Annotated in this window: 35 protein-coding genes; 23 read left to right on the plus strand and 12 right to left on the minus strand. The window is 25.0% G+C overall.

From position 1 onward, the window contains the following. Window positions 1-579: 579 nt before the first annotated feature. Complete coding sequence (locus Q0087_RS09265; protein WP_297899761.1) at window positions 580-6,285, plus strand: right-handed parallel beta-helix repeat-containing protein; 5,706 nt, start codon at window positions 580-582, stop codon at window positions 6,283-6,285. A 190-nt stretch (window positions 6,286-6,475) separates the two neighbouring features. Next, window positions 6,476-11,509: an Ig-like domain repeat protein gene (locus tag Q0087_RS09270; protein ID WP_297899763.1), complete on the plus strand. Its 5,034-nt coding sequence runs from the start codon at window positions 6,476-6,478 to the stop codon at window positions 11,507-11,509. A 91-nt stretch (window positions 11,510-11,600) separates the two neighbouring features. Here the strand turns inward: Q0087_RS09270 and Q0087_RS09275 are convergent, their stop codons facing one another. The 8 genes from Q0087_RS09275 to Q0087_RS09310 form a co-directional block, all read right to left on the minus strand. Then, window positions 11,601-12,344 carry a sugar phosphate isomerase/epimerase gene (locus Q0087_RS09275; protein ID WP_297899765.1) on the minus strand — a complete coding sequence of 248 codons (744 nt, stop codon included), beginning with the start codon at window positions 12,342-12,344 and terminating at the stop codon, window positions 11,601-11,603. Between the two features lie 144 nt (window positions 12,345-12,488). Next, window positions 12,489-13,121 (minus strand): ECF transporter S component, encoded by a 633-nt coding sequence (locus Q0087_RS09280; protein ID WP_297899767.1) that lies wholly within the window; start codon window positions 13,119-13,121, stop codon window positions 12,489-12,491. Between the two features lie 102 nt (window positions 13,122-13,223). Then, window positions 13,224-14,936, minus strand: a complete 1,713-nt coding sequence (locus tag Q0087_RS09285) for an ABC transporter ATP-binding protein (RefSeq protein ID WP_297899769.1) — start codon at window positions 14,934-14,936, stop codon at window positions 13,224-13,226. Continuing rightward, window positions 14,929-15,897 carry an energy-coupling factor transporter transmembrane component T gene (locus tag Q0087_RS09290; protein ID WP_297899771.1) on the minus strand — a complete coding sequence of 323 codons (969 nt, stop codon included), beginning with the start codon at window positions 15,895-15,897 and terminating at the stop codon, window positions 14,929-14,931. Before Q0087_RS09290 ends, Q0087_RS09285 begins: the two co-directional genes overlap by 8 nt. Before the next feature lie 94 nt (window positions 15,898-15,991). After that, window positions 15,992-16,330 (minus strand): DUF2149 domain-containing protein, encoded by a 339-nt coding sequence (locus Q0087_RS09295; protein WP_297899772.1) that lies wholly within the window; start codon window positions 16,328-16,330, stop codon window positions 15,992-15,994. Continuing rightward, window positions 16,255-16,488 (minus strand): hypothetical protein, encoded by a 234-nt coding sequence (locus Q0087_RS09300; protein ID WP_297899774.1) that lies wholly within the window; start codon window positions 16,486-16,488, stop codon window positions 16,255-16,257. The genes Q0087_RS09295 and Q0087_RS09300 overlap by 76 nt, the downstream gene beginning before the upstream one ends. Next, the gene (locus Q0087_RS09305) at window positions 16,419-17,063 is read right to left on the minus strand and encodes a MotA/TolQ/ExbB proton channel family protein (protein WP_297899776.1); all 645 of its coding nucleotides are present in this window, start codon (window positions 17,061-17,063) and stop codon (window positions 16,419-16,421) included. Before Q0087_RS09305 ends, Q0087_RS09300 begins: the two co-directional genes overlap by 70 nt. A gap of 61 nt (window positions 17,064-17,124) precedes the next feature. After that, the gene (locus Q0087_RS09310; protein WP_297899778.1) at window positions 17,125-17,835 is read right to left on the minus strand and encodes a DUF2162 domain-containing protein; all 711 of its coding nucleotides are present in this window, start codon (window positions 17,833-17,835) and stop codon (window positions 17,125-17,127) included. Window positions 17,836-18,361: 526 nt separating this feature from the next. On the opposite strand from Q0087_RS09310, the gene hisF reads away from it, so the two are divergent. Then, the gene (gene hisF, locus Q0087_RS09315) at window positions 18,362-19,186 is read left to right on the plus strand and encodes an imidazole glycerol phosphate synthase subunit HisF (RefSeq protein WP_297899780.1); all 825 of its coding nucleotides are present in this window, start codon (window positions 18,362-18,364) and stop codon (window positions 19,184-19,186) included. Between the two features lie 85 nt (window positions 19,187-19,271). Then, entirely contained in the window at window positions 19,272-20,246 is a 975-nt protein-coding gene (locus Q0087_RS09320) for a DNA glycosylase (protein ID WP_297899782.1), read from the plus strand. A gap of 76 nt (window positions 20,247-20,322) precedes the next feature. Here the strand turns inward: Q0087_RS09320 and Q0087_RS09325 are convergent, their stop codons facing one another. After that, on the minus strand, window positions 20,323-20,730 hold the full coding sequence (locus tag Q0087_RS09325) for an NUDIX domain-containing protein (RefSeq protein ID WP_297899784.1): 408 nt from the start codon (window positions 20,728-20,730) through the stop codon (window positions 20,323-20,325). A gap of 242 nt (window positions 20,731-20,972) precedes the next feature. Between Q0087_RS09325 and Q0087_RS09330 the strand changes: the two genes are divergently transcribed. The 9 genes from Q0087_RS09330 (at window position 20,973) to Q0087_RS09370 (ending at window position 30,564) form a co-directional block, all read left to right on the plus strand. Beyond that, window positions 20,973-21,398, plus strand: coding sequence for a MarR family winged helix-turn-helix transcriptional regulator (locus tag Q0087_RS09330; protein WP_297899786.1), 426 nt, complete (start codon window positions 20,973-20,975; stop codon window positions 21,396-21,398). A 345-nt stretch (window positions 21,399-21,743) separates the two neighbouring features. After that, window positions 21,744-23,411 carry an MFS transporter gene (locus Q0087_RS09335; protein WP_297899788.1) on the plus strand — a complete coding sequence of 556 codons (1,668 nt, stop codon included), beginning with the start codon at window positions 21,744-21,746 and terminating at the stop codon, window positions 23,409-23,411. Between the two features lie 401 nt (window positions 23,412-23,812). Then, complete coding sequence (lysA, locus tag Q0087_RS09340; RefSeq protein WP_297899826.1) at window positions 23,813-25,123, plus strand: diaminopimelate decarboxylase; 1,311 nt, start codon at window positions 23,813-23,815, stop codon at window positions 25,121-25,123. A 63-nt stretch (window positions 25,124-25,186) separates the two neighbouring features. Next, entirely contained in the window at window positions 25,187-26,059 is an 873-nt protein-coding gene (dapF, locus tag Q0087_RS09345; RefSeq protein WP_297899790.1) for a diaminopimelate epimerase, read from the plus strand. A 380-nt stretch (window positions 26,060-26,439) separates the two neighbouring features. Then, window positions 26,440-26,730, plus strand: coding sequence for a 50S ribosomal protein L21e (locus Q0087_RS09350; protein WP_297899792.1), 291 nt, complete (start codon window positions 26,440-26,442; stop codon window positions 26,728-26,730). Window positions 26,731-26,735: 5 nt separating this feature from the next. Continuing rightward, a complete protein-coding gene (locus Q0087_RS09355; RefSeq protein ID WP_297899794.1) occupies window positions 26,736-27,074 on the plus strand; it encodes an RNA polymerase Rpb4 family protein in 339 nt (112 codons plus the stop codon). 838 nt (window positions 27,075-27,912) lie between these two features. Then, the gene (locus Q0087_RS09360; protein WP_297899796.1) at window positions 27,913-28,539 is read left to right on the plus strand and encodes a DUF655 domain-containing protein; all 627 of its coding nucleotides are present in this window, start codon (window positions 27,913-27,915) and stop codon (window positions 28,537-28,539) included. 372 nt (window positions 28,540-28,911) lie between these two features. Continuing rightward, window positions 28,912-29,808 (plus strand): 16S rRNA (adenine(1518)-N(6)/adenine(1519)-N(6))-dimethyltransferase RsmA, encoded by an 897-nt coding sequence (gene rsmA / locus Q0087_RS09365; RefSeq protein WP_297899798.1) that lies wholly within the window; start codon window positions 28,912-28,914, stop codon window positions 29,806-29,808. Window positions 29,809-29,958: 150 nt separating this feature from the next. Next, the gene (locus Q0087_RS09370) at window positions 29,959-30,564 is read left to right on the plus strand and encodes a HemK2/MTQ2 family protein methyltransferase (protein ID WP_297899800.1); all 606 of its coding nucleotides are present in this window, start codon (window positions 29,959-29,961) and stop codon (window positions 30,562-30,564) included. Window positions 30,565-30,818: 254 nt separating this feature from the next. Here the strand turns inward: Q0087_RS09370 and Q0087_RS09375 are convergent, their stop codons facing one another. Continuing rightward, entirely contained in the window at window positions 30,819-31,241 is a 423-nt protein-coding gene (locus Q0087_RS09375) for a peptidylprolyl isomerase (RefSeq protein ID WP_297899801.1), read from the minus strand. A 284-nt stretch (window positions 31,242-31,525) separates the two neighbouring features. Between Q0087_RS09375 and Q0087_RS09380 the strand changes: the two genes are divergently transcribed. Beyond that, on the plus strand, window positions 31,526-32,698 hold the full coding sequence (locus tag Q0087_RS09380; protein ID WP_297899803.1) for an acetylornithine transaminase: 1,173 nt from the start codon (window positions 31,526-31,528) through the stop codon (window positions 32,696-32,698). Between the two features lie 131 nt (window positions 32,699-32,829). On the opposite strand, the gene Q0087_RS09385 is transcribed toward Q0087_RS09380, so the two are convergent. Both Q0087_RS09385 and hpt read right to left on the minus strand, forming a co-directional pair. Then, complete coding sequence (locus Q0087_RS09385; RefSeq protein WP_297899805.1) at window positions 32,830-34,155, minus strand: tRNA pseudouridine(54/55) synthase Pus10; 1,326 nt, start codon at window positions 34,153-34,155, stop codon at window positions 32,830-32,832. A 250-nt stretch (window positions 34,156-34,405) separates the two neighbouring features. Further along, window positions 34,406-34,981: a hypoxanthine/guanine phosphoribosyltransferase gene (gene hpt / locus Q0087_RS09390; protein ID WP_297899807.1), complete on the minus strand. Its 576-nt coding sequence runs from the start codon at window positions 34,979-34,981 to the stop codon at window positions 34,406-34,408. A gap of 496 nt (window positions 34,982-35,477) precedes the next feature. On the opposite strand from hpt, the gene Q0087_RS09395 reads away from it, so the two are divergent. The 9 genes from Q0087_RS09395 to Q0087_RS09435 all read left to right on the plus strand — a co-directional run. After that, a complete protein-coding gene (locus tag Q0087_RS09395; protein WP_297899809.1) occupies window positions 35,478-36,812 on the plus strand; it encodes a signal recognition particle protein Srp54 in 1,335 nt (444 codons plus the stop codon). A 73-nt stretch (window positions 36,813-36,885) separates the two neighbouring features. Beyond that, the gene (dph2, locus tag Q0087_RS09400) at window positions 36,886-37,893 is read left to right on the plus strand and encodes a diphthamide biosynthesis enzyme Dph2 (RefSeq protein WP_297899810.1); all 1,008 of its coding nucleotides are present in this window, start codon (window positions 36,886-36,888) and stop codon (window positions 37,891-37,893) included. Between the two features lie 409 nt (window positions 37,894-38,302). Then, the gene (locus Q0087_RS09405) at window positions 38,303-38,872 is read left to right on the plus strand and encodes an exosome complex RNA-binding protein Csl4 (RefSeq protein ID WP_297899812.1); all 570 of its coding nucleotides are present in this window, start codon (window positions 38,303-38,305) and stop codon (window positions 38,870-38,872) included. 293 nt (window positions 38,873-39,165) lie between these two features. Then, window positions 39,166-39,441, plus strand: coding sequence for a DNA-directed RNA polymerase subunit L (locus tag Q0087_RS09410; RefSeq protein ID WP_297899814.1), 276 nt, complete (start codon window positions 39,166-39,168; stop codon window positions 39,439-39,441). Window positions 39,442-39,679: 238 nt separating this feature from the next. After that, window positions 39,680-40,123: an NUDIX hydrolase gene (locus tag Q0087_RS09415; RefSeq protein WP_297899816.1), complete on the plus strand. Its 444-nt coding sequence runs from the start codon at window positions 39,680-39,682 to the stop codon at window positions 40,121-40,123. Between the two features lie 321 nt (window positions 40,124-40,444). Continuing rightward, a complete protein-coding gene (locus tag Q0087_RS09420; RefSeq protein ID WP_297899818.1) occupies window positions 40,445-40,759 on the plus strand; it encodes a transcription factor S in 315 nt (104 codons plus the stop codon). A 584-nt stretch (window positions 40,760-41,343) separates the two neighbouring features. Beyond that, window positions 41,344-42,252, plus strand: a complete 909-nt coding sequence (locus Q0087_RS09425) for a hypothetical protein (RefSeq protein ID WP_297899820.1) — start codon at window positions 41,344-41,346, stop codon at window positions 42,250-42,252. A 437-nt stretch (window positions 42,253-42,689) separates the two neighbouring features. Next, a complete protein-coding gene (gene pcn, locus Q0087_RS09430; RefSeq protein ID WP_297899822.1) occupies window positions 42,690-43,424 on the plus strand; it encodes a proliferating cell nuclear antigen (pcna) in 735 nt (244 codons plus the stop codon). A 315-nt stretch (window positions 43,425-43,739) separates the two neighbouring features. Further along, window positions 43,740-44,368: hypothetical protein (locus Q0087_RS09435; RefSeq protein ID WP_297899824.1), on the plus strand; the 629-nt coding region annotated here is incomplete at its 3' end.

A 44,368-nucleotide genomic window follows, 5' to 3' on the forward strand; every position in this document is an offset into this window, starting at 1 on the left:
AATTCAAACTAAAAATAAAAGTATACAAACCAATAAAATAAAAAAAAATTAAACATATTTTTGAGAAGGAAAAAGACTAATTAAAAGAATTTTTATTTATATATTAATCCTAATTCTTTTTTCTTTTTTCTTCTTTTTATAATTTTTATACTATTTTATCTTATTTTAAACTCTTTTTGATAAGTTTAAATATATTTAATTTTACTTAATTCTCATTTTTCCTGATTTAAAAAGGTTAATACATGTTTTTATTGGTATATTTATCTTTTGAAAATATAATAATGTGGAAATTGTGATTATTGGGACTTATATTATTAAATTTTGGACAATTATTATTTTTAATACTAAATAAAAAACTTTCATCAATTTTTTTATATTAACTTTTAAAATATGTCGTAATCTTTATATGCCATGTCTATTAATATAATATCAATTAAACTTTAAAATTAATCAATTCTAGTTTATAAAATATTGTTTTATTTTCTCAGTTTTATTGATAAAATATCTATGGGGGTTATTAATATAGAAATAAGTAATAAATTCATTTTAGTCTTATTATTGACTTTTGCTGTTTTGTTTATGATTAGTCCAATTTATGGAGAATCTTTAAATGTTAGTGATAGTCACTCTGAGATTGAAAGTGGATTTAATAATTATGATGTTAATAATGTTCAGATTACTGATAATGGTACTAATAATTATAATTATAATACTAATAATGAGTCCCTAGCTATTAAATCATCAGATCAGGTTGGAAAATCTGATGTAACTACTTATACTTCAAAGGTATTTATAATCACTGATGATAATTATTCTCAATATTTTAATTTATTCACTGGTAAATTACTTTCTAATTCTGGTATTAGTCCTGGAGATACAATTAAAATTGGAAATGTTTCTAATAAAGCTTTTATTATTGATATTCCTTTGACTTTAACCAGTACTGGAGCTAATGTTCAAATAACTAATGGGGTTATTCACTTAATTTTGGGTAGTGATGGTTCTAATGTTACTAATCTCAAAATATTAAATGATAAAACTAAAATCGAATATCAAGGTGTTTATGTTACTGATTTACATGGTATTTGGTTGACTAATACTAATAATAATCTAATTTTTAATAATTCTGTTCAAGTTGCTGATGCTTTGAAAGTTTTTGCCATGCCTATGGGATGGTCTTCTAATAATACAATTATTTATAATAGGCTGATTAGTACGTGGAGTACTTGTATGCCTATGGGTTTATGTCATAACAATAATATTTCCTATAATTATATGCAAACTACTGCAGCAAACATAATTTATTATAATCCTTATGGACATGCAGATTATGGTGGGCCAGCTGATTGTTACAATAATTCTATTACAAACAATTATTTATATGCAATATATGCGGGGGATACTGTAATTGGAATGCAACTTGTATATTCAGAGCACCAAAATACTAAAATAATTAATAATACTCTAGTTCATCAATTTTATGGAATAAGTCTTTATGGAATTAATTCAACTGTTGTTGGAAATACACTAATTAATATGAGTGCATATGCAATTAGTATCACTTCTTCTAATTTACTTTTGGAAAATAATACTATTATAGCAGTTGATTCTTATTATGGTGGGGGAATATATGTTGGTTCTGATGGATATAACAAAAATATCACTGTAACAGGTAATAAAATAACTATAACTAATGGTTGTTATAATGGAATTTATATTAAGGGAGATGACATAATTGTTGAAAATAATCAAATTGATTTTCATAATTTTGGTGTGGGAATAAACATTATTGGAAACAATACTAAAATTTTGAATAACCTTATTAAAACTCAAGTTGATCCTGGAATTAGTTTAGCTACTTCTTACGCAATAATCATAGGAAATAATATACGTGCTGGTTCTTATGGTATTTACTTTAAAACAAATAATAAAAAGTTCTATTTTACTAGTATTATTAATAACACCATTGTTAGTAATGATTATGCTATCTTTTTGCAGGGTACAATATATAATACTACTATAATTGGGAATAAAATTAGTACTAATGCATCAGTTGGTATTTTTAAGGATACTACTGACTCATTTGGAGATAACATGTCAGACAATGAAGTTAATGATATCATTGAAGATTCTACTGGTATTGTTATCAGGGATGATAATTTTTACAATTATTTTGATCATGATGGCTATTTTAAATTAGGAATTCTTGATGATTCATTAGTTTTGATTCTAACTTATTTAACAAATAAGAAAATTTACGTTGATTATAAAATGAATATTTTAAGTAATGGTTTATCTAATCTTTTAACAAATGTAACTATTATTGTAACTTCTGAGGGTAGTGGTTCTGTTATTAAGGATTTAAATTTTTATAACACTAATATTGCAGCTATAATTTTAGAAAATTATGTAAGATTTGTTTCCCTTGAAAACAATAATATCACTGTAATTTCAGATGATAATTATGCTGGATCTATAAATGCTATAAAAATAGGCCAATCTGAAAATATTCTTGTTAAATCAAATAATATTTATATTTCAAGCAAGAAATGTTTTGTTTATGGAATTTTAGTTTCGGATAGTACCTATGTATTTTCAAAATACATTAATATAACTCAAAACAGCATCATTTTAGTCGGCGATAATTTGATTGAAGGTATTTATACTGATTCTATGAGCAATTCTTTCATTTCTAATAATCTAATAAATTTGTGGGGAAATGGTTTTGGTTATGGTATAGCTACTGCCTATATGAAAGGAAGTGTTAATAATATTACTATTGAAAATAATATAATTTTAGCTAATGTTAAAAAAATGGCCTATTTAATTGAGTTACATATTAGTTCAAATGTTACTATTATAAATAACATTATTGAGGGCTATGCTAGTGGTGTTTATGGTATAGCTTTATACAATTCAGATAATATTTCTATAATAAAGAATGAAATTAGAACTCATGGTGGTGATTTAAGTGAAATTAGTACTAACTATGATGTTTTAGGTAGTGGAAATAGTGCTATTTTCCTTACTTCTAATTCTAATAATACTTTTGCCAATGGTAATATAATTTATACTAATGCAAGATATCAAATAATTATTAATAATACTGATAATAAGAATAATGACAGTAATAATCCTAATAATAACACTAATACTAAAGATAAATTAATCAATACTTTTTTTCAAAATTATTTTGTTATTGATGATATTAATGTTATTAATTATTTTACAAGTAATGGTGAATTTATAAAAGCTAATTCAGTCCAAGCTAATGATACTTTATTATTCAATAATTTAAGTTCTAAGCATTATAATTTAGTTTTCAACATTCCATTAAATATTAGTTTTTATAAATTTAATACTATTAATGCTACATTTATATTTAAATCTGGATCTGCAGGGTCTAATGTAACTGGATTGTTTTTCAATCTAACTGATAATTCTGCAATTATCTTGTCTGATGTTTATAATATTACTATATATTCTAATAGTATTTTTATCACTAATCTTATCCAAAAAAATCTCACAGGTCTTATAATTGCTCATAATAGTTATGATAATCAAATAATTAATAATGATATTACATTGAAAGGTAAAAATTCATTGACTGGGATTAGTGTTTCTAATTTTTATGATAACAGATTTGGTAGAAGTCCTTACTCTAATATTATTGATAATAACCTTTTATTTATTAATTCTGAAAATATTGCTAAGGGTATTTATGTCTCAATGGCATATGATACAAAAATTTTTAATAATGATATTTATTTATATGGTAAAAATATTGCCTATGCAGTTGAAATAGTTTCAAATGCTTCTTTTGCACCTTATCCTACTACTGTTTGGTCTAATAATACAAAGATTATTAATAATACTTTTTATGGCTTAGGAAATAATATTTTCTTAATTAAGTCATATCAATCTTATAATACCTATATTGCAAATAATAGCCTTTTAGCTGATGGAAACAGATCTTTTGCTTATATAGGCTATAATACTTCTGGAGATAGGATTGAATATAATGAAATTGTTGTAAATGGTTCTAGATATGATAATATTAATAATACTGCTTCTAATTTTAATACTAATAATATGTCTAGTGATAACTTTGAAAATTGGGTTAATGTAGCCCAAGCCGGTGTTTATTATTCTAATAATTCTTACAATAATTTGATTCGTGAGAATAATATTACTTCAAATTATTTAAATGGTGGAGATTATGCAGTTTATGTTGATGATAATCTTGTAGGTTCTAGTAGTTCTGGTTCTATGAGTATTATTCATTTAATAGTTTCTGGCAATTATCTTGTAAGTAATAATGGTCTTTTTATAGCTAATGATGCTATTTATGGGGCAAATATTTTAAGTGAAAATAATACTCCTTACTATATTTATGTTTCAACTAATGGCAGTGATTTTAATGGGGATGGAAGCATAAATAATCCTTTTAAAACAATTTCTCATGCTATTTCTCAGGCATATAATCGAGCAATCATATATATTCTCAATGGAACTTATTACGAAAATAATATCATTGTAAACAAGACAATAACTATTAAAAATAGTGGAAATGTTACTTTAAATGGTAAAAAAGGAAAGATATTCATTGTAAATAATATTGGATATTTAACTATTTTTGGGATTAATTTTTGCAATGCTTCTAGTAATAATGGATCTATTATTTCTAATAATGGTTTCGTATATTTAATAGATTGCAATTTTTATAATAATAGTGCTACAGATCAAGGAAGCGTGATTTTTAATAAAGGATCTATTTTAATTGATAATTGCAGTTTTTATGGTAATTCTGCTTATCTTGGCGGAGTAATTAGTAATTTTGGCAATATTAGTATAAATAATTCTAAATTTATTAATAGTTCTGCCTGTAGTGGCGGTGTTATATATAGTTATCATAACTCCACAATTATTATCACTAATTCATATTTTGCTTCAAATACTGCTATAACAGATGGCAATAGTTACCTTTATAATGATAATGAAACTAGATTAGCTCCTGGTCATGGAGGAGTTATTTACAATTTTGGAACTTTATATTCTATAAATTCTACCTATGAAAACAATTTAGCTAATAATGGAGGGGTTATAGCTAATTCCATTTATATTTGGAGAGATTTTAATGATAGTTATTTATATATTATGAATTCAACTTTTAAATTCAATAATGCCACTACAGATGTGTATTCTGGGGGATATGGAGGAGCTATTTGTGGGAAAGCATTCTATTTATTAGTTTTCAATTCAATATTTTTTAAAAATGAGGCTCAGAGTACTGGAGGTGCAATAAACATTTCTGCAAATAAAGGGGCGATTGACAAATCTAATTTTACAAATAATACTGCAGGAAATTATGGTGGTGCTTTAGCTATTAATGGAAATATTACAATAACTCGTTCTATTATTTCTAATAATAGTGCTTCTTATGGTGGAGGCATTTCATATACAGGGGATTCAAGTTATGGGCATATTTTAAATCAATTAAATATTTTTAACTCTACAATTGAATCTAACAGAGGTTTGCACTACGGTGGCGCCTTTTACTTTAATTATGCTAATGTAAACATCAAAGATTCTAATATATTGAATAATTTTGCTCCAATAAATTCTGCATTATATGGGAATAATAATGGGCTTCTTGATTTTGATGGAAATTGGTGGGGTTCTAACTATGGCCCATCCAATGATGTTTGGAATCTTGCTAATAAATTTAGGGATTGGCTAACTCAAAATTCAGCATGGGAAATTGTTACTGGTGGAGGTTCTGGTTCTTCTGGAGGTTCTGGTTCTGGAGGTTATCCCGGTCCTGGCACTGGCACTGGCTTAAAACCTGGTGGTAGTGGATTAGGTAATGGTTGGGGTACAGGTACAGGTTCTGGAATAGGGTCTGGTTCTGGTTCAGGATTAGGTGATGGTGAAGGTGATGGAATTGGTAATGGAAATGGAACTGGTTCTGGAACTGGTGTTGATTCTAATAATGGGAATGGGAAAGGATCTAATTCAAAAAATAATGATATTTTATCTGGTATTGGAGGTATTATGAACCCTTCGGATTCTTCTAGTTCTAATCCTGGGGGTAAATCTGGTGGTGGATCAGCTGGAGGTCAAGGTGGCTCTGGTCAGGAATCTATTAAAAATTCTTATGAAATTTTAGAGGATACTATTAATAATATTAAACCAAATGATTTTGTTTATATATTATTAGCTATTATTGGATTTATTGCTTTGGTTATTATTGGACATAGATATAATAAAAGAAGCAGGCTTTAAAATTTATTTATTTTATAAAATTATAGCTTAAGGGATAAAAATTAGGTTTAGGAGATTATATTTAAAAAATTATTCTTAGGAGATTATATTTAAAAAATTATTCTTAGGAGATTATATTTAAATAATTATTCTTAGGAGATTATGTTTAAAAAATTATTCTTAAGACATTATATTTAAGAGACTAGATATTATGAAAAAAAATTGTTTATTGTTTTTAACGTTCATTATTGTTGTATTTTTTTCAATGAGTATAGTTAGTGCTTCTGCTAGTTATATTGATGAGAATAATTCAGATCATGGTACTAATGATATCAATGTCTTTGATAATACTAATAATATTATTATAAATAATACTAATAATAATATTAATAATAATACTAATAATAACAATACTAGTATTAATAATATTAATAATAATACTAATAATAACAATACTCGTATTAATAATACTAGTGATAATATTAGTATTAATAATAATAATAATAATAATTATTTCACTGATATTTATGTTGGTTTGTCTGGTAATGATAATTTGGGGGATGGTAGTCAAGATAATCCTTATAAAAGCTTGAAAAAAGCTATTAATGAAGCATCAAATAATTCTAATATTTATATATTGTCTGGTGAATACTTTGGAGAAAATAATACAAAGATGATTATTGATAAGACAATCACTATTTCTGGTATTATTGGAGATAATGGAACTGTTATGTTTAATGGTGAGAGAAAATATGACTTTTTTGAGGTTACTCCTAATGGTAAACTAACATTGATTAATATCACTTTTTATCAAGGTAATAATTCTGGTGAAGAATTTATTGCAGGGGCTATTTTTAATAATGGAGAATTAATAATAAAAAATTGTATTTTTGAGTTTAATACTGGGCTAAGGGGTGGAGCAATATTAAATAATGGAAAATTAGATGTCATAGGTTCTATTTTTAAAAATAATAATGGTACAAATTATGGAGGAGGAATAACTAATTTTAACACAGCTATAATTATTGATTCTGTGTTTATTGGTAATATTGCTAAATCTGGATCTTCTATTTTCAATGATGGAAATTTAACTATTTTATCATCTAATTTTACTTCTAATAATATTATGGGGGTTAATTGGGAGAATAGGAATAATAATATTTTCATGAATTCTTCAAATATTAATTCTGACATTTCTGTTTCAAATCACACAATAAAAATTTTAAATTCTTCATGTGCTAATGTTGGCATTACAGATTGTAATTTGTCTGTTAATTCTTCTACTTTGTCTGTTAGCCCTACAAATTCTACTGTTAATATAACTTATTCTGTTATTACTGGTGGTTCTATATATAATTATATGAATAATAATAATATTAGTGCTGAGTATAATTGGTGGTTATCCAACTATGGGCCTGTAATTTACTCAGGAAATACTAACTATTTTAATAGTCAAAAATATTGGATTATAGCAGTTTTTGTTTCTGATTATGGAAGTTCTATTCCTAGTAAAAATACTAATGTCACTCTTAAAGTAATTTTTAAGTATACTGATGGGGTTAATGTTTGGGATTTGCCTGAAGGTGTTAAAATCCCTTATAGGTCTCTTTATTTACAAACAGATAATGGTTATTTTAACAATGATTCTGGAATACTTTGTGGAAATATTTTCACTACTTATTATTTGAATAATAGTGAGGATACTCTTGTTTATGCAGTTATTGATAATCAACGTTTAAAATTAGCTGTTGGTAAGGGATATACTAACTATACTTGGTATGTTTCAAATGAAGGGGATGATTCTAACAATGGTTCTTTTGAAAGTCCTTTTAAAACTCTTGCTAAGGCAGTTAGTGTTGCTTTAAATGGTAATACTATTTATATTGCTTCTGGCGATTACTATAATGCATATAATTCAAACTTATTTATTTGGAAAAATTTGACTTTTTCTTCTTATAATGGCCCTGTTACTATTTATCGCCATACTAGTAATAGTATTTTCGTGGTTGCTGATTATGGAACTTTAAATCTCAATAATATTACTTTTTCGACCTATAATCTTACATATTCAGTTTTTTTTATAAATTGTTCTGGTAATTTAACTATTAATAATTGTACTTTTAAGAATGCTAGTGGTAATTCTTATTGGGGCAATATTTTATTTTCAGGTGCTTCTTTATATGTAAATAATTCTAAATTTTTGGATTTAAGGCATTTTGTAATAAAATCTGGAGCTTATGATAGATATTCTTATGGTTATGTACCATGCACTATTAGTATACTTAATTCTTATTTCACAGGAATTTCTGGTGTTATTACTAATGATCAGAATTCTGCAAGAATTCTTTATTTGGTAGGAGATAAGATAATAATTGATAATTGCACATTTGTGAATAATGCTGCTATTGGGGCAGTTATTAATTCTGATTATTCTATTGTAAATAACTCTAATTTTATAAGTAATAGTTTTGGGGCAGTTTCTGGTGCTTCTGTTTTTGATAATGGCTATGTTGTGGATAATGCAGTTAATTATTGGAGTGGTTCAATTGTAAGTGCATCAAAAATTATGAACTCTCTATTTTCTAACAATAATATTTCTTGTGCAAGTGCTAGATTTATTTATAATTGTTCATTTATCAATAATAGAAATTCTTTTAATTCTCTTGAAGATGACCATGAGAAAAACGGTATTATAAATAGTGGTAACTTAACAGTTGTTCATTGTATATTTTCAGGTAATATTGCAGGATATGGTGGTGCTATATTTAATAGAGGATTTTTAAATGTTTCTGATAGTGTTTTTGTAAATAATACAGCTACTATATTGGGTGCAGATATTTTTAATTTTAATGGTAATGCTTATCTGGATAATAATTGGTGGGGTTGGAATGGTGGTCCTACCAATGGTAAAGTTTATAGGTTTTTGGGTAATGTTCAATTAGCTAATTGGGTTATATTATCTCTAAATGTTAATGGTTCTACTTTAATAGCTAGTTTGGATAAAGTTACTGATAGTTCTGGAAATATTCGTGATTTTAATGGCACTATTCCTAGTCGAATTGCATTTTTCGATTCTTCTGTTATACCTATTTATCCAAAAATTAATAATCTTACTAATAATTATGCTTATTCTCATATCCTTTCTGGTTCTGAAACTGACTATATTGTTAATGTAACGGTGGATGGCCAAAATGTTGATTTAACTGTTCATAATAAGAATACTATTATTGAAATGAATGAAACTGTTTTTTATGGTAAAAATAATATTTATACAATTATTTTGAGAAATGTTAATGGTTATGATATTTCTAATCAGACTGTTCTTTTGAAGATAAAGTATAAAAATGGGACTATAGAAGAATATAATTTGATAACTGGTGGAGATGGTAGAGCTACAATTATTATCAATAATAGTGTAGGAAATTATGATATTTCTGCTTTTTATGAAGGGGATGGTTATTTTTATTCATCTAATTCTAGTTCATTGTTAAAAATTTTACCATCATCTACTAAAATTTTTATTTTGAAAGACCAGCTTTTTTATGGGAAAAATAATGTATTACAAATTTCATTGGAAGATATTTATGGTCGTTCAGTGGTTGGTCAAAAAATATATTTTAATATAAAGCAAGGTAATAAAACATATAATTATTATTCTACTACTAATGGATTTGGAATTGCAGGGGTTATAATCAATTTACCTAAGGGATCTTATGATGTTAAAGTTTCATTTAATGGTGATGAATGGTATAGTGGAAATGAAAATCAAGGTTCATTCACTATTTTGCCTATTGGAACTAATTTAAGTTTAAATGTAACTCTTTTATATGGTCGGGGAGACATTTATTTTATAAAATTATTGGATAATAATGGAAATGTTGCTAAAAACGAGACTATCTATTTAACATTATCTCAGGGAAATAAAAACCAAACATTTTCAATTCAAACTGATAGTAATGGTACTGCAGGACTAGTCATAAATTTGATTCCTGGCACATACAAAGTTTCTGTTATTTATAAAGGGGATGATTTATATATTGGAACTACTACAACTGGTAATTTAGTTATTGAAAAAGTTTCAGTTCGGTTAACTACTGATCCTTTAGTTAAACTCAATGAAACTAATAATAAGTATTATGTATTATTAACTGATATGTATGGGAGACCTTTATGTGGAGAATCATTAATTATTAAAATTCAAAAAGATGGATTTTATGAATTTTATAATTTAACTACTGATAATGAAGGTTTTATAACTATTCCTATTGACTTAATTGAAGGAAATTATATGGTATTGATTGACTTTAATGAGAATGAATGGTATTATAATACTACATCTGCTAGTACCTTAATTGTATCAAAAATAATTAATAAAATCACAACTAATATCACTATTACTTTTAAAAATAACACCGTTGTATTTTATTTAACAGATACTGATGGAAATCTACTAATTAATAAAGAAATTAGTATCAAATTAGTTGGAAATGGTTATACTAAATATTATACAATTAAAACTAATTATAATGGAAAAGCAGAATTAAAATTAAATATAAGTTCTAATTCAGCTAAATATAATTTATATTATAATTTTGAAGGAGTTAATTATTATAATTCAACTGAAGGGTTATTTACTTTCACTTCAAATTCTTCAAATACTAAAATTAAAACTTTAATAACCGTTAATGCGCCTACAATAATTAAAGGTAAAAAAACATTAATAACTGCAACTCTTAAATCATCTAATGGCAAAATACTAGCTAATAAAAAAGTTAAACTCATAATTAACAAAAAAACTTATATTAAAACTACTAATTCTAAAGGAATTGTTGTTTTTCAAGTTTCAAACCTCAAAACAGGTAAATATGTTTTTAAACTATTATATGGAGGAGATAGTAATTATCATTCATCAACAATATCTAAAACTCAAACTGTAAAAAATATTGCTGATTTGGTAATTTTAAAAGTTAAAAGATATGGGAATTCTTATAAAATACTTATTAAAAATCAAGGATCTGTCACATCTAAAAAAACTAAAGTAAAAATTTTTTATAAAGTTGGAAAAAAGATTAAATATAAAATAGGGGTAGCTAAATCTTTAAAACCAGGTAAACATATTATTGTAAAAATAAAATTTTTTAAATATTCTATACATAAAAAATATTTAAAAACAGCAATAGTTAATTATAATAAGATTTTTAAAGAACTTACTTATAATAACAACTTAAAAAAATTTAAAACTTAAAAAATTTAAAACTTAAAAAAATTTATTTTTTTATTTATAATTTTTTTTTAATTATTATCTACTTTTTTTTAATTATTCTGTATGTTTAATATCATATTTTCTTTAAATAATTAATACTATCCATTATTGGACTTTCATCATTAATCTCAAGTATATATTTCCCTTTATAATTGTTTTTTCTAAATATTTTAATAATTTTTTCAAAATTTATCTTTCCCTTTCCTAATCCTAAATGTAAATCTTTATTTAATAAGTTATCAGATAAATGTATGTGCTTTACTGAGTTAAAATATAATTCTTTTTCTTTATATCTCATTGTAGAAGCATGTCCAACATCTAAAGTCATGTACATACCGATTTCTTCTAATAATTCATTTAATTTAAAAATATCTTTATGAATCAACCAATCACTCTTGGGCATGTTCTCTACTGTAGCTATAACTCCATTGTCATTTCCATATTCTCCACATTGTTTCAAAGATTCTTTGCATATTGATAGTATTTTATTTTCACAAGGATACCCTAACATAGTCATTCCTGAAGGATGGATTACAACAATATCACTATTTAATTTGTTAGCTGTATCTATAGACCTTTTTATTTCATTTATAGAAGCTTTCTGTATAGATTTATTTAAAGAAGCTATATTTAAATCCGTAATCGGTGAATGTATTGTATATTTGAGTTTATATGAATTCATCATTTCAATATCAATTGAATCATCTGGGTATTCATTCATTATTTCAATATATTCAATATTTTTATTTTCGGCAAATTCTAAAACTTCTTGCATGTTTTTTTTATATATTGATGATGATGAGATTCCTATTTTCATATAAACTACCAATATTACTTTTTTAGATTTAATATTATTTTTTATTATTTTAAAATTTGATATTATTCTTTTTGTTTTAATAATTTTTTATATAAATATTTTTTAGTTCTATTAATTTTAATTTTATTATTTTTTAATCCATATTTAAGTTTTTGAACTAGATTCTTCATTATCTAAAAAGTATTTTTCCTTTGCTCTTAAAAATATTCTTTCAAATGTTCCAAACAATAATATTAATAAAACAGCATTTACTATTCCATGAATGAGATCAAATGTAAAGCTTGCAGCATATACACTTAAAACTGATTCAAAGGATATAGTTGCTAAAAATGGTAACATTGCTATGTTTGTTATCCATCCATAAAGAATTCCCCACCCTAAACCAAAAATTGCTCTTGAAGGAGTACTTTTCTTTAAACTTTTACTTAAAATACCTGCTGTTAAACCCATAATCCCCCAACCAAGCATTTGTAGTACTGTCCAAAATCCCAATCCTAAAAACAAACCAGTAACTATTGGTGTTAATGCACCAGTTATAAATCCTGTCTTTTCACCAAAAACAATACCGGTCATTATAATAATAAATGATGCAACTTGAACTCCTGGTACTGCAGCTGTTGGGAGAGTTCCTAAAGCAGATATAGCTATTAAAATAGCTATTATCACAATATTTTCAACACTTGGCTTAGATCTTTCAAACATTTTAAAAAATCCAATAAATACTCCTATTATTAGTATAAAAAACACTAACCAATATATTAATGTCATAGTTTCCATTATTCCACCATTAATTTAGTTATTCTATTTTTATATTTAATTATTCTATTTTTAATTTAGTTATTCTATTTTTAATTTAATTATTTGCCTTTAATTTAATTTTTACAAATTATTTTTATTCCATATATTTTTTAAATCTTTTAAAGTTATACATTTTGGTATAAAATTCTTTACCATTCTATTTGTAAATGTTGTATAAAAATTATTATTATAAAAAAGCTCTTTTGGTGTTGAATCTACTTGTATTCCTCCATCAAAAATTAAAAAACTTCTATTAGAATAATCAGCTGCAAATTCAATGTCATGTGTAACCATTACTATTGTCAATCCGCTTTTTTGAAGTTTTTGAAGTTTTTCTCCAAGATTTCTTTTAAATAAAGGATCAAGACCTTTTGTAGGTTCATCTAAAAATAATATATCTGGATTTGTTAATAATGATTTTACAATAGCTAATTTCTGTTGTTCTCCCCCACTACAATCATAAGGATGATTTTTTAAAATACTTCTTATTTCAAAAAAATCTATTAATTCTTCTTTTTCATTATTTTCCACATTTAATTCTTCTTCAACTGTTTCAAAACTAAAATGGATCATTGGGTTTTGATGAACATATCCTAATTTGATTTTTTTATCAAATTTTATTTTTCCCTTAATTGGTTTAAGAATTTGGACTAATAATTGCAATAAAGTACTTTTACCAGTTCCATTTCCGCCTAAAATACTTATAAACTCTCTTTTTCTAATTTCAAAGGATATATCTTTTATAATTAACTGGTTTTTATTATAACCAAAATACAGATTTTCACATTTAAAAATTGATTCAATTTTATCATTATTAAGCTTATTATTTTTTTTATCATTGGGCTTATCAAGTTTATTGTTAGTATTATTTTTGTTTAATATTTCATATTCCTCATAAAATGTATTTTTAGTATTATTTAATAATTCTTGGTTCATTTCATACATATCATTTAATCCTTCTCTAATATTAATAGGAATTAGATTATTTTGAGAAAAAGAGTAATATTCTTTAAATAAATTATGTATTAAAGCAGTAGAAGGAAGATAATTTGAAAAAGTAGGGTCTTTCCATGATTTTAAACAAATTTCCCTTGGAAAATTATTATATGCTATTTTTTTATTTTCTATAAAGATTGCTTTATCTATAAATGGAAATATATTATCTATTCTATGTTCGCTCATTAATATTGTTATTGAAAATTCTTCATTTAATCTACGAAGTATTGATAAAAATTCATATGATGCAATTGGATCTAATTGTGATGTTGGTTCATCTAAAAGTAGTACTTTAGGTTTTAATACTAAAAGAGAACATAAATTAACTAGTTGTTTTTGTCCACCAGATAATTCATCTACTTTTTTATATAGTAGCTTATCTAAAGAAAAAAATGTTGATATTTCAGCTATCCTGGTTCTAATTTCTTCGGTAGGAAGTCCCATATTTTCTAATGAAAAACTAATCTCTTGTATTACGGTATCACAAACAAACTGATTTTCTGGGTTTTGAAATAAAAATCCTATTTCTCTTGCAGATTTTTCTTTGAATATTTGGCGAATATTTTTTCCATCGTAATATATTACTCCTTCTTCTTCACCTTTAGGTTTTATTTCATTTTTTAAACTCATTAAGAGGGTTGTTTTTCCACAACCAGATGGTCCACAAAATAAAACAAAATCTCCTCTTTTCACAGTAAAGTTAATATTTGAAAAAATTTTTTCATTCTTTGAAAATGAAAAACTAAAATCTTTGAATTTAATTAAATCTAAAGTCCCTCTCTTCATACTTTCATCCATTAAAATTCCACCTGATTCTTTCAATAAGTTCTAGAATTATAAATGGTGATAATAACATTAGAAATATAATGTAGTAAATATTTAATGGAAATTGGAAAGATGATTTATTTAAGGTAGGATATATTTTTAAATTTCCAAAACCATAATATAATCCTATTAAAGAAATGATTGAACTTCCAATTATTATTAAAATAAGAATTATATCAATTTTATTAATATTATATTTCAAATAACTTGTTCTTTTTGTGATACCATATCCTCTAGCTCTCATTGACTTTGCAGTTAACATTGACTCTTCTAAAGACCATGATATTACAATAGCTAGCATTGAACCCATTTTACTAACCTTATTTATTTTATTTCTTATTTTTCTATTTCTAATTATTTTATTATGCCCATTATTATACATATTAGTATTATTATTACAACTATTAATTCTATCATAGTTATTTGTATCATTTAATGCCAAATTATCATAATTAAAATTGAATATCTTATTAACTTCTCCTAATCTATAATTTAACAAAGGTATAAACCGCATAGCCATTACACCAATCATTGAAACTGTTGGGAAATGATTTGATGATAAATATAAGATTTTTTGATAATCAACATATTCATTAAATGATAAAAATAATAAAAGAATTATTAATAATGAAAAAGCCATTAATAATCCATAAACTAATGACTCAAGGGTAATAAAATAATTACTAAAAATATAAATTTTTGTAGTTCCTACATTTGAAAATAAGGGATTGAGGATTATGATTATTAAAGACATTGGAATAAAATACTTTAAGGTAGTAGCTATTTCACCTTTTTTTCCCTGTAAATATATTAAAACTATTATAAATATTAATAAACTAATTAAATAATATATATTATTGAATATTAATGCAAATATAATAAGTATGATATAATAAAAGGATATTACTCCAGGATTTATAGTATTTAGATTCATAATATCTAATTTTTAGATTTTTTATTCTTTTCTGAGTTCATTAAATTTCATCTTTTAAAAGTGTAATTTATAATTATTTAACACTCAATTCTATTTATCCTTCTACCATTATGAGTTTTCCCGATGATGGGTCTTTGTATACTTTTCCCATTTCTACGTATCCTTGTCCTGAGCTTTCGGTTGAGTTGGGTGTGTCGTTGAGTTCTTTTCCTTGGTTTACTTGTGATACTTTTTGCATTTCTTTCATTGTGTTTTGTTTTTCTTCTGCTGTCATGTCGCTGAAAACTACGCTTTGCATGTTCCATGACATTACTAGGAATACTAGTAAACCTACAGATATTACTAGCATGGCATCTACTAGGTTGGTTGTTCCGGCCATAGGGTCTTCTTCAACTTTTGAAGAACTTCTGTTTTTCCTATCTTTTCTCGCCATGAGTTTACATCTCCTCTTTTTTTTGTATAATATAATTTTTTACAATCTTTTTTTTTGGCTTTTTTTATGTTTTGTTTTTTTTCCCTTTTTAGTTGTTCATGTATTCTAGGATGGCGTCTGATAGTGCGTCTAGGTTGGATAGGTAGTCGTCGTACCATCTTCTTCTGATTTTGGATACTAGGTATCCGACTGCTCCTGCTCCTATTCCTACTACGGTTGTGTCGAATGCTACTATTATTGCTTGTGATAGTGCGTTTACATCTCCGCTTCCTAGTGCGGCTAGTCCTGGTCCCATTGGTATTAATGTTCCCATTAGTCCGAGTGTGGGGCCGATTCTTGTGACTATGTCTGTTTTTTCCACTATTTTGTCTATGTGGTTTTCTTCACTTTCAATGTATTTGTTTGCTAATGCTTGTCTTGATTTTTCTTTTAAGCTTTCAGATGAAGCCAACTCTATTAAAATATTTTTTTGACTTTTAGGAATTATTGATTCGCTTACAACTTTTTTAACTTCTTCAGGGTTTTCTGAAGCAGAAATATCATATATTAGGTCTTTTATAGTGTTAGCAGGTATTTTTTTCCTACTGGTATATTCTGAAATCAAACCTCCAAGAGTTATAACTGCATATACTACAAAAATCAACAATATAACTATTACCGGTATTAATAAACTTTGAGAAATAACATTCAAACCAGAAGTTAAAATATCACTCCCAGGAATACTTGTAACCATCTTAAAATCACCTTATTATTATTAAAAATTATTATTAAAAATATTAAATCATTGAGTGTTCTTAATTATTTAGATAACTTATTTTTTTATTTATTATTCTACCTAAAACTATTAATCCTAAAAACAATAATAATGCTAAGATTAATGAGCTTGTTGACTCAATTGAAATGTCTCCCATTGGTTTTGCTAAAACACTACTTATATTTGGAAGAATTAATGAAGATACGAGGAAGTATAGTCCTAAAAAAAACATGAAGTTTCCAAGAACAACGGGGTATGGTTTTTTAACTAACTTATTAAATAAATTTGCACCAAAATATGAAGCAATTATTATTATCATTAAAGCTAATGCTGCATATTGACTTAAATTGAATGGAGTTAATCCTATTGTTGGAGCCACTATTAATATACTCACTACTATTGATAAAAAACAGCACGGACATGGAGCAATAATTGCGATTGCAGCTGGCTTGGATGTATTTTTTTCATGTATTTTCCACTCTCTTATTGTTAAAACACCTGAAATAATCATAATTGCTGCCATAATTAAGAAAAATCCAATATTGTATGTGTACATTATTCCTGTTATTTGAGAAGAATAAAATGACGCGATTGTAGTGATTATAAGAACTCCTATTCCATAACTTATTACTATAACTGCCAATGCTTTTTTTGAAAAATGAGCTAAGCCAGAAGCAAGACCTATTTTTAAACCAAAAACTAAAATCGCTGATAATACACCTAATTGCCATAATATTGCTATTATATCCATTTTTTATACCTCCTTTTTTATTATATATCTCAATATATATAAAGTTAATTTAACTTTTTTTCAATTCTAATTGAAAATCAATTTGGAAGTATATTTCAATTTTTAAATATTTATTTTAAATTAAATAATTTAATTGATTAATTAATTTTAAGATATAATAAAATAGATAAAATTAGCCTAAAATTCTTTTAAATTGTATAAACTTCTTAAAAATTTCTATTAAGGTATTAGCATTAAAAAATTTACTTTAAAAATATAATATTTTTATAAAGGAATTTTAAATTTTATTAATTTTAAATCAAATTTTTTTAGAAAGCTATGTCAATAAAATATTTACTTTAGAAAGAATAATTTATTAGAAAGAATAATTTTTATTTCTTTATAAAACTATTTTGATTATTATAAAAATTTAGTTATTAATGATAAACATTTATATAAAATTAACTAATCAATTAAATTAATATCAATTAAATTAATAATATATATTTATGATTATATCCGCATTAACTATAATTGGAGAATAATAATGTTAACAAAAAGAATAATTCCATGTTTGGACTGTGATCTTCAAGTTCCAGAGGGTCGTGTTGTTAAAGGGGTTGAATTTAAACAGATTAAATATGCAGGAAATCCTGTTGAGTTAGCTACAAAATATTATGAAGAGGGGGCTGATGAAATTGTACTTCTTGATATCACTGCTTCAAGAGAAAAAAGAGATACAATGGGTAAGGTTATTAAAAATGTAACTGAAAATGTTTTCATACCTATATGTGTTGGAGGAGGAATCAGAAAAGTTGAAGATTATGTTGAAATGCTTAAAGCAGGGGCAGATAAATGTTCAACTAATACTGCTGCTATACATAATCCTGAACTTATAAATGAAGCATCTGAGGTTGTTGGAACCCAAGCTTGTGTAGTTGGAATTGATGCAAAAAGAAGGTATGTTGATAATCCAAAAGAAAGTAATGATAAAAATATTATAGAAACTAAAAAAGGTTATTGCTGGTTTGATACTAGTATCTATGGGGGAACGAAATTTACTGGTATTGATGCTATTGGATGGGCACAAGAATGTCAAAAAAGAGGTGCAGGTGAAATTTTATTAACTTCTATGGATAGAGATGGAACTAAAGATGGCTATGATCTTGAACTTACAAAAGCAATTAATGATTCTGTTGATATTCCTGTAATAGCTTCTGGAGGGGTTGGAAAACCAGAACACATCTTTGAAGCTTTTAATGTAGCTGATGCTAGTGCTGCTTTAGCAGCAAGTATCTTTCATTTTAATGAATACCCTATTCAAGAAGTTAAAGAGTATTTAAAAGAAAAGAATGTCAATGTTCGATTTTAATTGATGAAAAACTAATTTGTATTATCTTAATGATTAATTAATAAATTCTTACTTATTAATCAATAAATATTTTCAGTTGTTTAAAATGATATTCAATAATTTAATTGATTTAAAAATCACACAAAGTTCTGGTCAGACATCACAACCTCCTTGGAAAGAGATTAATAATAAATATTGTGATGTAATTTATTTAAATAATAAATCATTAAACAATGTTCCAATTCTTATTAAAGCCTATCAAGAGGATATAGATTTTTTAAATGTTGAATTTGAATTTCCTAATGGTTCTAATTTTACTAAAGACTATGTGAATGATAAATGTATAAAAGAGGAAATTATTAGGATATTTGACTTAGATTTTAATTTAGATAAATTTTACAACTATTTATCTGAGGATTCTAAACTTGAACCTTCATCTGATTTTTCCAGAGGCCTTCGTTTGTTTTTAGCTAAAAATCCATTTGAAGCTATATTGTCTTCTATATCTTCAGCTAATAATTCTATTGTACGATGGACAAAATCTATCTATGCTATTCGAGAAAAATGGGGGGAAAAGATTGAATTTCCATCAGGAGTTTTTAACACATTCCCTTATCCTAAATTGCTTCAATTTATACATGAAGACGATTTAGAGGAATATGAATCTCTTAATGGAAATATTGCTATTGAATCGTGTAATAACAATTTAAAATCCTGTGGAGTTGGTTATAGGGCTCCTTATATAAAAAAAACAAGCGAAATTCTATCTAATGAGGTTAATCTCCTCGAAATTTCAAATATGAAATATGAAGAAGCATTTGAAGAGGTATTAAATTTTCCGGGAGTTGGGCCTAAAGTTGCTGATTGTATTCTACTTTATGGTTATGGATTTAAACAGGCATTTCCAACTGATGTATGGATAAAAAGGATAATTTCATATCTATATTTTAACAATAAGGATGTTTCAATTGATAAAATCCGTGAATTTGGGATAGAAAATTTTGGTGAATATGCAGGATATGTTCAGCTATATTTGTTTCATTATGCACGTAAATCTGGTTTAATGACTAAATTGAAATAAATTGAAATTTATCATTTTAATATTTTAAATAATTTTATTTATTAATTTTTACTAGTGTTTTGATAATTATAAAATATTATAAAATGTAATTTCTCTCTTCCATTAAAGTTTCAAACCATCCAGATATTTTTAAATTTTTAATTTCTTCCATTTTTACCCATTTGAAATCAACATGTTCCTCACTTATTTTAACTTCTAGATTTTTTGAAGAAATATCAACGTTCATAATAAGAGCAATAGTTTTTTTATGAGGGAAATCTTCTTGAACTGCACCTAATAAATCATTTAACTCAATAGAAAGTCCAGTTTCCTCATTAAATTCTCTAATTATGGCGTCATCAAAATCTTCTCCAGATTCAACTTTTCCTCCAGGAAGCTCCCAGCAATTAGGATTTGTTTTAGAATTAGGATGTCTCTTTAATAATAAAATTTTTCCATCTTTTTTTAATAATCCTCTCATTGTTAATCCGTAAGGTTTTTTCATTTTATTCACTCCTTATAATTTTCAACCTTAAAATTGAAAAAGTTTAAATACTATAATTATAATATAATTGATATGTCAGCTAATTGAATTATTATAAAAAAATTTATAATTAATTTATTTTTATATAAAAGTTTATAATCAAAAACTTTATATATTAATTTATAATTAGTTTTATAAATTATTTTTCATGAAATTTTTTAAAAAATTTAAAATAGTGACCTAATGATAGGATAGTTATTTATATGGAATATGTTTTTGATGAAAGTGATTTATTTTATCAATTTATGAAAATCAGTCATAAATTAAGAAAAATGATTCAAAATAAACTTAAATGTTTTGATATTAGTTTTGAACAGTGGCATATGTTATACTTTATATATCAAAATGAAGGATGTAATCAGAAAATGCTTTCAAAAGCTTCAAAAAGAGATACTGGAGCTATTACTAGAAGTTTGAATACTCTTGAAAATAAGAACCTTATCGAAAGAAAAAGTTCTTTCCAAGATAAAAGAGAATTTTTAATATATTTAACAGATAAAAGTTTGAATTTATTTAAAGAAACCTCTAAACTAATGTTACAAAATTCTCAAGAGATTAAAAATATTTTCACTAAAAATGAACTCGAAATGTTATTTTACTTATTGGATAAATTAGATTCAAATTTATAGTTTTCATATAAATTATTATTATAATATTCATTATTTTTTAATTTTTATTTATTTTACTAAGTGTATAGTTGGTATTTTAGATTTTTATTTATTTTACTAAGTGTATAGTTGGTATTTTAGATTTTTATTTAGTATTTAGAATATTTATTCAATTTTTTCCATATTTTGCATGGTTATTTCATGTTTTTGAATATTTTAGATATTCATTGAATAGTTTAATATTTTTTATATTTCTATATAAGTTTTTTATAATATTTTTAATTTAATTCAGAGTATGATTGAAAAATAATTGATATATCAGTAGTTGATATGTCATATATAATAAAAAATCTAAGGAGGTATTAATTGTCGTCTAATGAATCAACTAAAAATGAAGGATTACCTTCGTCTGCATGGTTATTATTTATTGCAATTATCACTGCATTAATGGGTATGGGGTTAATAGGGCCTGTTTTACCAACTCTATCTTCTCAATTAGGAGCAAGTCCAAGTGAAGTTTCTTTATTGTATAGTAGTTATAATCTTGTAATGGCTGTTGGAGCATTGATTACAGGAGCTATATCTACAAGATTGGGTATCAAAAAAGCTTTACTTGTAGGAATTGTTATAATAGGCGTTTTTTCAGCTATTGCAGCTTTTGCAACTAATATCTGGACCATTATTAGCTTACGTGGTATTTGGGCATTAGGGAGTTCCCTTTTCTTTGCTACTGGGCTTGCTGCTATGGTAACTGTTGCAGGAGTTTCAAAAACAAAATCAATTGTTTTGTTTGAAGCTGCTGTTGGAATAGGTGTTGCAGCAGGACCATTAATTGGAGGAATACTTGGACAATTTTCATGGAGATATCCATTTATGGGAATTGGAGTAATGATGGCCATTGTTTTTTTACTATTATTTACTAAATTGCCCAATGTAAAGGAAGATATTGGTACAAAATCAAACACTTCTTTAAAAGAACCATTTCTTGCAATGAAAAATCGGCCGATTGCAGTTCTAGGAACTGCAAATTCTCTTTATAATTTTGGATTTTTTACTTTGTTAGCATATACTCCTTTAATATTAGGATTGGATCCATTTGATATTGGACTTATATTTTTAGGTTGGGGTATTCTTCTTGGAATTTCATCTTATTTCATAGCTCCTCGTCTTGAAAAAAAATTTGGGACAATTAAACCATTATATGTGATGTTAATTATCTTCACGGCTCTTCTTTTAGTCATGGGTATTTTTACATCTAATTTGCTAGTTATATCTGGATGTATAATTGTTTCTGGATTACTGTTTGGAAATAGTAATTCTTTGTTTACTAATGCTGTAATGAATTCCTCTTCAATTGAAGCATCAACTACTTCTGCTGCATTTAGTTTTTTACGTATGATAGGTGGAGCTATTGCTCCTTTTTTAGCAGGAATCCTAGCTGAGATTTATGCTCCTAATGTACCTTTCATTGTTGGGAGTTGTTTTGTTATAAGCTCTATTATAGTTATAATGTTAAATAGGAACCACATTAATTTAAAACCTATAATTAAAACTGATAAATCAGACCAAACATTAAAAGTAAAAGATTTCATGGTTTCAAAAGTTATTTCTATAAAACCTGGTGCTGAAATTAAAGATTTACTAAAATTATTTGCTAAACATAATATTGGTGGAGTTCCTGTTGTTAATAATCAAAATAAATTGATTAATATGATAAGTGATGGAGACATTATACGCTATCTAGCTCCAAAAGAATATTCTTCTCATGATTTTATATATAGTATTCTTATTGAAGAAGGAGAGACAGAACATGAAGTTATTAATAATAAAATAACGGATAGTATTGATAATTTAATAACTAAAAGAAGATTATACTATTTAAATGAAAACGACATATTAGAGAAAGCTATCAGAATCCTATCTCAACATGAATTTAAAAAACTACCTGTATTGAACTCAGATAACCAAGTTATTGGTATTATTAGTAGAAGAGATGTTAATAATAATTTAATGAAGATTTTATCAAATATATAGGATAATATTGGATATATTATTTTTATATTATTTTTATATTATTTTTAAATCATTTAAATTATTTTTTTATATTTTTTTATATTTTTTATTTATTCTTTTATTACTCTTTAATTGTTTTATTATTACTTTTTATTTATTCATTTTTTGCATTTTCTTTGTTTTTTTATTATTTTCATAATAATAATAATTTTTTATAATTATAAAAGGCTATAATATCTTAATTTTACAATTATAACATTTCATAAACTTATTCTTTTAATTTAAGCTATCTTTTTAACTATTAATAAAACTTATATAATATGAAAAAAATATTATTTAATGATAGCTATTAACTGAATTTTAATAATTAGAAACATAAATATTTAAAATAATAATTTATGATATTAGATAAGGTGGATGGAATGGATTTAAATCTCAAAATTAATGATAAAGGGCATGCTGATATTGGTGGAGCAGATACTCTTGAGCTTGCAGAGGAATATGGAACTCCTTTGTATGTAATTGATGAAAATAGAATAAGAGATAATTATAAAAGAGTATATAATGCTTTTACTAAATATTATTCTGATTTTAAAATATTATATGCTTGTAAAGCTAATACTAATCTTTCTGTAATGAGAATACTAGAAGAAGAAGGTAGCTGTATTGATGCAGTTTCTCCTGGAGAAGTTTTTACTTCTTTAAAAACTGGATTTTCTCCAGAAAGAATTCTTTTCACTGGTAATAATGTTACTAATGATGAATTAAAATATATTGATGAAACTGGTGTTAGAATAAATTTAGATTCTATTTCTCAGTTAAAAAGATTAGCAGAAATTGTTAATCCTGAAGGATATAAAATTTCATTTAGAGTAAATCCTATGGTTGGTGCAGGACATCATGAACACTGTATCACTGGTGGAGAGATGAGCAAATTCGGTATCAAAGAAAGTGAGGCTGTAGAAGTTTATAATTTAGCTAAAGATATGGGATTTGAACCTATTGGGATGCATACTCATATTGGGTCTGGAATATTAGATCCAGAGCCTTTTAAACTTGCTACAACAGTTTTAATGGATATAGCTGGAAAAGTATCACAAGAAGCAGATATAGATTTTGAATTTTTAGATCTTGGTGGTGGTCTTGGAATACCTTATGAAGTGGATGAAAATTTACTTGATATTGACCCATTTGCAGAAGAAATTACTGGAATATTTAAATCAAAATTATCTGAATATGGGATGGATGGAATTAAACAACCTGCTATGTATATAGAACCTGGAAGGTATCTTGTTGGTGATACAACAGTTCTTCTAACTAGGGTCAATACTGTTAAAGAGAGTTATCGTAAGTTTATTGGTGTAGATTCTGGATTCAACACTCTTCTCCGTCCAGCAATGTATGGTTCATATCATCATATAGTTGTAGCTAATAAAGCAAATGAAACATCTGAAAATGGTGCAGAAATTGAAAAAGTTGATGTTGCAGGTAATGTATGTGAATCTGGAGATTTATTTGCAAGAGACAGACCTCTTCCTGTAATTGAAGAAGGAGACCTTCTTTCTATTATGAATGCTGGGGCTTATTCATTTTCAATGGCTTCTCAATATAATTCAAGACCAAGACCTGCTGAAATTCTTGTAAATAATGGTGAATCTGAAGTTATAAGAGAAAGAGAAACTTATGATGATTTATTTAGAAATCAAATCCTTCCTGAAAGATTAAAAAAATAATTGGGATTTATTTTTATAATAATGCAAAAATAAATGCAAAAAAATATTTATTGGAGAGATAAAATGGATTTATCAGGATTAAAATTCTCTAAAATGCATGGTCTTGGGAATGATTATGTTGTTATAAATGAATTCAATGAAGAAATAATTCCAGAAAATGAAAAGAATAGCTTTTCACTCGAAATTTGTAAAAGGGGATTTTCAGTCGGTGCCGATGGAGTGATTTTTGTTTGTCCTCCTACTGATGAAGGTCAAATAAAGTTTAGAATATTTAATGCCGATGGTAGTGAAGCAGAAATGTGTGGCAACGGTATTAGATGTTTTTCTAAATATGTATATGATAATGGTATCATTAAAAATAACAAAATTGATGTTGAGACTTTGGGTGGGTTGAAAAAAGTTGAAATAACTCCAAATGAGGAAAATAAGAATATATCTGATTTTTTTAAAGTAGATATGGGCATATCTACTTTTAAAACCTCTGAAATTCCAATGATAGCTGACACAGAAGAATTTTTGGATGAAAAATTGATAGTCAACAATGAAGAAATAGCTATGACTACTGTTAGTGTTGGAAATCCTCATTCTGTAATATTTGCAGAAAATACACAGGACATTGACTTAGATAATTATGGGCCTGCTATTGAAAATCATGAAGCCTTTCCTCAAAGGATTAATGTTCATTTTGTTGAAATATTGTCTAAAAATGAAATTAAGATTATTACTTGGGAAAGAGGTGCAGGTTTTACTTATGCGTGTGGGACTGGAGCTACTTCCTGTGCTTTAGCTGGATTTAAACTTGGTATATTAGATAATAATGTTTTGGTTCATCTTCCTGGTGGAGATTTGGAAATTGAAGTTTACGAAAAAGATGATGAGCTTGGAGCATTTATGAAAGGCGAAGCAAAATTAGTTTTTAATGGGGAAATGTTTTGAAAATATCCTTATTTCTAATTAATCCTTTAAATTAATTTTAATGATTTTTATTATTCATTAAATTTTCTTATATAGTATATTTTTTATAACAAATTTTTTTATTAATATATTATGATATAATGGTTTTTCCATATTTTCATGAATTCTTAAAAATCATAAAAAATATAAAAAGGCAAAATATATTAATACCTTCAATAAGAATATATTAATATTATCAAAGATAGGATAATTTTTCATAATTTTTATTTTAATATAAATTTTAAAAATACTTTTGAAATTATATCTATGATAGTGTAATTTTTAGATGTTATTATCTTTCCATTGATTAATAAATGTCTATATTACTATTTAATAAACTATAATTATACGAGGTTATTCAAATGCAAAGATCAAGAGGATCTAGAAGTAGATCAAGAAATAAAATGACTAAGGTTCCAAGACCTGGAAGATCTAATCCTATAACTAGGAAAATTCAAAAATTCAATAATGATGATTTAGTGCATATTATAATTGACCCTAGTGTACATAGAGGTCAACCACACACCAGATTCCATGGGAAAACTGCTAAAGTAATTGGATATAAAGGAAATGCTTATATTTTATCATTAAATGATGGTAATAAAGCTAAAGAATTGATTGTTAGGCCAGAACACTTAAAACCACAAGAGTGATTCTAATGATAGGGAAGAAAGCATTAGAAAATGAGCCAATTCCTGCAGCTAAAGTAAAAGAAATTTTAGAGGATTTCCAAGAAACTTATGAATTAAGTTATGAACAAAACTTAACATTGGATCATGTTACAAAATTTAACAAACTTTCTTTAGAAGATACTGAGGAATTGATAGAAAAATTAGAGGGTATTGTTAAGAAAAAGCATGCAGTAAGAATTGCTGATTTAATGCCTAAAGATTTATCTGATTTAAGGCTTTTATTTGCTAAAGAGAGAATTCCTATAAAAAAAGAAGAATTAGAAGATATTCTCTCTATTGTTGATGAATATAGGTTTGATGAATAAATTTAAAATTAATTCATTTAAGTTTAATAATTATCTAATAGTTTGTTTTTTTTAAATTTAGACTATTAGATTTTAAAATGCTCTTTATTATATATAATTTATATTAATTTTCGACTATATTTTTGATATATTTTTAGTTATATTAGATTTTTGATATATAATATAAAATTTATCTTGTAAATATGGGTATGCTCTCTTCTTTTTATTTTAATTTACTTATTTTTTATATTCAATACATCTTATGATTTTAACAATAATATTATTAAAAGTTTTCATGTATTAAATTTCCTTGAACTTTTTAAGTTTTTCATATCTATTTATTTAATATTTATTTAATATTTATTTAATATTTATTTAATATTTATTTATTATTAGCTAATGTATGTTTATGAATAAATAAATATCTTAAAATACTTTTTTATCTATGGAATTATTATTTTTAATATCTATAAATATTTTTAAATTATCATAATTATATTTTAACATTATTTAACATTTATAAAAATTTTTAAATATATTTTGCTAATTTATAATTATATAGAAAAGTATTAAATGTAATAGAAACAATATGAAGATAAGTATAACTTAATATATTCTAAATTTAAACAATTTTCACATAAAAATATCATAAAGATATTAATTTAACTATTATAAATAAAACTATTGTAAAAATTGAATTTAAATAAATAATTTCATAAATAATATAAAAATAATTTCATAAATAATTAAAACATAAATAATTTAAAAATAATTCAGAAATAATTCAAATATAATTTAAAATCTTAAAACTATCTATTGATTTATATAATTCAAAATCTATGCTTAATGTTGTGATTAAATGGAAGATGATGCAGTAATATTAGATTATTTGCCTTTAGGATATGTAAAAGAAAATATGTCTAACTTCAAAAAAAAGCCTGTTGCTCAGGCTATTGGAATTGAAAACTTTACCTTATTGGAATTAATTCCAAAAGACAATGTTGACTTAGAAATTCATGAAAATGTTTATATTGGTGCAGGAAAAAGAGATAAAATAAGTAGGGTTAAAGGTAAACTCGATTTTGAAAATTTAACTGCAACAAGTAGGATTGAGATTGATTATGTTATTAATGAAATAATAATGAGTCATGAAGATAAGTACATTAAATGGATTAATGAAGCAGGTCCATTGAGTACACGATTAAATAAATTAGAATTGTTGCCAGGCATAGGTAAAAAACATATGTGGGCTATAATTGAAGCAAGGGAAGAAAAACCATTTGAAAGTTTTGAAGATTTAAAGGAAAGGGTTCCTTTACTTAAAGACCCTGTAGATAGTATAGCTAAAAGAGTCAAGATGGAACTCGATACTACTCAACCAAAAAGAGGTAAAAATAAATATCGTGTTTTTACTCAAACTCCTAGAAGACAAGGTTCAAGAAATAGGGGACGACAAACAAGAAGTAAACCTAGAAAAAGAAATTAATAAATAACCATAATTTTATTTTTCTTTATATTTTTAATTCTTTTATTAGTATTTACCAAACATTTTTTTAAAAATTATTTTACTCAATTTTTAATTATTTAATTAGATAATTTAGTTAAATTTTCTTTTAAACTCAATAGTTTATAAATGATCATGATATATATTATTTTACCCAGATAATCACTTATATTATCATTTTCATGCTAGTTTTTAAATTAATTTATTTATCATGTTATTTATTTATAAAATATAAATTTTAAATATGAAATTAATAATTTAATAAATATTTAAAACAATATTATAAAATAAATAAAATAAATAAAAAATATTGTAAAATATATTTATATAACCATATTGGATTGAAGTGATATTTTGAAAAGTAATGAAGAAAATATAAATAAAAATTCTTTAGCTAATGAAACTAAAATAATACTTCAAAAACACGGTATTCGATTAAATAAAAATCTAGGTCAAAATTATTTAATTGATGATTTTAAGAGAAAAAAAATAATCAATTTCGCTGAAATTTCTAAAAGAGACACCATTCTTGAAGTTGGTCCAGGAATCGGAACACTAACAATAGAAATGTCTAAAAGTGCTAAAAAAATTATAGCTATTGAACAGGATAATAAAATATTTAAAATTTTATCTGAAAGAGTTAAGGATGAAGAAATTGATAATATAGAAATAATTAATGAAGATGCATTAAATGTTGACATATCTATCTTTTCAGAGTGTAATAAGATAGTTTCCAATTTGCCTTATCAAATCTCTTCTCCAATCACATTTAAGTTTTTAGAATTTGATTTTGATTTAGCTATCTTAATGTATCAAAAAGAATTTGCTAATCGTATGATTGCTAAAACTGGTGAAAAAAATTATTCAAGGCTTTCAGCAATGTTACATTTTAAAACTGATATTAAATTTTTGGATAATGTGTCTCCTCAATCTTTTATACCTCAACCAAAAATTTATTCCTCAGTTATCAAACTAACTCCTATAAAAAATGAAAAATATTTTTTAAATATGGAAAATGAAAGAGATTATTCAAAAATTTGTAAAGCAATTTTTCCTCATAAAAATAAGAAAATTAGGAATGCTTTAATCGATTCAAGGAATATTTTGGGATACAATGATAAAAAATCATTGAAATGCCTATTAGATTCTAATTCTAGTTTAGAGCCTTTTTTAGCTAAAAGAGCTGTAAAAACTTCTCCTGAAGAAATATTAGAATTGACTAATTTGATTAAACCAATTATAAAATTATAATTAATAAAATTTTTAATCATAATTAATAATGGATTGTTATCTAAGATAATCAAAACATGAATTTAAAGGGATATGGGGAATATAAAAACATTTTTGAGAAATATATAAAGAATTAAATGTTGGAGATAAAATATGGTTGTGGGGAAATAAATGAAAGTTGGAGAGTTTAATATTGAAACAGAAGATATGGTTTATGAACCATCAGATGATAGTTTTCTTTTAATCGATAATTTAAATATTAAAACTGGTGAAAAAGTTCTTGAAATAGGAACTGGATCGGGTATAGTTGCTATGTATGCATCAAAAATTGCTGATGAGGTTTTAGCTACGGATATTAATTTCAATGCTATTGAACTTGCAGAAAGAAATCTTTTAGCTAACAAAATTAAAAATGTAAAATTACTTTTTGGAGACTTGTTCGAACCAATAAAAGCAGATTTTGAAAGTGAACAAAATTTTGATGTTATTTTGTTTAATACTCCATATCTTCCAACAGATGAATGTGAAATTTTAGAAGATAATTTAAATTATGCTTTTGATGGAGGATTAGATGGAAGAAAAATAATCGATCCTTTTTTAGACCAAGTTAAAAATTATTTAAAGAAAGGGGGAAGAATTCAAATGATTCAATCTTCACTTTCTAATATTGAACAAACTTTATTAAAACTAGAAGAATTAGGATTTTTAACAGAAATTACAGCTAGTGAGAAGTTTTTCTTTGAAGAAATAGTTTTAATAACAGGTTTTTTAGATTAATTATATAATTATTAATATATAAAAATAAAATAAATAGCTAAATATATAAAATAACGGAAATATCAAATATATAAAAATAAAATAAATAGCTGAATATATAAAAATAAATGAAATTAAAATTTTCAAATTCGAAAATAAAAAAATAATAATGTATATGTTAATTACAATATTAATTAATTATATAATTCTAATCCAATTATAATTATATTTTTTTTTATCATATTTTTTTATTAAAAGTTAATTTTTTATTAAAATTAACCTGTAACAGTCACTTTTAACATTTTATCGCCTTGTTTTACGGAATTAACTATATCCATTCCAGATATAACTTTTCCAAAAACAGTATGGACTCCATCAAGGTGAGGTTGTGGGGAGTGAGTTATGAAAAATTGGCTTCCTCCAGTATCTTTCCCTGCATGTGCCATAGATAAAGCACCAGTTCCATGTTTATTATCATTTATTTCACATTTAATTGTGTAACCAGGGCCACCTGTCCCATTTCCTTTTGGACATCCGCCTTGGATTACAAAATCATCAATAACCCTATGGAATGTTAACCCGTCGTAAAATCCTTCTTTAGCTAATTTTTCAAAATTAGCAACAGTATTTGGTGCATCTTTTTCAAATAATTCTAATTCTATGTTACCTTTTTCAGTTTCAATTATTGCTTTTTTCATGATATCACAAATTTGATTTAATTTGAAATTTAATAATGTAAAATATTATTTTTATAAATATTTTATATATTTTTTAAGAATATTTTATAATATTTTTATAAATATATTATAATATTAAATTATTTTATATATTTTTCTAGATAATATTATAAACAGGTTTATTAAAAATATATCATTAAATATTATGTTTGTTATTGTATATTTAATTTTGTATTTTTGATTAAATTAAGTATAATTATATAAATGAATAAAAATAAAAATGTTATTTATATTGAGGAATAAGAATGAATAATAAGGAAATTATAGATTTAGATTCAAAATATATTATGCAAACTTATGGACGCCAACCAATTGCTTTAACTCATGGGGAAGGAGTTCTTATTTGGGATGCCGATGGAAATCAATATACTGATTTTTTTGCAGGGATAGCTGTAAATGCACTTGGTCAATCCCACCCAAAAATCATAGAAACTATTCAAAAACAAGCAGAAAAACTCATTCATGCTTCTAATGTATATTATACAGAAGAACAAGTAAAACTTGCAAAAAAATTAGTTGAAATAACCCTATTTGATAGAGTTTTTTATGCAAATAGTGGGGCTGAAGCTAATGAAGGAGCTATAAAGTTAGCTAGAAAATATACTGGTAAAGGAGAGATTATAGCTACAAATAATTCTTTTCATGGAAGAACTCTAGTCACTGTCACTGCTACTGGTCAGAATAAATATAAAGAACCTTTTAAACCACTGCCTCCAGGTTTTAAACATGTTCCTTTTGGGGATAGTAAAGCAATAGCTGATGCTATTAGTGAAGATACTGCAGGAATACTTATAGAAGCTATTCAGGGGGAAGGTGGAGTTATTGTTCCTCCAGAAAATTATTTAAAAGAAGTTGAAGCTATTTGTAGAGAGAAAGATGTTCTTCTTATTTTAGATGAAGTTCAAACAGGATTTGGTCGAACTGGTGAAATGTTTGCCTATGAATTGTATGGAATCAAACCAGATATTATGACAATAGCTAAAGCTTTGGGTAGTGGTTATCCTATTGGTGGAATTTTAGCTAGAGGAGAAGTAGCTAATGCTTTTGATTATGGGGATCATGGTTCAACTTTTGGAGGGAATCCTTTAGGATGTGCTGTTGCAATGACAGTTATTGATACAATAAAAGATGAAAATCTATTAGAAAACTCAAAAACAGTTGGAAAATATCTTAAAAATAAATTAAATCAATTAAAGGAAAAATATGATTTTATAATTGATGTTCGTGGCTCTGGTTTGTTCTTAGCTGTCGAAATTAATCGAGAATCAGCAGAATTTGCTAATAAAATGAGGGAAAAAGGATTTTTGATAAATTCAACAGCTGGAAATGTTCTAAGATTTGCGCCACCTCTTATAATAACTACTAATCATGTTGATCATATGATTGTAGCATTAGATGAAGTGTTTTCTGAGATTTAGATATTATTTTTATATAATAATATCTATTAATATTTAAATAGAAAGGATTATTAAAAATATTAAATTTTAAATATTATTAATAAAACCTAAAATACTGATGGATTTTATTTAATATTTCTCCAAAAATATAATTAACCTACTCCAATAACATCTAACTCTTTACAAATAGCTTTTGTTCCCAATATCTCACTAACACTTGGGGTTGTTCGATCATCATCACTTGAAATTAGTTCTTTTATATATAATCCACCTTGTGTTTTTACGGTCATTTCAAATTTCTTAGAAGTAAGGGGTTTAGTTGAAAGTTCTTTAACTTCTCGTTGTCTTATTTTGTCAGCTCTTCTATGAGCTACTCTTTGAGGAGTTTGTTGATCAATTATTGTTTTTTCTAATCTTTCTTTTAGTTTAGCTAATTGTTCATCACTAATATTATCCTCACATTCTACTAATGCACGATAAATTTTAAAGGTATCTGGAGATGAAACTTTAATTTCGGCCTTTTTTTTCCTATCTGTGTATTTTAAATCTATGTATTCTGTTTTTCCTTTTGAATGTTCATTAACTTCTTTAGCTAACTTTTGAAGATCTAATTTTCTAATTTTGGGTTCTTTTATTTCAAGAACAAATGGACGGCCTGTTCCAAGCATTTTTACATCAATATCTTCTCTTCCAGCACCATGAAACTTAGCTTCATATCCTCTTGTTTTATCTAGAAAAATTTCTGAAATTAACTCTTCTACAGACTCTTTATACATCTTTCCGGTTCCACCACATTCACTGCAACCTTTACCTTTACATTTTCTACAAGGCCATTTAGTTTGGGGAATACCACGAATTAATTTCCTGTATCTGCCCTCTATAAATATTGGATTTATCTGTATTCTTATTTTAATAGCTGATAAATCGTTTGATTCAGATTTTTGACTGTTATCATCATTATTATCTTTATTTTCCTGAATTAATTTTCTTAAATCAACCATAATTACAATATCTGGATTATCAAAATCTACTTCTTTATCTAACTCTTTTTCAAGTAATTTCCCTATTTCCCGATTAATTTCTTTTTTAATATTTTCAACATCTAAATCTAAAGCTTCATTTAACCATTCATCCCTATTTAATATTTCTTCAGGTATTTTTGATCCTATTAAAAATGTATCAAACTCTAAGTTTAGATAATCAATCTTCCCTTGGATTCTTTCTAAAATATTTCCATTTTTAATGTTTTCATCTATTTTAAATAGGATATCATTACATGTTTCACATTTTGTTTCTTCATCACCTTTTTTAGATTCAATAGAAATTTTTTCTCGAATTAATTTTCCTTTTTCCTCATTTCCATCAGTTTCTGAAGATTCAATCATATTTGAAAACTTTCTTCCAAGGCAACGATTACATATATTTCCATTATTTAGTTCAACAAGTTTATTTGCTTTTAAATGTACATTTTGGTCCATGATATCATTCTTTTTGAAAAATATTATTAGAAAATCATTTTATCTATTTCATTAATTATTATTTTATTAAATAAAATTAAAACTACTAATAATAATAATATATTTAATATTTGTAATATTTATTGAAATTAATTAAAATCAGCTTATTAAATTTAAATTATATATAAGGTAAAATATGGAATAAATAAAATTAAATTAATTATCTAAATTAATTATCTAAATTAATTATCTAAATTAATTATCTAAATCATTAATCAATGTCTTCGATTGTTGACTCAATTACAACTTTTCCATTAATAACATCTAATTTAACAAGGGTCATAAGTGAGGATCCAGTAGTTTCTTCTACAATAGCTTTACCATCACCTTTCTCAACAATAGCTATTGATTCAACTATTTCAACACCTAAATTTTGAAGAGCTTTAATAATGGCTATATAAGTTCCACCAGTACTTACAACATCATCAATAAGAAGAATTTTGTCTCCTTTTTTTAATGAGTTGATGTATAAATTTGCTTCACCATATCCTGTTTTTTGAAATACTGGAACTTCTCCAGTAAGCCCATATTCTCTTTTTCTAATAACTACAAATGGTATGCCTGTTTCAAGTGATAGGGCAGTAGCTAGATGAATCCCCATGGCTTCAACACAAACTATTCTGTCAATGTTTAAATTAGCTTTTTCTTTTATAATAGCTACTATTTCTTTCAATACTTCTGGCTTCATTTCAGGAATTCCGTCTGTTACTGGATGAACGAAATAATTGTATTCTCCTTTTTTTACAATTGGAGATTCTATTAATGTTTTTTTTAATTCTTCTAGCATTGTTTTTACCCCTTAATTTCATGAATAATATAGAATAATGATAATTAGATAAATTATGAATATATTATTTTTATTATTATTTTATTAATACTGAATTATAATCAAATTTTTATAGTATTAAATGTTATACTAATTTTATAGTCTAATTTTAAAATCATTAATTATTTATTTAAAGATAAATAAATATATTTTTATATATTATTATATTATAATTTTTATAATAATAATTATAATTTTTTTATAATAATATTATAATTTTTATAAATATTTATATATAAATATAAAATGCTATTAGTATAATAAATGTTAATGTTAGTGATTATAAGGTATATAACTATTTAGTATTTTATAAGAGTTATATAATTAATATTTTTTAAATATTTCATAATTTTCAAAAACTTCAAGTTTTTGACAGTTTCGTATTTTAATTATTATTTATTTAGTATTTACAATTTTATTATTAATTTATAATCAAAAATCCTGGTCTGGTGATTAAATGTTAGGAAATTTAGGGAAAAGTCTTACTAATACAATGAAAAAATTAGCAGGAATGACCGTCATCGATGAGAAAACTATTAAAGAAGTTGTTAAAGACATTCAAAGAGCTTTAATTCAGTCTGATGTTAACATATCTTTAGTATTAAAATTATCAAAAAGAATTGAGGATAGAGCCCTTAATGAAAAACCACCAAAAGGAATTACTCCACGTGAACATGTTATCACTATTGTTTATGAGGAAATGGTAAACCTTCTTGGAAGTGAGCCACATGAACTTGAAATAGTTGATAAACCTTTTAAAATAATGTTCTTAGGTTTACAAGGAAGTGGTAAAACAACAACTATTGGAAAATTATGTAGATTTTTACAGAAAAAAGGTTTTTCACCAGCTGTTGTTTCTACAGATACTTGGAGGCCAGCTGCTTATGAACAACTAAAACAGCTAACTGAAGAAATGCAAATATCTCTTTATGGCGATCCTAACAATAAAGATGCTGTTGATTTAGCTGAAAAAGGACTTAAAAAATTTAAAAATCAAAAAATAATTATTTTTGATACTGCAGGAAGACATAAAGAGGAAAAAGACCTTCTTGAAGAAATGGAAAAACTTTCGTCTGTAATAGAACCAAATGAAGCTATGTTAGTCATCGATGGAACTATTGGTCAACAGGCTGGAGAACAAGCTAAAGCATTTGCAACTACTACTGATGTTGGTTCAATTGTAATCACAAAACTTGATGGTTCTGCTAAAGGTGGAGGTGCTCTTTCAGCTGTTGCTGAAATTGGCGCTCCAATTAAATTCATTGGTACTGGTGAAAGAATAGATGACTTCGAAGTTTTTGACCCTGAAAGATTTATTTCACGTTTACTTGGAATGGGCGATATTAGAAGTCTAATTGAAAAAGCTGAAGAAGTTGTGGATGAAGATGTAGCTGCAGAAACAATGAATGCTATGTTAAGTGGTAAATTCACAATAAAAGATATGGAAAATCAATTTGAGATGATGAATAAAATGGGTCCAATGAAACAAATTATGAACATGATTCCTGGGCTTGGTGGAAAAATACCTAAAGAAGCTTCTCAAATGACTGAAGATAAAATAAACAAATATAAAATTATAATGTCTTCTATGAGCAACTATGAAAAAGAAAATCCAAAAGTCATTAAACAGTCTAGGGTAATGAGAATTGCAAAAGGCTCTGGAGTTAAAAATGAAGAGGTTAAAGAGCTTTTAAAGTATTATAATAATACAAAAAAGGCAATGAAAGGTATAGGTAAACGTGGAATGGGCGGAGGATCTATGGGTCGTCTGATGGGTCAATTTATGAGATAATTTTTTTCTATGAATTTTCCTTATTTTTTCTCATTTTTCATGATTTTTAAATTTATTATAATGTCGATTTAATATGTCACTATATGATATGAATATTCAAAAAGCTGTAAATGCTATTAAAAAAAGAAATGCTAAAAATATTGGGCTTCAATTTCCAGAGGGTCTTAAAACTCAGGGAATAAATATTGCAAAGATTCTTGAAAAGGAAACTGGGGCAAATATTATAATTTCTGGAGATCCTTGTTTTGGGGCTTGTGATGTAAGTGATAACAAAATGGGGGATATTGTTGATTTAATTATTCATTATGCACATACTCCTCTTCCAATTAATTATAATGTTCCGATATTATTTATTGAGGCATATTCAAGTGTTGATATTTATAAATCTCTTGATGAATCTCTCGATTTAATAAAAGATTATTCAAAAATCGCTATAGCAACTACAACACAACATTTAAATCTAATAGATGAAATAAAAGATTATTTAGAGGATAATGGAAAAGAAATTGTTTTTGGATCTTCTAAAAGTACTCTTAAGGGCCAGGTATTAGGTTGTAATTTTTCTTCTATAAAAAATCTTGATGCTGATGCATTTCTTTTTGTAGGTAGTGGAAACTTTCATCCATTAGGTATTCATCTTTTTACTAAATCTCCTGTAATAGCAGCAGACCCTTACATGGGTGAGGCTAGAAATATAGAAGAATTTGCCGATAAAATTTTAAGAATAAGGTTCGCAAGAATAACCAAGGCAAAAGATGCAAAGAAATGGGGTATATTAATCTCTTCTAAAGAAGGGCAATATAGGTTTGAATTGGCCAAAAAAATAAAGAAGGAACTTAACAATGATGGAATGGAGGCTTATTTTATAATGATAGATAATATAACTCCTGATTCATTATTGCATTACATGGATTTAGATGCCTTTGTAGTTACAGCTTGTCCAAGAATCGCTATTGATGACTCTCAAATGTATAAAAAACCATTAATAACTCCTCAAGAATTGGAAATTGTTCTTGATAAAAGGAAATGGGAAAATTATCAACTTGATGAGATATTATTCCATGAAAAAGATAAATATTAATTTTTTAGATAATTAATTTAGTATTATCAGATAATTAATTTATTATTATTAGATAATTAATTTAGTATTATTAGATAATTAATTTACTATTATAAGATAATTAATTTGATATATAATTTAAAATTTGTTTGTTAAATGTTTTATATAAAATCTTTAGTTTATACACAATTAATATATATGATGAAATTCAAAATTTATAACTTGCAACAGTATATTATGTAGAAATAAATTTTATAGAAATATATTTATAGAAATAAATTTTAAAAATTCTATATACTAAAAAATTTAATGCAATCAAAAATTTAATCTAATTCCGTTGAATATAATTAAAAATAAAGATATCAAGGGGTTTATTTTATTATCTATCTTATTAAATTTCATTAAAATTCTTATTTTTAGAGGTATAAACATGAAAGTAAAATCTGGAGACTTTGTAATGCCGGGAGATATTCTTGGTGTTAGTGAACAATTTTTGCCTGATAAATGGACTTATGATGATGAAGGTTATATAAGAGCATCTGTTTTAGGAACAGTTGATATTAATTCTTCGAATAAAAAAGTTTCAATACTTCCATCTTCAGGGAATCCTGCAGTTTTAAATGTAGGCGATAGTGTCTATGGGGAAATTACTGATGTTCGTGGTCAAAGAGCAATGATAAATGTTCAAAAAATGAAAAATAATGATAGAAAATTGGCTCTTCCTTATATGGCAGCAATACATATATCTCAGGTTAAAAAAGGATATTTGGATAAATTAACTGATGCCTTTAGAATTGGAGATATTATTGAAGCTAAAGTATCAAAAATAATGGGAGATAATTTAGACCTTAATACTGAAAATGAGGAAGATGGTGTTGTAAAAGCTATGTGTACTCGTTGCCGCGCATATATGATACCAACTGGTAGAAAAGATGAAGTTTACTGTGAAGTCTGTGATAAAAAAGAAAAAAGAAAGATTTCTACAAACTATGATTGCTGAGGAATAAAAAGAACTTTTGAGATTTTTATATTAGTAATTTTTTGCATAAATTTTTCATTTATGATGTTTCTAGAATATTTCTCATAATTTGTTATATTTTTGATTAATTTTAAATATACATTTTTTATTAAATAAGATTTTTATTAACTGATATTTTTATTAAATAAGATTTTTATTAACCGATATTTTTATTTACTGAATTAAATTAATAATATTTCTATTAGTAATTTTTATATTACTTATTATTTAATTTATTTTAGCTATTATTTATTGATGATTTATAGGATGATAAGATGGATGATATTGAGATTTTAAGAAGTACAAAATTAGAACTTGAGATAATGATTCCTGGTGAAAGCCATACCATTTGTAATGCTCTGAGAAAAATTCTCATGGAAGATGAAGATGTTGATTATGCTGTTTATGGTATTGACCACCCTTTAATTGGTGAGCCAATAATAACAATCAAAGTTAAAAGAACTAAAGATCCTAAAAAAGCACTATTAAAAGCTTCAAATCAATTAAAAGAACAATCAAACGAGTTTAAAAAACTCGTAGAAGCAATATAATTGTGTATTTCAATTGATAATATATTATTGATTATATATTATTGATTTGTATTTTATTTTAGGTTAGTAAATATTCTATTTAGTTTAATTTAACTATTATTTATTATTGGCTTAAGTTTATTGTTAGCTAATATTTTATTATTATGTGCTATTTATATTATTTTTAATTTTTCCAATTATTTTTTTTATATTGTGTAAATCATATTTTGGTTTATAATTAATGTTTGTTGGGATATAATTGTCTGATTACAAAAAACCTTCTATAACTGTTGATATAATTATTTTTAATGAAAATCATAATGATTTTAGAAAATCAATTAGAAATAATGAATTTATTTTAATTAAAAGGAAAAACAGCCCATACAAAGATCACTGGGCAATTCCTGGCGGATTTGTTGATTATGGGGAATCAGTTGAATGTGCTGCTTTAAGAGAAGCTAAAGAAGAAACAGGGATTGATATTAAAATTTGTGAATTGTTTGGTGTTTATTCTGATCCAAAAAGGGATCCTAGGGGCCATACAATAACTATTGTTTATTTGGCTATGGGGAATTTTGATAATATAAAAGCAGGTAGTGATGCTTCAGATTCATTTATTTCATCATTTAATGATATAATTAACCTTGATCTTGCTTTTGACCATAATAAGATATTATCTGATGTTTTCAATAGATTAAAATGATTTCATACTAATATAAATTTATAAAATTCTCCAATAATCAATTTTTCATGTAATTATATTAACCATTAATTAAATTTAATAGGAATAAATTAATATAATATAACCAATTAAAATATAACAAAATTAATATATAAAAAAATTTTAACAGTAGAATTTTAATGGAATTAAACTTTCAATATAAAAATTTTTTAAATAAAATTTTTTAAGTTTTAATATAGATAATACTTTTAATAATTTCAAATATTATTCATATTTATTAATTATATATTATTTTGGGATTTTAGGATTATTATTAAAAATTATATTATTAGGAGGAATATTATGGAGTTTTGTCCTAAATGTGGGGCTATGATGCTTCCAAATGGTGATAAATTTCAATGTAAATGTGGATATTCAAAGGATTTAACTGAGGAAGATGCTAGTCAATATGAGGTTAATGAAAAAGTTGATGCAAAAGATAATGTAATAATGAAAGGGGAAGAAATTAACACACTCCCTACAACAAAAGCTACATGCCCTAAATGTGGACATGAAAAAGCTTCTTGGTGGTTACAACAGACTCGTAGTGCTGATGAAGCAGAAACTAGATTTTTAAGGTGTTTAAATTGTAAACATACTTGGAGAGAGTATGATTAATTATTTATCTTAGAATTATTAGCTTTTATTAATTTTTCAGTTACATATATTAATTTATCTTGTTTTATATTAAATGAGGTATGTTTCTAATAATTAAATTCATATTCATTTTTTTATTTTAACTATTTATTCTTTTTAAAATACTATTTTTTTTCATTAAATAGTCAATTTTATATTTTTCCCTATTGGGAATTACAATTTATTTGATTTTATTGTTATATACTGGTTAAATTTCAATTTAGACTTATTAGCTAAAATATTAATTATTAAATATTAAAAATTTAAATATAAAAAAATTTTATCAATAATTAATTTTATCAATAATTAATTTTATTATTTTAATTATTATAGATATGAAAAATTGCCACTATTATCATTATATGAGAATTTATTTAATATTTCAATATAATTTATGCTATTGATTTATATATCATAAGTTTTTATAGTTAATTAAAAACTAATATATTGTTCTAAATATATTTTTAAAAAATTTTTTAAAAAATTTAGTTTATATTAAAAAATAATCATATTTAATGGTATTTTAAAAAATAATAAATATTTTAAAATTTTGTTGAGGAAATCCAATGGCTGATTCCAAAAAAAATTCTGATGATGAATCAATTTTTGATAAAGTTGTTTCATCTATTAATAAAATTGATGAATTTGATAATGAAAATAAATCAGATGAAGAAAAAAAAGAAGTCAATAATGAAAAAAAAGAGAAAAATTCTGATGATGAACTTTTTTTAACTTCTAAAACAGACGAAATTCTTTCAAATGATTTTAAACGTAAATTCCCATTTTTAGCAATAATTGGTATTGTATTGGGCATAATTATTATTTTAGCAGGTATTTTTCTTATTTTAGGTGCTTCTGAAAGAGTTGTTGATAGTGTTGCATCAGGTGAGACTGGAACATTAGCTATTTTTGTAATATTTTTGGGAATTGTGATATTGGGGGCATCATCACTTGTAATTTTATCAAAAAATAGTCCTATTTCTGATAAACTTGATAATTTAGAGGATTTAAAATTATTGGATGAGGATGAGGATTCAAAAAGAAAAAATAATTCAAAAAATAAGGATTCGGATGAAACTGTTGATAAATCTAAAGGTGAATATGCTGATTTAGATAATGAAACAAAAAGAACTTCCAAATTAAATAATTCCGATGATTTTAAAAAGTTTAAAGAACTTGATGAAGATGGAAACGAAATTTCAAGTAATGATGGGGAAAATAATGATAAAAAATATGATATTTTAGATATTGATGGAGAATTATCTAATTCAACTCATGCCAAATCTGATTCTCATGATGATGAAGGATCTAATGAGCATTTAATTCAAGATACCAATGACATTAATTTAACAGATGGCAAAATTATTTCAAAAGAAGATTCTAACGAAATTTCATCAAATAATACTTCTTTAAATGTTGATTCTGATAATGATATTAAAAATAAAGAACATAAAAAAGAAAATTCTGATGAATAATTAATTATAAATTATCATATTGTCTTATATTTTTTAAATTATTCTATTTAGATTATATTTTTGAATTATAAAATTTATTTTATAATTTATAAATTATATCATTTATTTTATAATTTTTGATAAATTAGATAAATATAATTAGTATATTATAAATTTTTAAATTATATTATCGATTTTGAAAATTTAAATTCTAATTCATAAAACTTTAAAAATCTATATATCTATAAATATGATGAAGAACTATCATATATATACATTATACATGGTGAATAACATTGAACACATTGTTATCAATAGATTAGAATAATTATTATATATATTAAAATTATCCTACCTATATTAAAAATGGATTTATATTAAAATAATTTTTTTATTTATTATTAAATACAAGTTAATGTTATTTAAAGTCTTAAAACAGTTAAAGAGATGATTTTAAAATGTTTAAAGCGGAATTAAGTAATCCCAATATTTTAAAAACAAGTTTTGATGCTATTTCATCTATTGTTGATGAAGTACAAATTCAAACTGATAGTGAAGGCATTAGATTGGATGCCCTAGATCGTAGTCATATCACATTTGTTCATTTAGAACTCAAATCAACTTTATTTGATGAATATGTATGTGATGAACCAGAAAAAATCAATATAGATACTGATGAGTTTGTTAAAGTTTTAAAACGTTCTAAAAGTGATGATAGAGTAATAATGTCTCTTGATGAAGGAAGTTTCATTATAACTTTTGAAGGAGAAGCTAAAAGAACTTTTAAAATCAGATTAATTGATATAGATCAGGAACCACCATCACCTCCAAAATTAGACCACCCAACTCAATTTGAGATTCCATTTGCCCTTTTAAAAGATTCTATTGCTGATATTGATATATTTTCAGACAAAATATCTTTAAAAGTAGATAATGAATACTTTAGGGCTGGTGCTGAGGGTGAATTTGGAGATGCGAATATTGAATATTTGCATGGAGAAAAAATCGAAAATGATGCTAAATCTGTATTTTCTCTTGAAAAAATTAGGGAAATGTTAAAAGCAGATAAATTTTCTGATATTGCTGTCATTAAACTTGGAGATGACATGCCTCTTGATCTTAAACTTAAAATGATTTCTGATGATGGAGAACTTAGTTTTTTACTTGCTCCAAGAATAGAAGCTGAAGATTAGCTCAGTTTCTAATTTACATTTTATTTGTTTCATTTTTGCTTTATTTATTTAATTATTTTATTTTAACTCATTTAATTTTTTTAATTCAGCATATGGTGGTGTTTAATACTGCTTTTATTGAATTTAGATTTATTGGATAAATATTTATTATAATTTGAATTTTTAAAATTAATTTCAAAATATAAAAATATTTTAATATGCACAATTTAATAAATGTTAAAATTTAATCCTAATATAAGAATATAATTTTCATAAATAAATAAAATATAAAAATTATATTAAATAATATTAAAAATAAATTAGAGATGATTACTTTTGGAAGATCAATTTTTTGCTAAATTACGTGAAATACAAAGAAAAGAACGTGCAAATAGTTCATTAGCTAGGGTAGGGACTGATTTTTATAAAAGAACTCATAGATATTTAGATAATATTAGGGAAATTGCTGTAAATGATCCTTTTTCTGAAGAAAGTGACTTATTAAAGAATGCTCAAAGAGTAGCTACTGAAATTTGTGAGATTAGAGAACATAAGATTGCTGATGCAGCTGTCATGAATATACATAGATCTTATCATCTTTTTCAGGGGAAACCCCAATTCGATTTAATTGATACAACACCTCTAAACATTACTGATGAGGAGGAAAAACTCTATTTTTCATTTGTCGATGTTTTAAAAGCTCATAGAAGATCTATATCTTTAGATGAATTAACAACTGATGATAATATTCAGGTAAATAATTTGGATTCTGAATCTAATTCAGAGGCTAATTCTAATGCTAAATCTGACTCACTAAATAAAGATTCTAAAAAAATTAATAATGATAATATTTCAGATTATAGTTCAGATAGTATAATAGATAATAATAAAGTTATTACTAATAATAATGATAATAAAGTTATTACTAATAATAATGATAATAAAGTTATTACTAATAATAATGA

It is taken from the genome of uncultured Methanobrevibacter sp. (assembly GCF_937881195.1).
In the GTDB taxonomy this organism is placed as follows: Archaea; Methanobacteriota; Methanobacteria; order Methanobacteriales; family Methanobacteriaceae; genus Methanobinarius.

Excerpts from the sequence above, each read along its gene's own strand:
- Q0087_RS09355 (WP_297899794.1), top strand. The coding sequence starts at position 26,736 with ATGATAGGGAAGAAAGCATTAGAAAATGAGCCAATTCCTGCAGCTAAA.
- dph2 (WP_297899810.1), top strand. The coding sequence starts at position 36,886 with ATGTCACTATATGATATGAATATTCAAAAAGCTGTAAATGCTATTAAA.
- Q0087_RS09305 (WP_297899776.1), bottom strand. The coding sequence starts at position 17,063 with ATGGTTACAAGTATTCCTGGGAGTGATATTTTAACTTCTGGTTTGAAT.
- Q0087_RS09330 (WP_297899786.1), top strand. The coding sequence starts at position 20,973 with ATGGAATATGTTTTTGATGAAAGTGATTTATTTTATCAATTTATGAAA.
- Q0087_RS09290 (WP_297899771.1), bottom strand. The coding sequence starts at position 15,897 with ATGAATCTAAATACTATAAATCCTGGAGTAATATCCTTTTATTATATC.
- Q0087_RS09380 (WP_297899803.1), top strand. The coding sequence starts at position 31,526 with ATGAATAATAAGGAAATTATAGATTTAGATTCAAAATATATTATGCAA.
- Q0087_RS09265 (WP_297899761.1), top strand. The coding sequence starts at position 580 with ATGATTAGTCCAATTTATGGAGAATCTTTAAATGTTAGTGATAGTCAC.
- pcn (WP_297899822.1), top strand. The coding sequence starts at position 42,690 with ATGTTTAAAGCGGAATTAAGTAATCCCAATATTTTAAAAACAAGTTTT.
- hisF (WP_297899780.1), top strand. The coding sequence starts at position 18,362 with ATGTTAACAAAAAGAATAATTCCATGTTTGGACTGTGATCTTCAAGTT.
- lysA (WP_297899826.1), top strand. The coding sequence starts at position 23,813 with ATGGATTTAAATCTCAAAATTAATGATAAAGGGCATGCTGATATTGGT.
- Q0087_RS09270 (WP_297899763.1), top strand. The coding sequence starts at position 6,476 with ATGAAAAAAAATTGTTTATTGTTTTTAACGTTCATTATTGTTGTATTT.
- Q0087_RS09350 (WP_297899792.1), top strand. The coding sequence starts at position 26,440 with ATGCAAAGATCAAGAGGATCTAGAAGTAGATCAAGAAATAAAATGACT.
- Q0087_RS09325 (WP_297899784.1), bottom strand. The coding sequence starts at position 20,730 with ATGAAAAAACCTTACGGATTAACAATGAGAGGATTATTAAAAAAAGAT.
- Q0087_RS09300 (WP_297899774.1), bottom strand. The coding sequence starts at position 16,488 with ATGGTACGACGACTACCTATCCAACCTAGACGCACTATCAGACGCCAT.
- Q0087_RS09420 (WP_297899818.1), top strand. The coding sequence starts at position 40,445 with ATGGAGTTTTGTCCTAAATGTGGGGCTATGATGCTTCCAAATGGTGAT.
- Q0087_RS09280 (WP_297899767.1), bottom strand. The coding sequence starts at position 13,121 with ATGGAAACTATGACATTAATATATTGGTTAGTGTTTTTTATACTAATA.
- Q0087_RS09360 (WP_297899796.1), top strand. The coding sequence starts at position 27,913 with ATGGAAGATGATGCAGTAATATTAGATTATTTGCCTTTAGGATATGTA.
- Q0087_RS09425 (WP_297899820.1), top strand. The coding sequence starts at position 41,344 with ATGGCTGATTCCAAAAAAAATTCTGATGATGAATCAATTTTTGATAAA.
- Q0087_RS09320 (WP_297899782.1), top strand. The coding sequence starts at position 19,272 with ATGATATTCAATAATTTAATTGATTTAAAAATCACACAAAGTTCTGGT.
- Q0087_RS09370 (WP_297899800.1), top strand. The coding sequence starts at position 29,959 with ATGAAAGTTGGAGAGTTTAATATTGAAACAGAAGATATGGTTTATGAA.
- Q0087_RS09405 (WP_297899812.1), top strand. The coding sequence starts at position 38,303 with ATGAAAGTAAAATCTGGAGACTTTGTAATGCCGGGAGATATTCTTGGT.
- Q0087_RS09410 (WP_297899814.1), top strand. The coding sequence starts at position 39,166 with ATGGATGATATTGAGATTTTAAGAAGTACAAAATTAGAACTTGAGATA.
- Q0087_RS09285 (WP_297899769.1), bottom strand. The coding sequence starts at position 14,936 with ATGGATGAAAGTATGAAGAGAGGGACTTTAGATTTAATTAAATTCAAA.
- Q0087_RS09310 (WP_297899778.1), bottom strand. The coding sequence starts at position 17,835 with ATGGATATAATAGCAATATTATGGCAATTAGGTGTATTATCAGCGATT.
- hpt (WP_297899807.1), bottom strand. The coding sequence starts at position 34,981 with ATGCTAGAAGAATTAAAAAAAACATTAATAGAATCTCCAATTGTAAAA.
- Q0087_RS09395 (WP_297899809.1), top strand. The coding sequence starts at position 35,478 with ATGTTAGGAAATTTAGGGAAAAGTCTTACTAATACAATGAAAAAATTA.
- dapF (WP_297899790.1), top strand. The coding sequence starts at position 25,187 with ATGGATTTATCAGGATTAAAATTCTCTAAAATGCATGGTCTTGGGAAT.
- Q0087_RS09295 (WP_297899772.1), bottom strand. The coding sequence starts at position 16,330 with ATGGCGAGAAAAGATAGGAAAAACAGAAGTTCTTCAAAAGTTGAAGAA.
- Q0087_RS09375 (WP_297899801.1), bottom strand. The coding sequence starts at position 31,241 with ATGAAAAAAGCAATAATTGAAACTGAAAAAGGTAACATAGAATTAGAA.
- Q0087_RS09275 (WP_297899765.1), bottom strand. The coding sequence starts at position 12,344 with ATGAAAATAGGAATCTCATCATCATCAATATATAAAAAAAACATGCAA.
- Q0087_RS09385 (WP_297899805.1), bottom strand. The coding sequence starts at position 34,155 with ATGGACCAAAATGTACATTTAAAAGCAAATAAACTTGTTGAACTAAAT.